Source organism: Robiginitalea myxolifaciens (genome assembly GCF_900115205.1).
Lineage (GTDB): Bacteria > Bacteroidota > Bacteroidia > Flavobacteriales > Flavobacteriaceae > Robiginitalea > Robiginitalea myxolifaciens.
This window is the reverse complement of the sequence record NZ_FOYQ01000002.1, coordinates 228,228-285,898: the sequence shown is the minus strand read 5'-3', so window position 1 is coordinate 285,898 and position 57,671 is coordinate 228,228. Positions and strand designations below refer to the sequence as shown.

The window sequence follows — 57,671 nt, the reverse complement described above, 5'->3', positions numbered from 1 at the left end:
GGGATCCATTTTAAAAACCTGGATGGAGGCAGGAGCGATGGGTATTGTGATCAACGACTTGCATCGTCATGGTGCTGCCTATTATTTATTTACACTTTTTGGCCCTATTTTTATAAAGACTTCAACGGCACGATACGACGGCGCTGTTTCGGTGCGCAGGGGTTGGCGCAGGGAAGAACTCCTGAAGATTGCTAAATCGCTACCACTCAACCAATCCAGCTTACATTGGAAGTGGGCATTTCGCTGGGTAATGACGCTTGAAGCACAATAAATGCTATGAATAAAGTTCGGATTATTTCGGCCAGGAAAGCCCTGCCCAGGTATGCGCGCACTACGGAGGAAATTATGCCCAGTCTCATGGAGTGGCTCAGGGATGAAGATCGCAGAAAGCAGCGCAAAGCAGAGAAGATCTTTCAGGGTGCCGGGGTGCGGCGACGGTTCGGTATTATGGACATTGCCGATGTTTTTACCCAAACTAGTTTTGAAGAAAAAAACAGGGAATATGCCAGCGCTGCAGTAGAACTTGGGGAACGCGCCTTGCGCACGGCCCTGAACGACTCGAACTGGGATCCTAATAGTATAGATATCATTATATCGGTTAGCTGTACCGGAATTATGATCCCTTCCCTGGACGCCTATTTGGTAAACCGGGTTGGGTTGCCTCAGGATATTATCCGCCTGCCCGTTACCGAAATGGGTTGTGCCGCGGGTATATCTGGATTGATTTACGCCAGAAGGTTTTTACAGGCTCACCCGGGAAGTAGGGCGGCCGTAGTAGCGGTGGAATGTCCTTCTGCTACCTTTCAGCACACGGACCGTTCTATGGCCAATATCGTCAGCGCAGCTTTGTTTGGGGATGGGGCCAGTTGTGTCTTGCTTTCTTCTGAAGAGGAGGCCAGGGGAACGGAAATCCTTACGGATGGAATGTACCATTTTCCGAAAGCCACAGATCTTATGGGTTTTGACCTGACTAATCACGGACTAAAAATGATCCTTTCCCCAGATGTCCCTCAAACTATTACGGACCATTTCGAGGCCTTGCTGAATCCGTTTTTAGAGCAGGCAGGAACGCGCCAGGATGAATTAAAGCACCTGATATTCCACCCCGGGGGGCGTAAGATTATTGAAGCCACCGACGCTGTATTTAAGGAAGGTCCGGCAAACCTGGATAAAACAGCTTATGTTTTGCAGGAATATGGCAATATGAGTAGCGCAACCGTACTATACGTATTGGAGGAATTCCTGCGGGATCCGGACGCCCAACCTGGCCTTGGCCTGATGCTTAGCTTTGGCCCCGGCTTTACGGCGCAGCGCATTTTGATTGATTTAGTACCTGAAACGATTCAAAACCAAGTCTGACAGTATGAATGGCCAGAAGAAACCACATGTGCTAATTCTAGGTGGAAGCAAAGGCCTTGGGTGGGGGTGTGTCGAAAAATTTTGCCGGGAAGGCTACCCGGTATTGGCAATCCACCGGGACCGACGCTCAGATCTCGATGGTATTACCGCTAAGGCAACAGCTTTACAAGCAAATGGAACTGCACTGGAAATGTATCAAATGGATGCTTTCAAAGCCGCTTCGCGTGAGTCATTTATCCAAGGCTTGCCAGATACCGTCAAGGAAAGCGGCATAGGCGTTATTGTATTCAGCATTGCTCGCGGGAATCTGGGTAAAATGGACAGCCTCAGCTCGGCCGACTTGCGGATTACATCAGAAGCCATGGCCTTTGTTTTACAGGATTGGGTGGTAGCCTTGCTGGAAGCGGGATGCCTTGCTTCCGATTGCCGTATTATTGCCTTCACCAGCGAAGGGAGTTCGCGGGTAATGCCAGGCTATGGACCGGTTGCAGTGGCCAAAGCCGCTCTGGAAGCCATGATTCGACAAATGGCTGTAGAGCTAGCTCCCAGGGGCATTCGGGCCAACTGCGTACAAGCGGGAGTTACCGATACTGAATCGCTAAGGATGATCCCGGGTGCAGAAAAACTCATGGAGTATGCCAAAAAACGGAATCCAAACAAACGACTGACCCTTCCTGAAGATGTAGCCAATGCCACATACTTGCTCAGTTTACCTGAAGCAGCGTGGATTACAGGCAATGTTATCGCTGTTGACGGGGGAGAAAGTCTCAGTTAAGACGAGCCTATGGAGCAATCCCTGGAATACCTGATTAAACAACTCCCTTATGGCGATGGTTTTCTTTTTGCAGACGAGATCCTGGCCATAGATAGTGAGCAAATTTCCGGGGAATTTCACTTCCACAAGGGTTTGAATTTCTACGAAAGCCATTTTCAGGACCATCCCGTTACTCCCGGTGTGATCCTCATTGAATGCTGCGCACAGATCGGGCTGGCCTGTTTTGGGATTTACCTTTCCACAATGGCGCACGAAGCGCAAAAAACTGAAACCAATCAGGCATTTGCCCTGGTGGCGAGCGACATGGAGTTCTTTAGCCCTGTATATCCCGGAACAAAGGTCCGGGTAAGCGCACAAAAAGAATACTTTCGTTTTGGCAAGCTTAAGGTTAAAGTAAAGATGGAGAATGAAAAGGGGGAACTGATTTGTAAAGGCACACTTGCCGGAATGCGTGGGATATGAGGAAGCGGGTGGTCATAACAGGTATGGGGATTTGCGCTCCGAATGGCATTGGCCTGGAGGAATTTTCCAGCGCCATGCGGGCCGGTAAAAGCGGAATACGGTTTCATCCTGAATTGGCCGACTACGGGTTTAGTTGCTTGTTGGCTGCCCAACCTCAGGTTAGTCAGGAAACCATCTCAAAGTACTTTACCCCTTTAGAGCAACGCAACCTAAAGGCTTCCGGACTTATTTATGGGGCAATCGCTGGAATGCAAGCCTGGGAGGATGCTTCGCTGCCTGAGCCTGTGGGCGAAGCACCGGATTGGGATACCGGGATTATTTTTGGCACGGGTTTACTCGGAAGTGAAAAGTTCCGGGAAGCAATCCAGCTCATCGATCAGGGTAAAACAAGACGCTTGGGGAGTACGGCGGTACCACAAACCATGACCAGTGGCGTCAGTGCCTGGTTATCCGGAAAATTAGGTTGTGCCAATCAGGTCAGCGCCAATTCTTCGGCCTGTGCTACGGGTACAGAGGCCATTTATCTGGCCGCGGAACGAATTGCTTCCGGGCAGGCCAACCGTATGCTCGCAGGTAGTTGTAATGATAGCGGGGCCTATGCCTGGGCCGGGTTCGATGGGATGCGCATATTATCCTCAGCCAGCCCGGATAAACCCGAAGCTTCCAGCCGCCCGTTGTCTGCAAGTGCAAGCGGGTTTGTGCCTGGAAGCGGTGCCGGTGCCGTATTGCTGGAGTCCCGGGAAAGTGCTTTGGAGCGGGGAGCCAGAATCTACGGGGAAGTTATTGGTGGAGCCGTAAATAGCGGTGGACAGCGACAAGGGGGAAGCATGACCGCAGCAAACCCCGAAGGTATTATTCGCTGTATTCGCGAAGCCATTGCTCAAGCCAAAATTTCACCCGAAGAAATTGACGCAATCAACGGGCATTTAACCGCTACACGCCGGGATCCCGATGAAATCAGGGCCTGGACCCTCGCCCTGGAACTTTATGGGAAGAGCTTTCCCAAAATCAACTCCTTTAAAGACGCTTTGGGACATGGATTGGCTGCCTCCGGGAGTATGGAATGCGTGGCGGCCCTGTTACAGTTCCAGGAGGAATGTATCTATGGAAATAACAATGCTGAAGATACCCACCCCGAAGTCCTGGAATTAATCGATTCGAACTGCATTCCTCTTAAAACCGAGGCCGCTACTCCCAAGGTTATTGCTAAAGCGAGTTTTGGTTTCGGGGATGTCAACGCATGTCTTATTTTTAGAAAATGAAAGATCACCCACATTACAATACCCTTCGCGAATTAATAGCCCCATACCTTCCGGAAGACGTTAGTTTGGACTCCCTTCAACCAGATAGTAACCTGATTAGTGAATTGAATATTAATTCCTCCCATCTGGTAGATTTGGTTCTGGATATCGAAGACCAATACGATATTCGCCTTGAGGATACCGAAATGCAGCAGATGCAAACGGTGACGGATGCCTTACACCTGATCGACAACAAGCTCAAAGCAAAGGAGTCATAAGCAGCAATTCATTGGGTAATACCTTCTCAAAATTCTTTCACCCTTTAATGGCTACCCCGGTCTCGCTATGGTTGGTGTATTTGGTGCTTTATGGGCTCATGGGTATGATTATGAACGAAGTAGGGCAGGTACTCGAAATAGCCCGTTTTGAATACTGGTGGCAGATAATCACGGTTTACCTGCTGTATATGGTACCCATATCAATTTTGTTAAGACCCTATACCTTCTTCCAGCAATATGCCTATGGTCTTTTATTTATGGGAATCCTGGAGTTGGGTGGCTATGCCCTGGAGACCTCCTACGCCTATCCCGGCAACTTGATCGATTCCAATTTGGGGATCCGCAATTTTGCACTGGCCATGACCCTGTTCTTTGCGCTTTATTTTCCCCTGGGAAATCGTCTGGCCAGTTTTATCCATAATCTGCTGTTAAGAATTCGACGAACCGCCTGATTAATCGGTAGCAACCTTCCTCACGGCTCTTTTATTTCCCTTGTGCTGAGTACATTTGGGAAGAACACTATTGATTATGAAAACCTTACGCCCAATTCTTTGGGGTTTGTTGATTTTCCTGTTGTCCCTGTTTCCCTCAGAACTGGTAGGACAGACCGCAGGGAAAACCCTGAAGTCGGATTCCCTTTACGTAAAATACAAGACGGTTTTAGAGCGCTATGAAGCCGATTTTGTAGCCACTTCAGAACAGCGTAAACAATGGAAGAAAGAGCGGCAGGAACTCATACGCTTTCGCTCGGCCATAATCGACACCCTTCCCGTTTCGGAAAGGCTTAAGCGCCGCCTGCGTAAAGAATTATATACCACCCCCTTTACGGAGGAATGGTCTAAAGTAATGGCGGATTTAAAATTCGAAGATCCCCTGGACGACTGGGATTACTAGGAAGCACTTAGCGGCGATTCATCTTTTCCTTTCGCTTTCTCAACTGGCGCTCCAATTCGTCAGCAGCTTCCGCAATAGCCATTTCATATTCCTTCTTGCTGGACTCTGCAAACAGCCGTGGTCCGGGTAAGCTTAAACGAATTTTACAGATCTTCCCGGTTTCCGGGTCGCTGGTCTTCTCATGAGAAAAGAAAACATCGCTTCGTACGACAAAGTCGTATTTGTCAGTGAGTTTTTGAAGGCGTTTTGCCGCCAGTATTTCCAGGCGGTCACTCGCTTTAACATGATCGTATTCAAAGTTGATATCCATGCAAAGTTCTTTGTTTAAAGATAACCAGACGGGAAAGGATTTCCAAGAGGAAAAACGCTTTTCTAGACCTCTTAATCAGTAGATTTTTCCGGAATCATTAGGGAGGCAATAATACCTGCGCCCAAAGCGATCACAATCACTGAGAGGGAGACCCATTCCGGGAGATGAACGTAATGCGAGAAGAGCATTTTAAGCCCTACAAAGGCCAGGATAATTACCAGGCTGTAATTGATATATCGGAACTTGGCCAGCATGCGCGAGATCAAAAAATACATGGACCGCAATCCCAGAATAGCCAGGATATTGGAACTGAAAACGATAAAGGGATCCGCGGTAATTGCCAGGATAGCCGGGATACTGTCCAGGGCAAACATAATATCGGTCAGTTCTATGACTATCAGAGCTACGAAAAGGGGAGTGGCAGCCTTAACTCCCATACGCCTGACAAAAAAGTCGTGGCCATTGAGTTTAGCAGTTATTGGAAACACCTTTTTGAGCTGGCGAAATACAAAGGAATTTTGCGGATTAAAATCGTGGTCGGCACTCTTGATCATTTTAAATGCGGTGTAGAGCAGGAAAACCCCAAAGACATAAATGATCCAATCAAACCGATTGATCAGGGTAACCCCGAACAGAATCATTAATCCTCTAAAAATAATCGCTCCCAAAATACCCCAAAACAGTACCCTGTGCTGATATATTGGAGGAATGGCGAAGGAGGAAAAAATTACCGCAATCACAAAGACATTATCGATACTCAGTGAGAGTTCTATAAGATAACCGGTAACGTATTTGAGCACTGCGGTTCCCGGCGTTAGTCCGGTGGGATTCTCCACCAATCCGTCAGAAAAAAGCCAGTAAATCACTCCGCTGAACGCCAGGGCAATAGTAACCCAAACGGCCGTCCATGTTGCCGCTTCCTTTGATTTAATTACGTGGTCATTCTTATGGAAAACACCCAGATCAAGGGCCAGAAACACACATACAAGGGCAATGAAGAGTACCCAAATTAACATAGGGAGAGCATTTTTTCAAAGATACACATAGCGAGCGAAATTTTGGGCCGGGAAGCCCTATTGGTAAGACACCAAAAATAGGATTAGGTCACGAATTATTAATCATTTTCCTGCCGGTATCTGTAATTGCTGTAACCCATGGCAACAACCGCCAGCATTCCACAAATTAAAAAGCCAAGAAAAAGCGGCAAAGCGGAGTTTATCACGTACTTACCAATCCAAGCGCTGATAGGTACAGACATTACCGTTGCTAAAAACCCGGTGATTGCTGCGCCGATCCCCGCGATGTGACCCAGGGGCTCCATCGCCATAGAACGCAGATTCCCAAAAAGGAAGCCTACCGAGAAAAACTGAATACCCAGAAATAGCATGAGCCAGGCGATATGCGGATTACTTCCACCTGAAAATACCAGGGAGTACACCAGCGGATTTAAGGTATACACCAGCAAAGCCCACCCGATAAGACGGCGCATCCCAAAGCGCAGCACCAGATTCCCATTGAGCAGGGTAGAGGCGCCCACCGTAAGTGCCAATCCGGCAAACAAATACGGGAACAAATCCGGCAGGCGATACTGCACCTCAAAGATTTGCTGGGACGTACTGAGGTATACCAGAAAGGATCCGGTTACCAGGCCCCAGATAAAGGTAAAAATCATAGTACGCCGATAGCCCACAATTTCAAGGAATCCCGACCAGATCTTCTTCCATTTAAAGGAAGAGCGTCGGGGTTCCGGTAGGGTTTCCGGTTGTCTTTTCCAAAACCAAAATCCCACGATCAGACTAAAGATTACCTGGACATAAAAGATGGCTTCCCAACCCAGGGTATCCAACACCAATTTTCCAAAAGCCGGGGCTATTATGGGAACCAGGATAAACACTACGGTCACAAAGGACATAATGCGCGCCATGTAATCCCCGCTAAAACGGTCACGGATCATGGCAATGCTAATGGTGCGGGGTGCGGAAAGCGAAATCCCTTGAAGGATCCTTCCGATAATCATCAGTTCCAGGGATTCGGCAACCACACAGATAAAACTGGAGATTAGAAAGAATACGAATCCTGCATAGACAATGGGTTTTCTCCCCAGGCTATCGGATAGGGGCCCGAAAAGCAATGGTCCAGTCCCCATACCCAGAAAAAACAGGGTAATCAGTAATTGATTGTTGGTTGGGTCGGTGTTGCCAATAGCCAGCCCGATAATATCCAGGGCCGGGAGCAAGGCGTCCAGGGCCAGGGCCACGATCGACATCAGGGCGGCCATCAGGGCTATGAATTCAATATTATTTGACCGCTCTTGCATATTGGAAATAAGCTGCAAAGATAGGTTAATTCGGGAGGAAGCAAGGAGCAATTTACCCCTTCAATTGTTGTATATTTAATGAAAATCCAAAGGGATAATTCCAAGGAAATGAAACTGAGAATAGAAGGGAATTCGATTCGGCTCCGACTGCGAAAGTCTGAAGTCAGCAAACTCGCCAGTACAGGAAGGGTGGCAGGGGAAACCCGCATACCAGGTGGTAATTTCCATTACGCCCTTGAACTTCACCCGGATATCTCAGACCTCACGGCCAAACGTACAGCGGGCGGCATTACCCTCTTACTTCCGGAAACCCAGGGAAAATCCTGGGCAGAAAACCAGCAGGTCGGATTTGAGGCCGCTATGGCTTTGGAGGATAATGAATCCCTACACCTGCTTGTCGAAAAAGACTTTGTTTGCCTCGATCGGGATCCCGCCCTGCAAGAAGACCAATACCCCAACCCGAAATCCCTGTAAATGCCATTTTCCAAACGCGAGATCATTAAAAGGAATGTTTCGGCACGAGGCCCGGAGGAATTAGGTAATTTACGGGTAAGTGCCCCAAAAGACTTCGCAGCAGGATTACCCGCTATTGGAAAAACCCTGGAACACAGCTTTCGGGAAATGGGATTGTTCCGGCCCTTCCAGGCTCTTGCCAAAATGAATCAACAAGAGGGTTTCGATTGCCCGAGCTGTGCCTGGCCCGATCCTGATAGTCCATCGAAACTCGGGGAATTCTGTGAGAATGGTGCCAAAGCCCTGGCCGATGAGGCGACCCTTACCCAGGCCGATGCTGCGTTGTTTTCACGCTATTCTGTGGAAGAGCTATCCCATCTAACCGATTATGAAATCAACAAATTGGGTAGGCTTGTGGAGCCCATGGTACTGCATTCGGATTCGCTTCACTACGAACCGATAAGCTGGGAGGATGCCCTTTCACTAATCAGTGACCACCTGGTAGCACTAACCGATCCGAATCAAGCAGTTTTCTATACTTCAGGACGATCCAGCAATGAGGCTGCCTTTCTCTACGGGACCTTTGCCCGTGCCCTCGGGACCAACAACCTGCCGGATTGCTCTAACATGTGCCATGAATCAAGTGGAGTGGCCCTTTCAGAAACCCTGGGTATAGGAAAGGGTAGCGTAACCCTGGACGACCTCTATGGGGCCGATCTGGTGATTGTCGCCGGTCAGAACCCGGGCACGAATCACCCGCGTATGCTTTCCGCCCTGGAGAAATGCAAGGAAAATGGTGGGAAAATCATCAGCATCAACCCCCTGGAAGAAGCCGGGTTGATTCGATTTAAAAACCCACAGCGGCCTAACGGATTAATAGGGGGAGGAACCCCCTTAACGGATTTACATCTTCCCGTAAAGATCAATCAGGACATTCCCCTTGTAAAGCTATTACTCAAAGGACTGCTGGAAAGGGAAAGGGGAGGAGCCGGAGTTCTTGACCGGGAGTTCATCACAAACAAAACACTGGGATTCCAGGAGTTAGAAGCGGATCTTGATTCCTATGATTCCGAGGATTTGTTATCCCGTACAGGGCTTTCCTCCAAAGAAATTGAAGCCGCCATTCAAATGCTTGCGGAAAGCGAGAATATTATTATCTGTTGGGCCATGGGGCTTACCCAACACAAGAATGGGGTGGAAACCATTCGGGAATACGTGAATCTGCTTCTGGCCAAGGGGTCCATAGGAAAACCCAATGCAGGAACCTGCCCGGTACGCGGACATAGTAATGTTCAGGGGGATCGCTCTGTTGGAATACAGCATTTTGTGGATGCGGCGCTTAATGAGCGCATCGAAAAACATCTGGGATTTGTTTCCCCGGACAAAAAAGGCTGGGATGTCGTAGAATCTATCGAAGCCATGCACGCCGGGAAGGTAAAAATCTTTATGGCTCTCGGGGGTAACTTCCTGAAAGCGGCCTCGGATACGGATTTTACGGCTGCTGCCCTGGAAGAATGCGAGCTTACCGTCCAGGTGAGTACCAAACTTAATCGCAGCCACCTGGTTACCGGGAAAACAGCCTTAATCTTGCCTACGCTGGGGCGAAGCGAAAAGGAAGGAAAAGGGGAGGGGCACTACCTGACCACAGAAAATAGCATGGGACGGGTTAGCCGTACACGGGGCGTACTCAAACCGGCCGCCGGCAACCTTAAAAGTGAACCAGAATTAATCGCAGAACTGGGCGCCCGGCACTTTGGGGCGCAGCATTCAGTTCCCTGGCTGCAATGCGCACAGGATTACGGATTGATTCGAAAATATATTGATCTGGTCGCCAAAGGTTTTTCCAATACCTCGGAACGCTCAAAAGGTAAAGGGTATGATCTGCCGAATAATGCCCGAGCAGGCGACTTTAGTAAACTCCCCGGGGGTCGGGCAAAATTCACAGTCAATACGTTGCCGGATCACGGTTTAGCGCCCGATGAATTCCTCCTGATGACCATTCGTTCCCACGATCAATTCAACACCACCATCTACGGGCTCGACGATCGCTACCGGGGCATCTACAATGAAAGACGTGTGCTTCTAATGAATCCTGAGGACATGCAAGAGCTCGGTATTGCGGAACAGGAGGTAGTACACTTAAGCAGCACTTACGGAGATGAAGTTCGACGGGCACCCAATTTCAGGGTAATTAGCTATGCGATCCCGAGGGGAGATGTGGCAGCCTACTTTCCGGAGACCAATCCTTTGATCCCAATCCACCAGTTTGCCGACCGCAGCCAGACCCCAATCAGCAAATCAGTGCGGATTCGGGTGGAAAAAACATCCTAGTTATGAAACAAAAATTCTGGACTTCAGACAAAATCGTAAGCTTTACAGCTGTCTTTATTAGTCTGGCGACGCTCTACATTTTTATCCGGCAAACGAATATAATAGAAAAGCAAAGCCGATTATATGTAATGCCCTATTTACGAGCCCAAATCATCAATGACAATTCCGCACACTTTACCCGGATGGAGCTTCATAATTACGGAGTGGGCCCGGCGATTATAGAGAGTCGTGAAATTTTTTATAACGACAAGTGGAATGATATCGATTTCGGAGATTTCTACTTTACCATGGTACCGGAAATGGAGGATGTGGATATTGTGATGGATGCCAATCTAAGTCCGGGGCAGGCCATTGCTGCCGGTTCCTCGCGGCTCCTGGTTCAACTCTGTGAAGACGCAGAATGCCATCAGAAAATGAAATCAGCTATGGGTGTACTCATGAATAAGAAATTCGATTATCGGATCGTTTATCGCTCTATTTATGGGGACCGTTGGGTGATCAATTCCAGCGGTGAAGCCCCAACGCTGTTGGAAGAGGAGTAATTCCTTGCTCATCACCAATCTGTATGGGATTTCTGTAACAAATCCCTATAGGAGACAACTAACAGGTATCATCATCAAAAACCAACCACCATGAAAACAGCTGTACTCACCTGTATTTGCTTACTATTTTGCCTTTCACCTGTTTCCTTAAAAGCGCAGACAGAAGAGGAGCACCCCGCATTAGAACTCAGCGCCGAAGCCTGGCAGGAGGATCTGGCCTCCCTTCAGAAAACAATCCATACCAACTTTCCCTTCCTCCTGAAAAAAATTAGTCCGGAGGAATTTGATGCAGCTGTGTCTGAATTGCATGATAAGATCCCAAGCATGCAACCCCATGAAATTATGGTGGGATTAGCCCGAATCGTAGCCTCCATAAAGTATGGTCACACCCAATTGGCCTATTGGGAGCAGAAAGTACCTTATCATCAATTACCTATTATCCTCTATGAATATGAAGATGGCATTTTTATTCAGGGGGTTCACCAGGATAATGCCTCCCTTGCAGGAGCTCGGGTGGTAGCTGTAGAGGGCGTACCTATAATGAAAGTAAAACAACAAATGTTACCCGTTATACCTGCTGAAAATGAGCAATTTGCAAAAGGATACGGGATCCACTACATGACCTTTCCGGAATTCCTTCATGCCCAGGGAGTAATCCCGGAACTCAAGATGTCGATTGACCTTACGGTAGAGCAGGAGGGAAAGACCTTTGATGTAAGCCTGGAGGCTGTAAAGGCCCAAAGATTTCCACGTCAATACGGAATGGTACAACCTGGAACCGACTGGGTCGATGCCCGTGACACCACGCAAACACCCTTGTACCTGAAAAACCTGGAGAAAATCTACTTCTACGAATACCTGGAAGAAGAAAAGGTCGTATACGTCCGTCACAGTCAGATCCAGGACGATCCTTCGCAGAATATCCCACAGTTCTACGCCGAACTCTTTGATTTTATTGAGAATAACGACGTGGAGAAGCTGATCATAGATGTGCGCTTGAACGGAGGTGGGAATAATTACAAGAACAAGCCTATTATAACCGGGCTTATCAAAAGCGAAAAGATCAATCAGCCTGGCAAACTCATGGTCATTATTGGCAGGCGTACCTTTTCGGCCTGTCAGAACCTGGTCAATGAAATGGACAATTATACCAACGCAATTTTCGTAGGCGAGGGGACAGGGGAGAACATCAACTTTTACGGAGATACCCGACCTGTTGAATTATCTAATTCCGGAATGAAGGCATATTTGTCGTTTGCATGGTGGCAGGACAAACCCCAGTGGGAGAACGACGACGCGCTTTATCCCCAAATAGAAGCCGTCCAAACCTTTGAAGATTACAGAACCAATAACGACCCAGCCCTGGAAGCAGCTTTGAAATTCAAGGACACTACCTATATCGCAAATCCAATGGAGTATCTGACCGGACTCTTTATGGAGGGAAAGATGGCCGAAGTGCGTTCGGAAGCAGCGCGAATGGTTCGGGATCCCAATTATGCGTACTATGACTTTATGACGGCCTTTGATACTGCAGGAAATCAGTTGCTCGCTGGGGGTCAGGTTATGGAAGCGGGATTTGTGATTGACATGACCCTGGAAATGTATCCTGAAGCCCCGGAACTATGGCTTACCAAGGCTGGAATCCTGATGAAACAGGAGAAAGGAGAGGAAGCGGCAACCTGGTTAAAAAAACTCCTGGAATCCGAGGCAAGCAGCGATCTTAAGGCCAAAGCACAAGCTCTTTTGGATTCACAATAAAATGCTAAAAGCATGTGAATTGTGAGATTTTTGGCAATATCCAGGAGATAATGCGGTTAATTTTCTAGTAGAGAACATAACACTCTATAATGAACCAAAGCCGCAAAAATTTCATCTTTCTTTGCTGTTACAGCCTCTGGGTAAGCGGTATTATTCTGGTACTGGGAACCACTACAAGTAGCTGTGCTAGTTCCAAACAAACGGCATCCCAGGAAATGATGGCCGAATTGGCTACGATTCCTGAGAAAAACTTTAATGTGGATATTACCTTTGTATATCCTCTGGGTTCTTCGGCATATTTAAGTACCGCCAATTTGGGATTTACGCAGGTGAGGGGCAATTCTCCAACACAGATCAATGTAGACGGAGATGGACACTACATTGCTGTAAGCGGCGATTCTGTTAAGGTTCATTTACCGTATTTCGGAGTTCGGGATGTCGTTACCAATTACAACGCCATTGACAACGGCATTCTATTGGATACAGATTATGAAGATTTTAAATCCTGGACCGATCGTAAAGGCAAACACATTGAATTCTTTGCCAAAGATGGATTCGAGCGCTTCAGGATACAGCTTACCTTTAAAGGAAACAGATCCGCGCTAATTTCCTTATTCAGCCCACAGCGCGATGTTATTCGCTACAGCGGAATTATTTCGGAGACTTTACCGGAAGAGGGGTAGTAGATTATCTATTTCAGAAAGCAAGAGAAGTAATATGCCACTATTCTTGAAATACTCTATTTGACATAATATAAATTATGTTTCAACCATATAAGAATTTCTGTATAGCTACGCTATTTGATCTAAAATCAGTTCTGTGACATGATTGTTACAGAACGTCACCGATTTTATGTCAGAAGAAATTTTAACCAGATCCTAGTTCCCAGAATCATTAACTCTCAAATCCGCAGAGCACTCCAAGGAGTAATTGCCGGTGCGGGCGTAGTGGTCGGAAATCGATAGTTTGGCGTCGTCGTTTTCCAGATACCAGGTGTGCTCGGGAATGGTTTCGAGCGGAATGGGAACGTCAGTGATTGGAATTTCACGAACGTCGGATTGGCTCTCGAAGCCGTCTGTGAAAACTACGGTAAAGTCCGTGGCGCTGGTCTGGACGCCCATTTCAACATCATCGAAGTACACGTTAAAACCCTCGGGGTTGGTTGGGGCAAATTCCTGCCCGCGAAGTGCGAAGGTATAGGCCGTTAGGTTGGCCTTATCAAAGGGCGCGTAATTGGGATATTCCAATTGATTCCCAGAAATATCAACCGTAGTATCGATTCCTCCTCCTTCCAAACGCACCGAAATGAATTCCAGGGCCTCAAAATCGCAGGTGATCGTCATCTTATACCAGGTGCCGGGTTGCAGGGTTATCCCAAGATCCTCAACCACCCAGTTTTCCGTGGGTGTGGGCATGCCTTCTAAATTTTCGGGTAATCCTACCGGAAACCAGAGTAATCCGCTACGCGTAAATCCGGCTAGCGCCATCCAATCTGCACCTTCAAAACGCAAGGGGTTCTCTACCCCTTCCAAAAACTCGATATCCAGTCCAAAGATCACATCTTCGGCCAGGTCTTCTTCGAAGTAAAAATATCCGCTAACATAGGCCTGGCCCGGTGCCAGTACAAAGTCCTGAACTTCCTGTCCGGAATACGAAAAAGCGACCGAAGCGCTCACAATGGCATCAAGCAAGGTCTCTGGCTCTTCGGGAACCCTCTCCTGAGGATTTTCGTTATCCGTACTACACGCAACTAAGAGTATAAAGAAAAGTACGAACCATCTTGCCATGAATTCAAAACGTAAAATTCAGGCGAATTGTATGTAGCGGCTGCTAACCTTGAATAAAGCGGTTGCGGTATACGGTAGGGCTTATCCCCTTCTGCCGTTTAAACAGGCGGTTAAAATAAGAGCGATTAGTAAAACCACTGGCGAGGAAAACTTCGGTTAAATCAATAGCGGGATCTTCGAGCAAATGTGTGGCTTTCTCAATGCGCTGTTGATTGATAAAGTCTGTTGGTGAAATGCCCATTTCCTGTTTAAAGACCTTGTAGAAATGGCTTTCGCTCATACAGGCCTTATTGCTGAGTTCGCGAATCGTTAATGGATTGTGGAGGTTATCGCGGATAAATTGAACGATATACGCCAGTCGCTTTCCACCAGCCAGGGCTGCAGCGTTATCAGTATATGTTTTCCTGGCATTCGCCTGCAGGATACGCACCACCAGTTCCTGCAGCATATTGGACACGAAGAGGTCCTTGGACGGATGATTCTCGGTATACAGGTATACCAATCGTTGGAGAATCTGATAAATGGAATTGTCGTTGGTAAAGTGGAAATTGTAATCCAATAAGTTCCACTCCTGCCCGTCGGTCCGGGTCATCTTTTCGTTCATCAACTGAACCGTGTAATTCAGGCGCTCATCCCCTATCTCCATAGCCAGGCAACGGGTGGGATTATCTTCCCGGGCTTCCGGGAAATCGATACGCATTAATTCATCGGCAGGCAGGATCAATGATTCCCCGGGTAAAAAATCGAAGCCGGGCTTCTGCCGCAGGTGCATGATTTTCTTTCCGTGGAACATGCTGGCCAATACAAACGACCCAAATTGCAACTGCACCCGGTTGGCCCGAAGATGGGTTTCAAAGATGTGCAGCGCAGAGTCTTCCAGCTCATAAGACGTTTGGTTTTCGACCAGGTCTACGAGCTTTCGGGAACGGTAAAAGGATTCAGGTAATTGCATTTGCGTTTAAATATTCGGCAACATTTTTAAACAATTATTGTGAATTCTGAATAAAAGATACACTATTTCTAATGATTATTTAAAAAATGATAGAATTGTTCACAGGGTTGATCGGATTGTTCAAAGGGAAAATAGCTTTAGCCAGTACCTTGTCTTTCAAATAATTATAGCAACAACTGATAAATAGACAGACATGAGTAACGCAAGCACTTCGGAGAAAACGGCTATACAGAAGCCGAGCTTCAAAAACCAGTACGAAAACTTTATTGGAGGCCGGTGGACGGCTCCGGTTAAGAGGGAATATTTTGACAATATTTCGCCTGTAGATGGCAGTAGCTTTACCAAAATTGCCAGATCCTCTGCCGAGGACATCGACCTGGCTATCGATGCCGCCTGGAAGGCAGCCCCAGCTTGGAACAATAGTTCCGCCACGGAGCGCAGTAATCTTTTGCTGAAAATCGCCGACGTTATGGAGCAGAACCTGGAGGTTTTAGCTCGGGCGGAAACCTGGGATAACGGGAAAGCCCTTCGGGAAACCATGGCGGCCGACCTGCCCTTAGCAGTAGATCACTTCCGGTATTTTGCCGGGGTAATCCGTGCTGAGGAAGGAACGGTTAGCGAATTGGATTCCAGTACCATTTCCATGAACATCAAAGAGCCTCTCGGGGTTGTAGGACAAATCATCCCCTGGAATTTCCCCCTACTGATGGCGGCCTGGAAGGTGGCTCCTGCCCTTGCGGCCGGGAATTGTGTGGTCCTAAAGCCTGCTGAGCAAACCCCAGTGGGAATCCTGATTCTTATGGAACTTATCGAAGGAATACTTCCGGATGGAGTCCTTAACGTGGTGAACGGTTTTGGTATCGAGGCCGGAAAACCCTTAGCCTCCAGTCCGAGGATCAATAAAATTGCTTTTACCGGGGAGACTACTACGGGCCAACTGATCATGCAGTATGCCTCCAAAAATATCATACCGGTTACCCTTGAATTAGGCGGAAAGAGTCCTAATATTTTCTTTGAAAGCATCATGGACGCCGATGATGCATTCTTTGATAAGTGCTTGGAAGGTGCAGCCATGTTCGCCCTTAACCAGGGCGAGGTTTGCACCTGTCCTTCACGAATCCTGATTCAGGAAAGTATTTACGATCATTTTATTGAGCGGGTAATCGAACGGGTAAATGCCATTAAACTCGGACACCCGCTGGATCCCACTACCATGATGGGGGCTCAGGCTTCCAACGATCAGTACGAGAAAATCCTCAACTACATCGATATTGGAAAAGACGAAGGTTGTGAGGTGCTCACAGGAGGAAATGCCGCCTACAATGAAGGACTCGAGGGAGGCTATTACATTCAACCTACCCTGTTAAAAGGAAACAACAAAATGCGGGTTTTCCAGGAGGAAATCTTTGGTCCTGTGGCTTGTGTTACCACCTTTAAAGATGAGGCTGAGGCCCTGGAAATCGCCAATGACACCCTTTACGGATTAGGTGCCGGAGTGTGGACCCGGGATACGCACCAGGCCTATCAGATTTCCCGACAGGTACAGGCCGGACGCGTCTGGGTAAACTGTTACCACCTCTATCCAGCCCATGCCCCATTTGGCGGATACAAAAAATCAGGTATTGGTCGGGAAACCCATAAAATGATGCTTAACCACTATCGGCAAACTAAAAACATGTTGATCTCCCACGATAAAAATGCCCTTGGGTTCTTTTAAAATGATCAAGCGTGTTTTAGTAACTGAAGCAGCAGAGCGGGTTATCGATTCCCTAAGGGAAAGACATGGCCCGCTCATGTTTCATCAAAGTGGGGGATGTTGTGATGGTTCTTCCCCCATGTGTTTGCCCGAAGGAGAGCTCTTATTAAATGAAACAGACCACCTCCTGGGTAACATCGCCGGATGTGATTTCTATATGTCCAAAGACCAGTATGAGTACTGGAAACACACCCAGCTAACGGTAGATGTCACCAAAGGACGGGGTTCCAGCTTTTCACTGGAGATTCCCCTAGGCATTCGATTCGTGATTAAATCCCGTGTGTTTTCCGAACAGGAACTGGAAACGCTGGGGCTCGATTAATTCTTCGCTACGGTTTCCGCTCCTTTGTAAGTAACCCGGTAAATCGCATTCCCATAATCGTCGGAGATGAGCATGGAGCCATCTTCCAGGAAGTGTAAGTCTACGGGGCGGCCGAATTGTTCCTGGGTCTCATCGTTGAGCCAACCATCGATAAAGGTGGAATACCCGGTAGACACATTTCCATCCAGGGGCACCATAGAAATTCGGTAACCCGCTTTTTTGGAGCGGTTCCAGGAACCGTGCTCTGCCAGCAAGGCCACATTATTGAAGCTTTCCGGGAACATTCCTCCTGTAGCGAATTTTACGCCTAAGGGAGCTACGTGTGCACCGAGGTTCTGAACGGGATGTACGAAATCTTCCATAGGCCGCTTGTCGCCAAATTCAGGATCGGGAATGGTTCCGCCATGGTAGAAGGGATAGCCAAAGTGTTGCCCTACTTCCCCTACTCTATTGAGTTCACAAGGCGGAATGTCGTCGCCCATCATGTCGCGGCCATTGTCGGTAAACCACAGGTCACCGGTTTCGGGATGCCAGGTGAAGCCTACGGTATTGCGCACGCCATGGGCTACAATTTCGCGATTGCTTCCGTCGGGATCCATTCGGGTAATGGTCGCGTAACGCATGTCCGAAACCGTAGAATCACAAATATTGCAGGGAGCCCCTACCGGAACGTAGAGTTTGTCGTCCGGGCCAAAGGCAATGTACTTCCACCCGTGGTGAAATTCAGTTGGATAATCGTCGTAAACCACAACGGGCTCGGGAATGCTATCCAGGTTAGCCTCGATATTGTCATAGCGCAACAGCCGATTTACCTGGGCTACATAGAGGGAGCCATTCCTGAAGGCAACACCGTTGGGGACTTCAAGTGTAGAATCCAGAATAATGATCCGGTCGGCCTTATAGTCTTTATCCCGGTCCTGCACGGCATAAACCTTTTTCTTGGAGCGCGTGCTCACGAACAGGGTACCGTCCTCCCCCATGGCCATAGAGCGTGCACCTTCCACGCTATCGGCGTATACCTCAATGGTAAATCCAGGTGGAAGATTCAGGCGATCTATAGGAAGATCACTGGGAGCTTCGTCGTATTGAACCAATACCTCAGGGGCCTCTTCGGCTTCTTTATCCTTGCAGGAGGAAAAAGCGGTGAGGCAAAAAGTAAGGATTGCGAAAGCAAAAACCTGTGGCTTTGGAAAATTTCGAAAGGGTTGGGAGTAAAACATAAAAGGCGTCTATTTTTTGACGCCTAAAGATACGGAATTGCAGAGTGCATTCCGAGTGGCAACAGCGCCGGAAAAAATCCGGACAAGAGTTTTGGAAATTAAGTTTTGTAAGGGGGATTAAAGGTCTGGAGATAGGTTCTACCGCTCCTCAACCAGCTTGTCTTCCTTCCAGGTTCCCTGGGCAACGATTTCTTCGCCCTCTCCATAGAAAGCGCCTTCTCCGCTGCGACGGTCGTTTTTCCAGTGCCCTACGTACTTATCGCCATTGGGCCAGTAATAGGTTCCCTGCCCGCTGCGACGTCCGAATTCATAAGATCCGATGTAGTATTCGCCATCGGGCCAATAAAAAGCACCTTCGCCGTGGCGACGGTTGTCCTTCCACTCCCCTTCATAGCGGCTCCCGGTTTCCAGGAGTCCTACACCGCGACCATTGGCCTTGCCATTCTTTACTTCGCCCAGGTAATACACCAATTTTCCCTTGTTATTCTTGAAGGTCAGGTATTCAGAAGGTGTATTGGATTTTACCCGGCGACGCAGGGCAGACAATTCCAATTCGGCTTTCTCCAGGGCAAACTGCAGCGAATCGAGCTGGCGTACGCTGGCCACTGAAGTAGTTGCAGGCGTCCAGATCTCCGCTGGAACAGTATCGGCTTGCTGGGCAACCATTTGCTGAAGCTGATCGCGTTGACGCAAGAGGTCGGCAATTACCGCCATACGCAATTGGATCCCCCGGGTGGTATTATCGGCAAACTCCCCTTCCGCGCCTTGTCCGGAAATTTCCTGATGTGCAGAAAAAGCTTGATCGAACTGGCCGGCAGCCAAGAGGGAATCGATATGAACGGAGGCTTTGAGCGTCTGGAGTTCGCGGTCGGCATCCCACTGTGCAGAACGGCTTTCCTCGAGTTGGGAAGCGAGTTTATTGAGGTTATGTTGCTTGACACCCAGTACTATCAGGGCAATCACGGCAACACAGCTGCTAATTAGCGTAAGTTGTTTTGGTTTCATAGGCATTGTATATACGCAGCATCATGCCTTTTAGTTCACGAGGAGGTGAAAAAATGTAAAGTTTTCCGGAATTTGTACATGAAACGTCGAAAACCCGAGGTGTAGTTGTTGCGAAATCGCAGTAAACATCAGTCTTCCAGGTGGATAGCAGGAAGCTTATTACGCACTTTTCTGAAGTCCGGGGAGTAGTATAAGTGGGCGCGGAAGGTAAATCCCTGCTTAAATATCCCGGCGTTCTCCAGGGTTTGTCCCTGAGAGTACATCAAACCGCCGGCAATAGTCAGGCGCGGGGTCAGGACATAACCCAAGGTTGTTGTGAGGCGCAAGTCTTCCAATGCACTGCCCACAACTTCCTTTCCACTCTGCATAATAAGCTCGGATTCCGGGCTAATATACCAGGTACCCGGTTCGAACTTAGTACTGTTCAGGGGGACTTTAATCCGCAACATATACCGCCAGCGATTTCGGTAGATATATTCGGCATCGTCCGCGAAGCCCTGGGACCAGCGGTGCTCAATCCGAATCCGGTGATACACCATTATTGAGGACAAGGGTTGTGCAAACTGGTACTGGTGCCAAATGCGGTATTCCGGGACCACATTGCGCCCGTCGGAATCCGGATCGGTATTGAAGTTGACCCGTAACACCCCACCCAGGCTCACATTGAAATACTTGGAATAGATGTAACTCAGGGCATGGCGGTTATAGATTTGCCCGATCTGCCCTACAAAAGGGGTTTCCTCGGTTTCATCAAAGCGAAAATGGGTCTCGGCAATCCAGATAAACCGTTTGGAGATCCGGATATTCCCATAGGTGTTGATCCACAACTTGGTAAAGGGATCCTTGTATTCCGTTTCCTCCGGGAGGACTTCCCCCTGGGCGCTGGAATTATGGATTCCCCCTGCCAGGAGAAGTACCAGTAACAGGAATAGCGCCATGGGATTGCGCAGGTTAACCCTATTCATCGACGTCGAGGTTTAGGGCAAACATGTCAATCACCGTTTGCGGGTTCTTTTCCCGTTTTAGCTTTCGCTCCAGTTTGGAAGTATCTTCTTTGCGCAATTCGAGCATCCTTTCGTAGGAAGCATCCAAAACCTGGGCCCAGTAAGCCGCCTTTTCACAAGGATTTTCGCCCCGGGCCGCCTCCAGGATGTGATTGACCAGCACATCGGTATAGGCATTCAGCAAGCGCCTTTTTACGGTTTCATCCATAATGGTGGCCGTAAAAGGATTCCAGATTTGATCGGTATAGGCCTCGCGGATCTCCGCCTGGCGTTCGGGCTGTTGTGCAACCGCTTCAGCTAAGCGATTCAGGTCCTTCAGGCAGGTAACCAATTTTTGCGCACTGGCTGTTTTATCCTCATCTTCAATTTTGGAGGAATAATTGGTGATTTCCTCCTCGCCAAAGCTTCCCAGGGCGCGGATTGCCAAATCCACGGCTTCCGGAGAGCCAGGAGGAATGGAATCGACCTGAAGTTGCAACACGCCCATGAGGCGAACCATTTCCTTTTCGAGTTCCCGCAATTCCTGAGCTTCTCGCTGGCGAACCAGACGGGTGGCAATTTGGTCTTCGATTTCCTCCAGGCCGTTGAGCATCATCGTTGCGAGTTCGACATACTTTTCAGCGGAAAAATCACTGTAATCTATGATTCCCTTATCATCGGTATAAACCGTAGACCACAAACGCACGCTCAATTCCTCCAAACTGGCTTGCCCCAGTGCTCCGGAACGCACCCAGCGCGCCATTTTAGCAAATGGTAAAGCAAAGGTTTTCCTGATGGTATCGACCTGGGTATAATAGGTGGCCGCTTCCTCATCCGATCTTCGCGCCAACTGTAGTTGCGGATTCTCGAGGATTTCGTTGGTCTTGGTGAGTAGCTTACGCTGAATACTGTCAAAGGATTGCCAGAGCTCCAGATTTTCTACTGGAATATCCCGAACCGGGATGCTTACCCGAAACCCGGGTTTAAAATCGGATTTACCCAGCCCACTTAAGACCTCATTAATTCGGGCATATCGATTTTGGTTCTCCTGAAGCATATCCGGAACCTGCAACGATGCACCTTCGGGCAGCTGCCATTCCAGGGATTGGAAAAAGTTTTGATCCAGGGCAGCCTCGCGGTAGTTTCCTCCTGGATTATCGCTAAAGTCAATGGTTTGCCATGCTTCCCCGCTTTGGAATTCGAGGCGTTCTAAGACGCCTTCATTGAAAAACCAATGCTCAGTAGCTCCTCCGGCAGCCTCATCTGAATACAGGGTCCATTGATCATGGGCCAACCCGTTTCTGAGTAAGCGACCAGCCAGGGTATTGCCATTGAAGGCAATCTGAAAGGTTTTCTGAGGAATTCCCTTATCAAAGCGTATACTGCTGCGAAAAAGGACGTCTTCCAACTTGGAATTGCGCACTTCATTGACGGTATGCGTCCAGAGACCATCAGGCTTCCCTTCGGACATGATCCCCAGGGCTTCGTGCTGCTTCCCGCTTACATTGACCTTATATTGAAAATCGACGACCTCGGTTTGGCTGTCGGTACTGAACTCCCCGAACTGAAATTCCCAGGCTCCCGAAGGATAATCGTCTGCAAAATTGCCCCTGAAAACAAAGGTGTAATCACCGGATTCCAGTAAGGCGCCCAAATTGGAGCGCTGAAAGACAAAAGGTCCCTGAAGCAAGGTGTCTCCCTCCCGGATCTCGTAACCAAAGTTGGCCTGACCGGAGTACTTCCCTACACGGAATTCCCCGGAATACATTTCGGCTTCCTGTGCAGTCAGAGTTGGACCGCATAACAGGAGCATAGTAATGCACAGCAGACGGGTAAGCTTATTGAATTGGTATTGTTGAAAAAGAAAATTGATGCCCTTATCTAATTTAGAACCCACCCTATGTACGGATCAAATGCCGTATCGGATCATTAAAAGGTTCTTTTTCTTCGGCAAAGATACAGGCATTGTATAAATGGCATGACTTTAGCAAGGCTTTTGTACTTTAGATTTATGACACAATCTTCAACTTTTTTGGCTCAGGGTGCTTTATTTGCACGTTTCTGTATCGCTTCGCTCATCCTGATCTTGCTCGGCTGCAGTCCTTTGGCAGGCCAGGATGTGGCTTTCAACCGGGATAAGGACCTGCTGCTGGCGCAATACGATTGCAAAACCGATGTAGACGACCTGCATAGCGCTGCAGCCCTGGCCTCTTTGATGCGCCACCAGGATTATTCCGATATCGAATTCCACGTGGTAGGCGGTAGCTACGGCATGCAAAACGGGGCCTACGTGCCACCCAATACCTTATTCGATGCGATTTTTCCCGGGAATTGGACGGATGCTCATACCGATTGGGATGGGGCTGTGGCAACTGTTACTGAAAGGGCCGCAGGAATATTAGATGCTGGCGGTGCTGTATGGATTGCAGAAGCGGGGCAATCAGATTTTAGCGCCGATGTCCTGGCGAAACTCATGAAAAACGGATACAGCACGCAACTCGAAAAGCAATTTCACGTGGTGCAGCACAGTAAATGGAACGAGCAGTCGACCACCCCTAAGGATTTAACATTCGTAAAGGCAAACTGCGATTATATCAAGATTCCGGATGGGAACGCTGTTGGTAATGGTAGTCCGGGATTCGTTACCAAAGCGGTGTTTGATTTGGAAGCAGAGCTACAAGATCCCGATCTTCGGGACATTTGGGAACTTGCCCTAGCGGAAGCCAATCGGTACAACGGGGAGAACCAGCGCTATCGCAACAACGATATTTTCAAAGGAGGCCTTGATTTTTCAGATATGTCCGAAGCCTGTTTCATACTTGGTTTAGGCAACCTCAAGGATGCTGCTGCTTTTTTTGAGATTATAAATACTACCCCTTAAGGAGTAAAGCTGTCCTCCCAAAAACACTATATTTATCGGTACCAACCAAACGCACCGCCGGTAGATGAAAACCCTGCTGAGACCCTCCCTCCTCCTACTATTCCTATTTGTACATCATTTTTTACTCAGCCAAACTACCGGGATAGACTCGGTGGTTCGCCCGGAGTATATGGCAACGGCTATTGAGGAAAGCCCGGTAGTCGATGGGGATGTGCTCAACGACCCTGCATGGAAAAGCATCCCGGCCATTGAAGATTTGGTGCAATTGCGACCCAACCTGGGGCAACCGGTATCTGAGCGGACCGCAATCCGGATTGCCTATACGCAACGGACGCTTTATGTAGGCGTGGTATGTTACGATTCAGAGCCCGATAAAATTGTTGTTTCTGACTCCCGTCGCGATGCTGACCTGAACGACGAGGATAGTTTCCTTTTCATTGTTGACACCTATAACGACCAGCAAAATGGATTCCTCTTTGGGACCAATGGCCAGGGTATGGAATACGATGCACAGATAGACAATGAAGGTAAGGGTAGTTTTAGCGCCAACCGTCAACAGGGCGGGGTAATAGGAGGAACCAACCTGAATTGGGATGCCACCTGGTCGGTGCGCTCCGAGATCGGGGATTACGGCTGGAGTGCCGAATTTGCTATTCCCCTGAGTTCTCTGCGGTTTGCGCCTGGGGAAGATAAAACCTGGGGACTCAACTTCAGGCGTAACATCAGCAAGAATACCGAAACGGCCTTTTGGACCCGACTCCCGTTGGGTTTTGACATGAAGCGTCTGTCGCTGGCCGGAAAACTCACCGGACTTAACCTGCGGAATCCCGGGAACCTGAAACTCATTCCTTATGTATTGGGACAGGTCGTTAACGATCGCTCGGTTGATCCCGCCGACAACGATACCCGCTTTGAGGCCGGACTGGATGTGAAATACAGCATCACTCCCAGCCTTACACTGGACTTAACCTATAATACGGATTTTGCCCAGGTAGAAGTAGACGACCAGCAGATAAACCTGGACCGGTTTAACCTTTTTTTCCCTGAGAAACGGGCCTTTTTCCTGGAGAATGCAGGGCAGTTTACGGTGGGTACCCCGGGGGAAGTGGATTTATTCTTCAGCCGCCGGATTGGTCTGGCGGGCAGTGGAAATATAGTTCCCATCATCGGTGGGGCACGTATGTCGGGGAAGATCGGACAAACCAATGTTGGATTGCTCAGCATATTTACCGACGAGATCGATGATCAGGGGATTGTGGAAAACAATTATTCCGTAGCCCGGGTAAATCACAATTTTGAGGGCAGCCGTTCTGCCCTTGGGGGAATGTTTGTTAGCCGAGCAGGTTTAGGGGGCCTGGACGATGATTACAACCGCGTTTTTGCCCTCGATGGCAAGTGGGGCATTGGCAATAAGGCAGAAGTTACCGGGTTTATCGCCAAGAGTACTACTCCCGGCATCGAATCCGACGATATAGCCTTTAAGATTCGGGGGAATTACGATTGGAATGGATGGAACCTGGCGGCCGGGTATACACAGGTAGGCGAAGGATTTAACCCGGAAGTAGGCTTCCTGCAGCGCGATGCTTTTAGGAAACCGGAGCTTTTGATATTCAAGGCCAAGCGTTTCGAGAATGCGGGGAACTTCCTGGAAATACGGCCGCATACTTCCTACAGGGGATATTGGAATTTCGACGGAGATCTGATTACGAGTTTCTGGCATATCGATAACCACTGGGGTTGGCGCAGTGGCTTTGAGATACACACCGGAATCAACTTCACCGCTGAGAATGTCTTGGCGCCCTTCGATATAGCGGGCTTGGAAGTGCCTGTGGGTTATTACAACAATGAAGAATTGCAACTTGTTTTGATCACCAATCCTAACAATGCCTTCTCCTTAAGTTCGCGAACCTTTATCGGCGGGTACTTCGATGGAAATCGTATATCCAACAGTGGTACTGCCAACTTGCGTCTGGGGGATCGGTTTAATTCCTCCCTCACCTTTAGTCACAATTACCTGGATCTGGGAGCTGGGATTGAAACGGCAGTAGTGGGTGGTTTGCGATTTGCTTATTCGTTTACCCCGCGAATCTTCCTTCAAACCCTGGTGCAGCGAAACAACGTATCGAATATTACGTCGGTCAATGCCCGCTTTGGCTGGCTGCAAAACGCCAATACCGGCCTGTTTGTGGTGTGGAACCTGGTTCAGGACGACGATATGATCGACGGGCTGGATAACCAGGTATTCACGATCAAGTACACCCACCGGTTTGACCTGATTAAATAGTATTCTAGGGGCTTACTCCCTTTCTGAAGCAGCTTCTTTGCGTACTCCATTTTCTTTACCCTGGAAACGCCGCAATCCAATCTTCTTGCGGCCGGTGTTGATAAAATAAACACCCGTAAGCAGGATCAGCGCGGCCACCATAGACTGGCCGGTTATGGGTTCCTCCAGGAAATACCAACCCAGGAACATGGCCACAATAGGGTTTACATAGGTGTTCGTGGCCACCTTTTCGGGAGATACATTCTTCAGGAGGAAATTAAAAGAAGTGAAGGCCACAATACTCCCGAAAATCACGAGAAGTGCCATGGACCAAATAGTGGGCAATGACCAGGTGGAAGGAGCTACCCAGGCCTCCCCTGCCCCAATACTCATCAATCCCAGGAATATTCCCCCTATAAGCATTTGATAAGCGGTGTTTACAAAGAAGTTGGACGGCATATCGGCCTTTCCTACGAACAAACTTCCATAGGCCCAGGCAATCATGGCAGAAACAATCATCAGGATTCCCACCCAGGCCAGTGGATGACGCACCAGGGTTGCCTGACTCACCAGTAAGTAGATTCCCAGGGCTCCCAAAAAGACACCTACCAGCGACATAGGCCGCAGGCGTTGTCCTTGCAGCATCCACATCATAAACATGACGAGCAAGGGTTGTGCAGAGATAATAAGTGCCGCAAAGTTACTGTCGACGTATTTCAGCGCCCAGACTACCATGCCATTCCCGAGACTCAGAAACAGGAAGCCGGCAAAGGTGGCGTTCAGGAATTGTTTCCTGCTGATTCGTAAAGGTTTTCCAAGTAATGCTGCGATTCCAAATACCAGGAGTCCGGCGCTGACAAAGCGAACAGCAGCCAGCATAAAGGGGGGTAACTCCCCTACCGCAACTTTATTCAGGAGATAGGTAGACCCCCAGATCACATAGATGGCGAAGAATGCCGCAATAATGAGCGGAAGGGAGGTCTTTTTTTCCATGCCTTAGATTCCCTGCTAAGTTACGGGGAAATCGGACTCCGTCTTAAAAAGTGACTCCTAAAATAAAACGGAAGGTTCCATGGCTGTAATTCAAGGTTGTGGCTTCCAATTCCTCCGGGTCACTGTACTGTTCTGGAAAGGGACCCATTTCCGTACCATGTGTAAGCAGCCCGGTGACGCCAAGAAGCCCATAAGTACGGGCCGATTTCCAGATTCTGATATCCATACCCCCTTCCACTCCAAAGGCAAATGCTGTATTGAGCGTATTATTGGATTCGTTTAAATCGTCAATATCAAAAGCGGAATTTACCAGGATTCTTGGCCCCAGGCTAAATTCAACTGCGCCTCGGTTCCAGATGCGACTGGCTCCAAAGCCAATGCTTCGAAATCCTACGTCGATAAAATCCCCACTGGCATTTTGACCGGTGGATTCCCCGAGATTCCCATAGAAAGCCTCGACCTTCCAACCATTTTGGGGGTTATTTCCCCACCGATACGCCAGGGTAACGACCGTACCGCCCGATGTTTCCTCTGGATAGTTCACCGGACCAAAGATGAATCCTGCAGAGCTGGCATTGTACCCATTGTCCTCTAAATGATTGGACATTTGTTTGGCAGGCCCAATGAAAGAACGGCCAATACTTACCTGAAACCCCTGTTCGCTGACCTGTGCGTTAACTTCCGATTGAAGTGAGAGGAAACTCAGGAAAAGCACGAATAAAATACCTCTAAAAACCATGTTATTAGGACTTTAGGGTAATGTACAAAAAAGAATCTAAGTGCTGGAGATGTAACAATTCCCGAAATAGGAAGTCTATTTAATAAACGAGAGCCATGAGTTCACTAGACATGAAATACAACCTGAGAAGTTTGCAGTACAGCAACCAAGGGGGGTGGGAATTCTCCAGGAATTACCGATTGCAATCGCGTAAGAGTTTGTCGTAAACAAAAAAACCGCCCAAAATGGACGGTTCTTTCTTTGACGTATCAGAGGATTAAACCTCCAGACGACCTTTGAGTCGTTTTTCGATTTTACGTTTGATCTCAGTCAGGCGCTTCATTACGTCCATTAACTTCTGATCGCGATCCTGTTTGTATATTTCATTGATGTCCAGGATCAGGGCTTTTAAATCTCGGGAGGCCTGTACCCGATCACTTGTTGAAATTCTGGACCATTTTCTGTTTTCGAACTCTTCGGCCCGTTGCAGTAATAATTCCATTTAGGGGTCTTTATTTAAGTTACCAGTTAAATTTTACGCTTCACGCAAAGAATACCAGTTTGTTCAGCTTGTTAAATGATCGCTCAAATTAGTACAAATAGCAGACCTTATTATTATAATTAACAAAAGTTTAGCCAAAGGGTAATCTTTAGTGCATATAGCTGCCTGCATTGACGTCAATTGTTGTACCTGTAGCATGATCCATTTGTCCGCTACAAATGAACCGGATAAGGGGTGCAATGTCTTTGGGCTCTGTTAATTCATTCAATGCTAATTCCTCCAGAATCTTCTCCTCACCTGCCTGTTTGATAAATGGCTCTGCCATAGGAGTTCTGGTAAATCCAGGGGCTACCACAAAGGATTTCACCCCATACTTGCCAAATGATCGCGCCACGCTCCGGGCCAGGGAAGTTACTCCTCCCTTTGAGGCGGCATAAGCCAGATAAGCGGAAGTCTCCCCGCGGAAAGCAGCACGGCTACCTATATATATTATACGTCCCCCACCGTTTTCCATAAAATGGTCCAAAGCCAGTTTGGTGAGCAGACCACAGGCATCCAAATTAATCCGCATGGTTTTTTGCCAAATTTCCCACCAGGTCTCAGGGGCCATCCCCGGCTCATGGGGAATAAAAACACCTGCGTTCAGAATTAGGGTGTTTAATGGGGATTGGAAACCGATAACCTGACCGAAAAGCTCCTGAATAACCCCGATATCTTCAAAATTGGCCTGAACGAGTTGGTGGGCCGCTCCCGGATGTTCCGAAATGGCTTTTGCGAGATCTCCTACCCCACTATTATAGTGCAGGCTTAAAGTTGCTCCCGCTTCGAGCAACGAATGGGCTATACCAGCTCCTATTCCTTTAGAGGCTCCCGTCAAAAATATGTGCTCTCCTTTTAATTCCATGGCAGCAGAAATATACGAATGAATGGAAAAGCTCACCCATTTTGCGCAGAATTCTCATGAAATTTTATGCGAGATAATCACCAACACTTCGGAAAATATGTTAAATATTACCAAAACTGATTTTTTCACACCTTTCGTTTATATATCTGATAAACAATGGTTTATATTATTTTGGGACGATTTTTCTTTCTTAATAATTGTTTAAAACAGTACCTTTTTATGCATAGTACTGTAACATTTTATTTTTGTGGTCGTCTTATTGGTGTAGTCAAAATTGATATACGATGACCTTTAAACAAAATAAATATTATTACCTGGACCGGGGCTTCGCCCTGGGATGGGGATGGTCAGGCGGAATCAGCGTAGACAAAAAACAATCATCATCAAAAAATAAAACATCATGAAAACAAGTATTGGATCACCCACAGAAGCGAGAAGATTTAGTTATTTCTCAAATTTCAAAGGAAGTAAACGAGTACGTTGGTCGGAAGCCCGCAACTACGTTCACTAAACCCGGGGCCACAAACCCTGTCAATCATCAATCATCATCAATCATTTAAACGAACTGTCATGAAACCTTTTAAAAACCTGTCTCCTACCGAGGCCCGTCGATTTGCTACTTTTTCCTCCTTCAGGGATAGCAAGCGCGTCCGTTGGACCGAGAGTCGGAACTACGTTTACTAACGTAATTCCCTTCGCCCTCATCACGCGCAAGGAAACAAAAAGGCCCCGCACTAGCGGGGCCTTTCTTTTTAAATCAACCTATATTGTGGTTTAGAATTCCAGGGTTTCCTGGGCTCCATTGGGATAGGTAAGTGTTGCCGTATTATCGCAACTCCCATCTCCCAGGTCTACCATCACGGCAAGACCATTTTTGCTGATTTCCATCAGACCACTAACCAAATACTCACAGGAAAAATTACCTGTCAGCGGGCTTTCAATGGCCACGCTGTAGGTGTTACCATCCTTAATAAGCGTCCAGTCGCCGCTTAAGCTAACAGTAGAATCGGAAAAGTTCTCTCCGAAAGCGAATTCTACTGTTCGCGTACCGCTTTCACTCAGCATGCTTCCATCGGGCATGGTCACGCTCATATCGCTAACCACGGTCAGTGAAATACTATTCTCATTCATTCCCTGACTAAGTACGTAGCTTCGCGTACCGTTCAATTCCACCTCGCCTACAAAGAAACCATCGTACGTAGCTGTATATTCGGCAGTTTCTTCGGATACTCCATAAACAACCACCAAAGTACCATTTACGTTTTCGGTACCATTAAGTACACAGTTCGCAAAGGTTGCGGTGAATCCGTTTTCAGTGTATTCAGCGGAATAGCACTCATTTGCTGCGGTTTTACCGGAAGCACTGTTTCCAGCCTGGTACAATTCGGAAAGCGCACTATCAGCAACTCCCGTCCACTCTTCAGTTTCAAAGACTGCTTGTAATTCTGTATCGGTAAGTTTGGCCTCTTCGGCAATTTCCTGCTCGTCGGCATCTGAACTACACCCTAAAAGAAGGATACTTGCGAGGATTCCGAACATAATGGCCCGGAACAATTCGAACTTTTTCATTGTAAAATTTTTCGATTACTCCCCTAAGAACGAACCGAATGCAGGAATATTTCTCGTACAGGTAAATATCCGATGAATGACACCCTTCGCTACTAAAATCTAGTCCGTTGGGAAGAGCGATCGATCTACGTTAGGTAGTAATTTCAGGGCATTGGCATAGTAAACCTTTCGAAGTACCTCGTCGGGTAAATCCAGGCCATACATGGCCCAGAAGGCGTGGTACTTCTTGTAATACGGGAAATACTCGTCTGCTGTTTCCAGCACCCGGAAGTAAGTCGGGTACTCGTCCGGATTCCAGGCATCCTTTCCAAAGAGAATCCGGTCCTGATAACGGATAAAGAAAGCCCGTGCCTGCTTGGGTTGCCGCCCGAGTTCTGCGATAATGGCCCCAATGCCCACATACATATTGGGCATATCGTCTAAAAAGGTGGCCAGTTTATCCAGGTCATTCGCGTACCATCCCATATGGGCATTGATAAATCGGGTATTGGGATGCTTCTTGAACATACGATGCTGCTCATCGATAATTTGCTGCCAGGGCGCGGGATCAGTGTCCGAGCGCTTACGGCGGGGTCGGAGTTTAAGCTCCAGCCAACGTTCATTATTGGCATCCATTGGATCCCAGAAAGACTTGGGATCAGCGGAATGGATCAGTACAGGAATATTTAGTGTCGCACACATGGCCCAAATCGGATCCAGACGAGGGTCATCGACGGCAATTCGGTTCCCATTCACATCTACATTCCTCAGGCCAAGGCTTTTATATATTTTTAAACCAGAAGCACCGTTTTCAACATCTGCAGCCAATTGTGCAGCAGCCTGCTCTCCCCAGCCGGGTTCCCCTACCCCACTGAAATCGACATTGGCAAAAACCACAAAGCGATTCGGGTAATTGGCCTTGACATTTTCCATAGCCTGTTTGAGATTATCTCCCGAACGCCCGCTTAGATTTACCATCACGGCCATATTCATTTCATCCATTGGCCTGACCAGGGTAGACAGATCCATTTCAGGCATGCGAAAATGGTGGGAATGAATATCTATGAAGGGAAATTTTGCCCGGGAGACCGGATTTTCCGGAACCACCAGGGTAGATTCAGGATTATACGCTTCCAAATCCATTGTTTGGGCCTGGGACATCAGGCAGGTAATCAGGAAAACAGGGATCAGGTAGTATCTATTTCTCATGTAATTCTTTATTAGCCAGTTGTATTGGGTTGATTTTGTTTCCATTCGCTATGCAGTCTTTGATAAGCCGCTGGCGTATCGATATCCCGAAGATCCGGGTGTAGCTCCGGAGAGAGGATAGCTGCCTGCTTTCGCATCCAGGATTTTGCTCCTTGCTTCGGGCTTTCCAACAGCATATAATCCCACAGGATTGCAGGTATTATTGCAGGTGCTCCAAATCCCTCAGCGTAGCGGCTGGCAATAATCTTTTTGGGGTATTCCTTAGAATACTCCTTTAAAGTACGGATATATTTCCGGTCGATCAGGGGCTGATCTACAAGGAGAATCATCACGGCTATGGCATTGGGGAATTTTTCCTGCGTACGCTGAATACCAAAAGCCAGGGAATTACCCATACCCTGATCCCAGCTTGCATTATACTCAAGCATATCAGACCAGCTGGGAATGGCGCTTTTTATTTGATCGTGATGGGCGCCGGTTACAATTATCAGGGAATCGGCTGCATACTCAGCATTGGCCTGCGCATGGATTTCCTCCAGTAGGTGTTCCAACACCGTTCGTTGCCCCCAGGGAAGCAAGGCTTTCGGACTGCCCATTCGACGGGACGCACCTGCAGCGAGGACAAGGGTGGCGATTTCGTCAGGCATAGGAATGGCTTATGACTCCTCACGGGTATGGATACGGCTCTCCTTTTCATTAAGTGGAAGTGCCGTAGCCTGGCGAAATGCTTTCAATATCTCTGAGAGGATGGAAAGCGCTATTTCCTGGGGAGTTTCCGCTCCAAGATCCAGGCCTGCCGGTCCGTGAATTAATTCTAGAAACGCGTCGTCTAAATCTGGTTGGCGCTCAATAAGTTCGCCCAGGAGTCGTTCCCTGCGATGGGCAGGGCCAAGGATACCCAAATAAGCGGGGGAAGTTGCACTTAGCTGCAACAGGTATTTCAAATCCTTACTAAAACTGTGGGTCATCAGGAGGATTGCCGTTTGAGAATCGATCCCCAGATCTCCCAGTTGCTCCGGGATGACTGAGCTAAAATCCGATGCTCCCGGAAAATCTTCCAACCGCTTGGCTTCATCGGCCGCTACCACAATATGTACCTCCCAACCCAGGGTTGCCGCCATAGCTGTTAGCTTTACGCTATCGTGTTCACCACCAAAGACCAACAAGCGATGTGTAGGGGAAAGCTGCTGTGCAAAGCACATTTCTGAAACCGCCAGGTTAGCCGGGCTTAAGGGCAAACGCTGCTTCCCAACCGTGAAATAGCTGCCCAATTCCGGGGCCTCCCTTTCCTCCAGGCGATAGTCCGATTCCAGCGCCAAAGGCTGTCGTGACTCCGTCTGATTCTTGAAATAAGTTATCGCTTCCTGCGAAGGGTTAAAAGGCTCCAGTAAAATGTACAACATCCCCTCGCATCCCAGGCGGTACCGCCCATCGTATGTCATCATACGGGCTTTTCCCGTTCGCATAACCTCCTGGGCCTGACCCGTAATATCGCGTTCCACACATCCGCCACTTACGGCTCCTACAGCGGAACCATCGGGGAGGCAAAGCATGCGAACCCCTGGGCGCCGATATCCAGACCCTTCCAGGTGCACAACGGTAGCCAGCACGGAGATTCCTGCGTGCTTTATTTGTTGATAGGCATGGAATATTTCTTTGAGCTCGTGGGTCACAATTGTAAATTAAAACAAATACACGGAACAAGCGCACCTTTTACCAGTACTTCCCCAGGGTTTACACGACCAAATGCATTGGCTTTGGTTAGGCTTAGATAATCTCCCGAACCATTCATGGATATGCGTACAGCATTTAAATGACCCTGCTCAGGTGAGAGTCGCAACGGGATAAAATGCGTGAGATCGGACTTATTTTCAATGGGTTCCTCCAATATTGCCGTAATCCGGGGTTCAGGCGCCCCTGTAGTTTGCCGAAGCCAGGGAAGAAAATACAGATGATAATTCAAAAAGGTAGAAACCGGATTACCCGGAAAAGAAAACACGTGGCACCCACGAGCTGCATCCATTCCAAACCAAAAGGGCTTACCTGGCCTTTGGGCCACACGGTGAAAATCCTTCACCACCCCCAATTTCTCGAGCACCCCTGGTAAATGGTCAAATTTCCCCTTGCTCACCCCGCCACTCAACAGCAACACATCCTGGGTTTGAAGTAACGCTTCAAGGCGATTTTCGATGATGGCGGCATCGTCGGGCAAATGTTCCAAATCAGGGCGAATACCCGCTGCCAAAACTGCAGAGCGCAATGCGTGGACATTGGATCTGCGCACCTGGTGGGTTTCCGGGATGGTCTCGACCGGGACCAATTCATCGCCGGTTGAGAGGATGGTGATACCCGGCAATCCCCGAACGGCCAGGGTTGCCTTACCAACGGAAGCTAAAACCGCTACCGCCGATGGATCGATCGAGTGCCCCTTTTTCAGCAATACGGCACCTTCAGAGGCGTCGCTTCCTTTGCGGTGAATGTTCTTGTTAGGCGTACAACCGGCTAATATCCTGAAACCCTCCGGTATTTCCTCCAGGTCCTCATACCGTACAATAGTATCTGCACCTTCTGGCAGTATGGCTCCCGTTGCAATTTCAATGCAGTTACTGGGATCCTGTAACTTTAACTGCGTAATTCCGGCGCGGGCCATACCTTCACTTGGAAATTCCCGGACCCCCTTTTCGTAGGTATGATAGGCCAGGGCAATCCCATCCATAGTGGCGCGGTTGTAAGGCGGTTGATCGCGATCCGCGAGAACATCTTCGGCCAGGACTCTGCCATTGGCCAGCTCCAGGGAAACTTGTTCCACCCCAAAATCCGCTTTACGGGCCAAAACTGATTCCAGCGCTTGATGATAGGATATCACCGGGAAGTGGTTTTAATGCTGCGCATTCCACCTTCTATCCAGGCGAATTCGTACTCAGGAAAGTACTGGCTTAACAGGGAACAGGCCACACGGCTCCGGGGTCCTGATTTACAAATCAAAAATATCCGGGTTGCACGGCTTGTATCTTTTCCGAATAATTCCTGCACGGCTTTGCCGTCACTATTGTGCTGATCCAGCGTTCCTTTAAGGTTACTCAGAGGAACGATCCTGGCCTCAGGAAGCGACCCGTTCTCGAATTCGGAAATTTCCCGAACGTCGATCAATGCAGTTTGGTTCGAATTTCTTTCCCTCAGATAGGATTCGTATGAAACAGCTTCCGAGCCCGAATCACAAAGGTTCGCGTTATAGTTTTCAGCTACTATTTCTTTAGGTATTGCCCTGTTGGGATTGCGCTTAAAAGCAATGGTACGGCTTTGCTGTTCAAGCCCTTCGAATATCATTAGTTTGCCAGAGAGTACCCCCTCAAGATCACACAATACCTTTACCGCTTCCAGGGCCTGAAAACTGCCAATAATTGCCGGTAAGATACCCAAGGTGCCCAGGGTATTGCAATCGGGTATTTCTCCTTGCTCTGGCATTTTAGGGAACAGGCAACGATAAGTAGGTCCGCCTTGGTAATTAAAAACACTTACCTGACCTTCAAAACCATGCAGTGCGCCGTAGATCCAGGGTTTGTCCAACATCAGACAGGCGTCGTCAAGGAGATAGCGCGTTTCCAGATTGTCAGTAGCATCTATAATCAGATCATAAGAAGCGAGGATTTCCAGGGCATTTCTAGCATGGAGGAAGGTATCCAGTACCGTAATCGAAGACTTTGGATTCTGTTGTTTTAAAAACCGGGAAAGACAGTCTACCTTGAGTTTCCCGAGATCAGCTTCGGTATAAATGGGTTGTCGATGGAGGTTCGACAGTTCTACCTGATCCCCGTCGATCAGTCCCAGCCGACCTACGCCCATGGCATTCAGGTAGAGGGCAGCGGGGACACCCAACCCTCCTGCTCCGACCAGGAGCACCCGGGATTGGGCCAGAAACTCCTGTCCATGGGGACCGAAGCCTTTAAGCTTGATCTGTCTGTCGTATCGCTCCGTATTCATCGGGTGGCAATATATTCCTGTAATTCCCTGAAAGTCTCCGGGTCATTGGCATTCGCAAGAACCAGATCGTCTTTGGGGTGCACCAGTTTTGTATCGTGATTGATCAGGAATTTACGGGCGCAACTACTCGTTGCCGTTTCAAGATAGGTCATAGCGGCTGCGAGTCCCGCAGGTTCCCAAATGGCTGCAAGTGGCTCCGGCAAGCCCGATTTTACAGTAGCAAAAGCAGTCGCCATTCTTTCAGGGTCCCGTTCCTGTATTAATAGCTCAATATCTTTGGCCAGAAGCAAGGGCATATCACAGGCTACCACTAACCAGGCAACTTCCGGATAGGCCCGATGCGCCGACAACAAACCATTGAATGGTCCCCGGAACTCATCCCTGTCCAGAATAGTGTCCATCCCAGTTGGAATGTCGTCTTGCTGATCGTTCCGAACGCTTAAAAAAGTTTTTATTCCGCAGGATTTGAGGAGAGCTACCGTATATTCACGCTGGGGCATTCCGTGGTATTCAAGGATTCCTTTGTCCTCCCCCATTCGGGTACTTTTCCCCCCGGCCAGTACCAGGCCGTATAATTTTCCTTTAGGCTCCATCTTCGTTATCCTCCTATACTGGTCATTGAACTTCCGAAAACCGGTCCAAATCGCTCCTGTGCTTCAAATCCGTCTTTAGCCCTGCTCCCCACAGCCTGCCGTATTAATCCAGCCAGCTGGTCCGTATCGCTTTCCCGACGAATCAGCTCCCGTACGTTTGCAACGGGTTTCCCGTAAAGGCAGGTCACTAAATCCCCGGTTGCCGTAACCCGAAGTCGGTTGCAACTGCCGCAAAAGGTGCGACTAAATGAAGGGATTACCCCAAATCCTCCTGCATGGCCCTCAATTTTATAATTGACAGAGGTGGAGGTCAGCGGCGCTGGCTGCTTTTCAAATTCAGGATACCGCAATCTAATGTGTTCCAATATCTGCTTGTGGTTCCAATGCAATTTCTTGAAATTCCGACTTCCTCCATTAAAAGGCATTTCCTCCAGGAAGCGCACCTGGACCGGATACTTTTCCTGAAATTCCATCATCGGATAAATGTCGTCGATATTTTGCCCTTCCAACACCACAAAATTGATGCGTACCGTCAGGTCTTCCTCCAGTAATTTCATCAGGTTTTCGCGCACAATCGCAAAGGAATCCCGGCGCGTGATCCGCGCAAAAGTTTCCGGCCTGATGGCGTCGAGGCTAATGTTCACCGAAGTGAGCCCCATGGCCTTAAGCTGCTTTAAATAGGGCCCAATCAGCGTGGCATTGGTAGTGACGGATAATTCCTTTAAGGCATCATGAGCACCCAAATGTTCCAAAAGTTCACGGATATCGGAGCGTACAAAGGGCTCTCCGCCGGTAAGCCTAATTTTATCTACTCCCAGATCAATGAGTACATCGCTTAACCGTTGCAGCTCTTTGGTAGTCAATAAATCGTTGCGCTGGGCAAATTTAATCCCGCGCTCAGGCATGCAGTAGTTGCAACGGAGGTTGCAGCGATCGGTTACCGCCAACCGCACATAGTTAATGACCCTGTTATGATTGTCTATAAGCATTCGCTTCGTTTCACTGCGCACCCGGTGTTTTACTTATCCCCCGCTTACAGGAGGAATAACGGCAATCTCGTCCTCAGGACCAATGGTTATTGCATCTTCGGCATAGTGCTGATTAACCGCTATGGCCAGGGAACTCAAACCTTTAAGATCGGGGAATTCCCGCTTTAAATAACCCTTCAATTCCCCTACCGTGCCCGGGGCATTTGAGGCTGAGGATTCCAGTTCCAGGGCAGCCAATCCAACGATGTCCCGGGTAACCCCAAAGAGCAAAACTTTCATCTGGCGCAATTTTCATTAAAAATAGCCAATTAATACTAATGTTCCCCATACATACTAGGATTGTCAAAACTCCGTTTTCCTTGAAATCTTTCTAAACCATGAAAATGAATCGTATTGCCTCATTATTCCTCTTTTTACTCAGCACAACCCTGCTGATCTCCTGTGGGAATGCAGATGATGATGTTAGCCTGAACCTCAATACCGGAGGCGACCTGGGGCTGGGAAAACCAGTCGATAACTGCCTGGATTTTGGTGAGAATGAGCTTTTACTCTCGATACAAGACCAGTTTACCACCCTGCCTGGAAAAGTTTCTATCTTTTTTCGGGTGTCGGACGAATTCGGAAATCCTGTGGCCGGCCTCAATGCCTCCCAGTTTACCGTTTACGAGCAGGGACGTAACGACGATTGTTTCAATACCATTTCCGCCTCGGAAAGCCAGGCCAGGATTTCACCGAACTCACAGATCTTCAGAAATCACACTTTATTGGTTCTGGATTTGAGTAATAGTGTACTGAGTTCCAGCCTGCCTGAGTTAAAATCTGCATCTACAAGTTTTATCAATAACGTCATGCCAGAAATGGCCAATGAATCCTTTCAGATGGCCGTGTACTGGTTCGATGGCGAGGACGTACTGCACGAGTTGCATCCGCTAACCAGTAATCGCAGCTTGCTGATCGATGCGATCGATTCCATCACAACCGATATCAGCCAGGACCCCAGTACCGATCTCTATGGGGCGGTCCTGAAGAGTACCGACATAGCCGAAGACCTTTTAGACGATGCCGCACAGAGCCAGATCATCGGGGCAGCTTCCGTTGTCCTTTTTACAGATGGAACCGATCAGGCTTCCCGTTATTCTGAAAGTTCTGCGCTTGAAGCAGTAGAGGAAGCGGACTCGAACATTTCCTTTTTTACCATTGGCCTCGGAGCAGAAATCGATAGTGATGTCCTGGAGGAAATCGGAAAGACCTTTAGTGTCTTTGCCGGGAATAAGGAGGAGTTGGAAGTAACGTTTAACCAGCTCTCTCAGAAAGTATCCGAGCGGGCCAATAGTTTTTACCTGTTCGAATATTGTAGCCCAAAACGCGATGGAAGTGGGGAAAACAACCTGGTTATCCGTGTGTTAAACAATGGCCTTTCCGGCGCAGTACAAACCAAATTTGACGCTACCGGCTTTACTGCCGGCTGTGAATAAACTAGCGTATTAGCCATCAGTTCTGCCCTACCCGGTTATCCCTGTCAGGTAGGGTTTTTTTGTTGGTAGCTGTTTCATATACAACAACTAAGAAGGGATAAAACCTGGTTTTGCCCTACGCTCAATAAGCATCCTAAACTCGTAACCAACTTAAAGCAACTAGTAATAATGCTAAAAGTTATTGTCATGGATGTACTGAATCAAATACTGCAAGAAAGTGCGATTGGAAACTTTTCAAGAATCGCGAAAAGCCTGATCGTTAGCCTGTTCATTACCATTGTAATGTCATTAGTGGCTATGCTCATAGCCCTGATCATCAATGGAAATCAGCTGCAATTCTCATTTGGATACTAGGAAAGGGACTAGCGGAAAATCATCCCGTTTTTCGCCCGGCCTTCCCCGGTAATTAAATTGAACGAAAAGCCATTGATAATGGCGTATTCCGGCTGTTCTCCACGATAGAGCACAAAGGTTGGATTGTCCCCGACATCCCATTTTGCTTCCTCCAGTTCGAAAGATTCTGAGAGGATGTGAACCGGATAGGGACTGAACAACCAACTGGCAGGGATCTGACGCATGCGCACATAGGTTATTCCCTGCGCCAGGAGGGCATTGAAATCCAATGCCTTAGCCGCAGAAGCGTCCTCCAGGACTTCCTCATATACCTTGCCGGCTTCCAGGTGTAGTCCTGAACCATCGATTACCTCATAGCCATAATAGGTAGATAAATCGCCCATATCGATAACCCGGCTGCTATACCAGAAGTCGTTATGTCCCGGGAGGTCTACTTCGAGCCTATGAATCCCGAAGTCCATAAGATACTCCTGCCCCAGCAAGGGATAGGTGATGCCTTCAATCTTTAGGTCAAAGAGTTTGCGATCGTTCTCGGGGATACTTAGATAATCTTCGAGGGGTACCTCATTATAACTACCCGAAGCGATGGCGTAGATAGCCGAAAGTATGGAGACGTAGTTCAGTTTTCTGATCTCTTGCTTTTCAATATCGTTGGGATACCCCCCGGATTCGATCAGAATAGCACTGGTTCCCCATTTCTGGATATTATCCCCAAAAGCCCTGGGCTCAAAATCGTCATTGTATTTCCCAACCTGACCCGGAGCATACTGCTGCAGGATCCTGTTCATATAGCCAATGACTTTCATCGCGTTTGCACGCACTTCGTTGACGTCCTTTTCGTAATTATAGGCAGGGGCCAGGTACGAAATGGTAGCGGGTTTCTCTGTGCGCTCCGCGTTGTAATAGGTACTCTGGTCGTGCAGATTAAAACCAAATTCTGCATCGAGACTGTCCCGCACCCGCTTCAGTGTTTGACCTTCGGGAGATTGCAGTCGCAATGCGTCCCGGTTAATGTCTATCCCCAAGGTATTGCGCCGTTGGAAAACTTCAGCGCCATCGGGGTTGAGCATGGGCAAAAAATGCAGTTTCACCTTAGCGAGTAACTCCGCCTTTTCGTCGGCATATTCCGCTGCACTGAAAAAATTGAGAATGTCAAAGATTGCCTGGGTAGCTGTAGGCTCGTTCCCATGCATTTGGGACCAAAGGAATATATCCACTTCCCCGGTTCCAAGACTTATCAGCCGCAACGGACGCCCTTCGATAGACCTGCCCACAGTATTTACTTCATATTCAGGCCGGGCGGCCAGGGCATCGATCAAGGGCTGCAATTGCGCATGCTTAATTCTACGCTTATCTAGGGAAGACTCCTGGTACTCCGAGTACGATTCGTAAAAACGCTCGGTAAAGGCTTCCGTTTGCGCAGCGCAGCTCAGGATAGATAAGGATATCAGTAAACAGGTAAAAAGATTTCTCATTGTGCAGTAGTTATGGGTTGCCCGGGTGGTCCTTTTAGTTCCAGGTCGCTAAGTTCTTTTCGAAGATCCTGCATAAAATCTACGCCCGGATCTGTTTTTTCTGTACGGTATCCCGCGTCTAACTCCTTCCAAAGTTCATGCCCTTCGAAAAGGGTATATTCATAATGTCCGATCAGGTATTTGATGGAATACTTATTAGAAAGTTCCTTTACCAGGGCCAGGTTGGCCTGGAATTGGGCTTTTGTAAGGGGAGTATCCTTTGTTCCTCCGACATTTTCAATCCCTATGGCGCAATGATTCAGTCCGATAACGTGTCTGGCCATAAGGGTGTCCGGCATGAGGCGATGGACCGTTCCATCCCGGTCTACCAGATAATGGGCAGAGACATTGAGGCTGCCGGCGCTGCTGATGTCAGGGCGTGAATTAGGTAATTTGGGAGGGTAAAAGGCTTCCAGGGATTCCTTGAAATTATCAATGGCCGTCCAATGTACTACAACCATTTGTGGACGAATGGTGGCATCGTTCTGCACAATCCCGTAGCGATCCCTGAGGTAGGCCCGGCTGAGCTCAATGCGTTCCTGATCAAAGACGATGGGTGTATCCTGGATTTTCAGCGTCGTTTTTGATACCGTGGCACTGGAGCCACAGCCTGCTAATCCAAAGGTGATAAGGAGTAGAAAGAGGAGGTATGAAGACGTTGTTTTGAAGGACACGCTAATTAGCTTTAAACGAATGTACTCGATTCTAAGCACTTCAACAATGCCGTTTTTGCTATGCACTTCATCGATAAGTTTTGCCGCTCACCTCTTTCACAACAGTGAGGAGGCCTTTCACAACAAAAAATTCTCCGGACCGCATTGTGGGCGTATGTTTACAGTGTAAAAATTAATGAGGAGTTAATTTTTTCATTTTCATATAGTGTTCTCGTGAAAGGGTCTTGCTTCAACAGTGAGACTCTTTTTTTTGTGCCCTATCCGAAAAACGAAAGTGGTTTCGCCCTTATGGTATCCACTGATCCTTGCCAAAATCGGGTTTCCGCTTTTCCAGGAATGCATTCCGACCTTCCTTGGCTTCGTCCGTCATATAGGCAAGACGAGTTGCCTCCCCGGCAAATACTTGTTGGCCAACCATCCCATCGTCGGTTAGATTCATGGCAAACTTGAGCATTTTGATTGAGGTTGGCGATTTTGCCAGGATTTCCTGTGCCCATTGATAGGCCGTGTCCTCTAATTCATCATGGGGAATTACGGCGTTGACCATTCCCATTTCGTAGGCCTCATCGGCGGAATAGTTTCGTCCTAAAAAGAATATCTCGCGTGCGCGTTTCTGCCCGACCAGCTTGGCCAAATACGCCGAACCGTAGCCACCGTCGAAACTCGTGACATCCGCATCGGTCTGTTTAAAAACTGCATGCTCCTTACTCGCCAGGCTCAGATCACAAACCACATGCAGGCTGTGTCCGCCTCCAACAGCCCAACCGGGAACCACGGCAATGACGACCTTGGGCATAAATCGTATCAGACGTTGCACCTCCAGGATATTCAGACGATGGTACCCATCCTCCCCTACATATCCCTGATGACCCCGGGAGCGTTGATCTCCCCCACTGCAAAAGGCGTATACCCCGTCCTTAGGGGAAGGGCCTTCGGCACTTAGCAGCACTACTCCAATGGAACGATCTTCCATGGCGTCGTAAAAAGCCTTGTATAACTCGGCTGTGGTTTTTGGGCGGAAGGCATTGCGAACCTCTGGTCGGTTAAAGGCAATTCGGGCTACGCCGTCGGATTTCTTATAGGTGATGTCTTCAAATTCGCCGGCGGATTTCCAATCTGCTTTGGCCGAAACGGACATTCTGGATTTTCCCATGTTGTTTGGTTTCTACTATTATCCACAAAGATAAGCCCTGCAATAGAAAAGCAACAGCCCAAAGAAGCTGGTAATGTTTAGTGCTTTTTCAGCAGGGAGTTCTTAGCCTCTATCCATTTGGACATGAACCGGGAAGAATCAAAAGCTTTGCTTCTAAGCAAATCTCGCAAGAGCCTGCCTTCCCGACTAATCGCCTGCTCGTTATGAAAACCGATACTACTCTCCTTAGGGTTATCCGCATTGGCGAAGTGTTCCCGGGCCAGCTCCCTGCCCTGCTGCAAAGCAGCCTCCCATTGCATCTCATTATCATAAAGCTCCGCTGCTTTTGAGATCATCTGGCTTATCTCTTTTATGATCAGGGGATTCTCTTTAGAATTCCCGCCTATTCCTTCCCAACCTACAGGCGTGCTCAGCGTAGGCAAACCATATTGCAACCCGCTGATTATTTTTCCCTTTACCCCGGCCCCGAAGCGCAAAGGTGCCAATTGCAATCGGGCCTTCTTAAATACTTCTTCAATGCTGGGAGCATATCCTTTTATGATAAACCGGTCCGCACCCGGATAGTTGTCAGAACCCAGTGGTACCTCCTCAAGGTAGGCCCCGTAAACGTGCAGTTCTGCCTCTGGGCAGCGCTGGGAAAGTTCAGGCCAAATCGAGTTCCTCAGGATTTGAATAGCATCTGCATTAGGAGCATGCTTGCCGTTCCCGGCAAAGACAAAGTGTTTTCGACTTTCATGGGTTTGATCGTTCTGGCTATCAGGTGCTTCCATTTGGAAGGGAGCATAGACTAACTGCGCCTTTATCCAGGGAAAAACACCGGTAAGCAAGTCGATTTCCGCCCTGCTGATCATCAGGCTCAGATCGCATCGAAGTATGCTGGCCAACTCCCGGGTAAAAACCGGATGACGATACCATAAGTCTTCATCCCAGCTAATTCCCTTTTCTACCGCTTCTTGCCGGCTAAGCCTGAGGCTGTGCAGATCTTCCGTATCGAGGATTAGTTTGCATTTGGGAAGCTGGGACCGCACGCGCCAGCCAAATTGCTCTTCGGTCATGAAGCGATCAAAGACAGCTATGTCGCAATCCAGGCGCTTTACCAGTGCATCGAAGGAAGAATCGTTGAGCCGAACCTCGTGAATTTCTGCTACAAGTGCTTCGAGCGAATCCGGATAACGGCCTTGTTTTGTAGCGACGGCAAAGTGCACAATGGCACCATTTTCTTTGAATGTCCGCAGCAATTGGAGCATCCGTACCCCTGCCGCCGTTGCCCCGGATTCGGGGTGGGTATGCCCGATTACCAGAATCCGCTGGCCATCCATATTACATTCGGGAAGCAAAGCGCTGAGATATGCGCAAACGCAAGCGACGTTCATAATCCTCCTGTAGCCAATCCCGGTAATTCTTGGTATTGTTCATGATACAGTGGGAGTACTGTTTAATCCGGAATTCGATTTCGTCCCGAAGCTCCCGTGCCAGGATTCGGGCGTCAAAGACGTCTTCAGAGTTTTCCACACACATTTTGGCATGTTGCTCAATACTGCGTTCCAAAACGATTTTGGATTTCAAGCCTTCGGCAAATACCTTTTTGTATTCTTCCTTGACGTCAAATGAAATGTCCTTGGATTTGGAAAACTTTTCTTTCAGGGCATCCGGCATTTCGTAAACGAATTCCCGTTCTATCTCTTCATCATTGCGGATGTTTTCCAGGAAATAATCCGGAAAGTGGAAGATTTCCTGCCAATCTACCGGGGAATCCCATGGGCCAAATCGCGCGATGTTATTACCCATATCCACCACAGTAAACTCATCCTTAGACCCTGTTATACGGGATCCCCTACCAATCATCTGAAAGTATAAGGTTAAGGAGCGGGTAGCCCGATTGAGAATTATGGTCTCAACACTGGGTTCATCAAATCCAGTGGTCAGGATACTTACCGACGACAGGATGGCATCCGGCGTTTTGGCGAACCAGTCCAGGATTTCACGTCGTTCCGAAGCGGAATTCTTATTATCCAGATGGCGAACAGGAAGCCCCGCCTTCCGAAAGGTTTCGTATACATATTTGGACGTACAGATACCGTTGTTGAATATCAGCGTTTTAGTGCCCTTCGCCAATTCCTCATAGGCGCCCAGTAACTTAGAGAGCATTTGATAATTCCCGTACAGGGCGTCCGAAGAACGAACAGTGTAATCCCCGTTAATGCCTAATTTCAACGACTTAAGGCTAACATCATAATTATAGAGGTTAGCACGTGCCAGGAACTTCTTCTCAATAAGTGATGCTATAGATTCCCCAACGATCAGTTTTTGGTAGTGATCCTTCATGGGCAACTTAATGTTGGAACTCAACGGGGTTGCCGTAACTCCAAGAATCACTGATTTTTCGAAATATTTGAAGAGCTTGCGAAAGGAATTGTAGTGCGCCTCATCAATAATTACAAGGCCTACCCCCTTGAGCTCTATCGCCTTGTCCTGGAGCCGGTTATTTAGGGTTTCGACCATGGCGACATAGCACTGATAGGCATCCGGGTCTTCCAGCGCTTTGACCTCACTATTTATGATCTTATTCTTGACCCCAAAGCCTTTGAGCATACGGGAGGTTTGGGTACTCAGTTCTATTCGGTGGGTTAGCACCACCACTTTCTTGCCGGTTTGCTCGATATACCTGCGGGCGATCTCCGAAAACACCACTGTTTTACCACCTCCGGTAGGTAATTGATAGAGCAGATTAAAGTCTTCTGGAGCCTCCTTCAGGCACTCGAAGATCTTTTCCAGGTCTTGTAACTGGTAATCGTAAAGGGTTTTTTCGCTGATTTGAGTCTGCGTGGACACGGGGTTAGGTTTTGTTTGAGCATTACCTGGCCCTGGGGACAGGCTAATTTTGCAAAACTAGCCGATTTTTGGACCCAAATGAAATCCTCGTGGCGGAATTCGTTAACAGGTAATGGTTAATAACCTTTTTCGAGGTCTACTAAATTCTGTGGAGCTACCCCCTTCAGTAAGTTTTTGTAATTGGCAACAATCTGCGCAGCCACGGTACTTGGATCTGAAACACTGGCCACGTGAGGCGTTACCCGTATTTTTGGATGTTCCCAAAAGGGATGCTCCCGGGGAAGTGGTTCCTCCTGAAATACATCGAGGCAGGCTCCTGACAACAAGCCGCTGTCAATGGCCGGGATGAGATCCGCTTCTATTAAATGGCCGCCCCGGGCCGCATTGATTAAAAATGTGCCCGGATCCATCTGCTTAAAGCGTTTTGCATTCAGAATACCGCTGGTTTCCGGGGTAAGCGGAAGCAAACAAACTACGATCTGGCTTCCGGCCAGAAATTCGTTGAGGCTTCCGGCCCCGGCATACACCGAAATCCCTTCAGCTTTTTTTGACGAACGTGCCCAACCCCTGACCTGAAAACCGTTTTGAAGCAAGGCCTTTCCAGCTGCCATTCCCAGGGTGCCCAACCCAAGGATTCCCACCGTTGTTTCGCTGGCCCTGCGATAGTTCGAGGGTTCCCAGCGCCTGTCTTTACTCAGAACTTCATAATGCTGTAAGTCTCTTAATGCTGCCAAACAGTGCGTTAATACATATTCCGCCATGTCTGCAGTCAGTTGCTCATCTACAACGCGCATTATGGGTCGTGTAAGCCCGGATGGATTTTGCGGTGATCCTACCGAAGGGTCCTTTAAAATAAAATCCACTCCCGCTCCCATACTTTGAATACCAAGTAATCCAGTATAGTTATGGAGCAATCCTTCGGGATGCTTCCAAACAGTTGCCATCTTAATTGCTTCAGTTTTATGGGGCTCGGGATAGACAATAACCTCCAGCGAGGAATCTATTTTGAGTAATTCCTGCCGCCAGGCATTCCCTTTATCGTCGTTCCTGAGTATTAATAGGGCCATAACTGGAAATTATCGGTTTTAATTCGATTCTATTTGGTCAAGAATATCCTCCAGGTAGTCGAGGTTGGGCCATTGCCGATCTTCTGCCTGCCGCATAAAATCCCGAACGTGCTGCACATACTCGCGATGGATCCGATGATAATGGACGTGGGCTACCCATTGCTTGAAGCTTACTCCGATACTCTTGTAGAAGGAATCCGGGCAATTTCGGGTTGGTTCATAAGCGGCAGCCGTTTTTATGTTAAAGGCCATTAATTCGGCCATGACTGTTGGAGAAACCTCAAGAGTCTCAAAATGGCGAATCAGGTTTTTGGCAACCGACCTTCTGGCCTTTGCCTTTTTTCGCCTTCTGGGGAAGTACTCTTCCCGGATTTTCTCCTGAGCCTGCCGCAGCAGGTCCTCTTCATTCGGATTGAACACAAACTTGTAGTATTCCCGTACCTCCGGGAATCGGTCGTGGAGGTCAAGGAGCTGTTCCCGCAGGGCTTCGGGCTTTAGTTCCCCCAGGTATTTCTTTAAAGCGCGTTTACTCATATTTGCCGAAAATTGGCCATTTTGAGCCAAAAATCGCTTGTTTTTTGCTAATTCTTTCCAAAATGCTCATAAAGTATGTAAAAAATAGCGCAATCCCCTTTGGAAATAAGCAAATAAAGACTTATACTGAGAAGATGTTAACACTTTAAATCCATAGCACGTACATGAGGCAATTGAAAATTGTCAAGCAGGTTACCAATCGGGAATCCAAATCGCTTGACAAGTATCTCCAGGATATCAGTAAAATTGATTTAATAACCGCCAATGAAGAAGTAGAATTAGCACAACGCATAAAACAGGGAGACCAGGCAGCCCTGGAAAAACTTACCAAAGCCAACCTGAGATTCGTAGTCAGTGTTGCCAAACAATATCAAAATCAAGGCCTGAAGCTTCCAGATCTGATTAACGAAGGTAACGTTGGTCTGGTGAAGGCAGCAAAGCGTTTTGATGAGACCCGGGGATTCAAATTTATTTCATACGCCGTTTGGTGGATTCGTCAATCTATCCTTCAAGCCCTGGCCGAACAATCCCGCGTGGTACGGCTGCCACTGAACAAAATTGGGAGCATCAATAAAATCAAGAAGGCATTCTCGTACCTCGAACAAGCCCATGAGCGCCCGCCATCAGCGGAAGAAATCGCCCGGGAACTTGATATGACGGTTAATGAGGTAAAACAATCCATTAAAAATTCCGGACGGCATGTATCTATGGACGCTCCTTTAAAGGAAGGGGAAGATTCCAATTTGTACGATGTTCTGAAATCCGGGGAATCGCCACGGCCGGATCGAACCCTTATGCAGCAATCGCTGAATACGGAAATCAACCGCGCTCTGGATACCCTCTCCCCTCGCGAAGCGGATGTGGTAAAACTGTATTACGGAATTGGGGACCAGCAATCCATGACACTTGCTGAGATTGGTCAAACCTTTGATCTTACGCGAGAACGAGTACGGCAGATCCGCGAAAAAGCCATTCGCAAACTGCGACATAATTCGCGCAGTAAATTGTTAAAGGCGTATTTGGGATAATTCTTTGAGTTGCCTCAACAGCTATAAATAAAAAAGCGGCCCCTAGAGCCGCTTTTTTTATACACTAAAACTAAATTCAAGAGCAGTTTAATCTGCTGATATCAAAATCCATAAGGATTTCATTCAAAGACTGGATAAAATCCAGATACGCTGCGTTTTCATGATTGTAATTGGCCATAGGTATAGATTTGGGATGCTACCGTAAGGATTGACTATAAATAATCAAGTTCGGCAAGCTCATTTAAACTTAGAATTTCATTCAATTCACGGAGGAAATTTAAATACTCCTCACCATAAGTATCATAGAGCATAGTTTAAGGTATTAGCTTCAGGTTGAATGGATTTGGGATCCTTATAATAACAGTATTAAACCTACTTTAGTATAACGACCTGCACAATAATTTGTGGTGAAACGGGCCAAAGATGTTGGCAAGAGTAAAATTCGGAGTGGTTTATTGTTACAGCCCCAACTGGTAGCGGATTCCCCCTCGAAGTACCCAGAAAAACGAACCGGCTTCGGCTACAAATTCTTGGCGGCTAACGCCGAGTTGTGCGCGATAGCGGTGCTTCCCACCGGCTACCGCAAACTGATACTCCAATTGTAACTCCTGGGATTCTACAAATAGCAGGGTTTCGGCCAGTAAGACATCACCGGAGCGAAATTGTCGGAGTTCCGGGTTGAAACCATAAATCCCTCTAAGCCCCAGGTATGTATTGGCATCCTTCAGATACCTGCGATAGAGCACGTTTCCGGAAAATCCGGGTTGACGATCTTTAAAGAGACTCACAAAGGGCCTTGCGGATAGGTAATTATTCCCCCAGTACCAGCCCATAGAACCGGTTACCAAGGTAGCTTGAGTTGTTCTGAAATCCAGGTAGCGCATTCCCAAAGAAGCCTCCCGGCCTTCCTTATATTCGTAGGATAGCTCTCCCCCAGCCCGATGCGCCGGAAAGATCTCTGAATCGGAGAATCCGTAATTGACGTACCCGGAGAATCGTTTACTGATCTTCGGGTAAACATCGAGTTCGTACTGCATTCCCGAGGTTTCGAACCGGTAGTTGTAGTTAAGTCTGGGAAGTACTTTACCCCATTCGCCGGCATACTGGTATTCCAGCTGTGTGTAAACCATTGGTTCGAACTGCTGGTCAAAGACTTCTACGGCATTGTCAAAAGCTATAAAGTGCCGTAGTTGTTTTTCGTTTTCTTCGGCAGAAGGGTTAGAAGCCCGGTCAATTAATTGCCGCTGCAACTCCTGGAGGCGTTCATTACCGGGCATATAATGCAGGCCTTTGCCCGCCAGCCCGATGGCCAGCGAAAGATTCCCGGCAAAAACTTCATTCCTGACACTTGCCTCCCAAACTTCCACCTGCTTTCTGTCCCGGGAAGTAATCCGATTGAAATGGCGACGGGCCGTATCGTATTTACCCTCCCAACTGTAGGTTTTAGCCAGGAGGTTTTCTACATCGCTGTATTCGGGAAAATCATTGAGGATAGACTGCAATGTGTCCTGAGCAGGCCCGTATTTACCGGCATTTGCGAGTTGACGAGCAAATTCAAAGGCCCTGTCGGGATCATATTTAACCGGCTGCTCCTGTCCGGTAAGCAGGCAGGGTAACCCAAGGATCACATAAAGCGCAATTCGCAACACTAATTTCATTCGTAGGTATTTTTGGTTACCGCCTGGGTTGCGCCTAAAGCGGTTGGTTTGTCGAGTCTGGCCGTTGCGGCACGCTGTAATTTTTCGAGCAGTTCCGTTCGATTTCCAAGGTTTTGAAGGATAACAGGCCTCAGGTACCGGGCTTTTTCGGTATTCCCTGACCAATAGTACACATCGAGCAAGGCTGCATATCCGTCTTCATAAACGGGATGTTTCTGGATTACCTGCTCGAGTATTTCCATGGCCTTTGGATAGTCTTTCTGCCAGGCGTGAAGCCTGCCCAGCAGGATTTCACTATCTACATGTCCGGGAACCTCGCTCAAAATATACCGGCATAACTGCCGCGCCCTTTTGTAATCACCGGAAATCGCATATTCCCTGGCTGTTCTATAGGCGTTATCAAAATCTTTCCCCTGAAAAACACTTTGAATCCAAATCAATTCCTGAGGTGTCGGAGGAGCTATCAACCGTTCAAAAATGGCCTCTTCGGCCGGGATTAAGGCATCCTCTTTTACTACATAGGCCTCAACGGCACGAAGCAAATTGTATTGATGGCTAATTTCCCCGAGATGTTCAGTATCCTTAATTTCCTCCAGAAGCGCCCCTCGTTTCTGCTTCCAGGCTTTGCTGCCATTGGTGATCACGGACCCATTAAAGGAGCCGTAAATGCCTGAAGCGCTGGAATACAGGGGGATCATAGCTTGATCACCGGAACGATGATCCGGTAGTAACCCACCTGAAAGCCAGGCGCTTTGTTCGAATTTTCCGAAATCATATACCGTAGATAATCCTCCAAAAAGTGATGGGGCGATTGCCGCATGGGATACGGTCTTTGTATATACTCCAGGTTGCTTTAGATTTTGACTCACAATCATTAGGGGAACCCGATGGGCATCCAGGACGTTTTCAGATGCCAGACTCCTGGATCTATGGGTGCCGGTTATCAGGATCAGGGTATTCTCGTAACCTGGAAGGGCTTTTAATCCTGAAATAAATTGCTTCAGGCTCTCGTCGGCATAAACCAGTGAAGCGGCCAATTCCTTATTCTGGCGCAACATCCGGGTTTGGCGGGGGTTGAGCAATCCATTTTGGCGGTAATCTTCGACCCGCTCCTCATACCGATCGGAATTAGGGATTGCAAAAGGTTTTTGACTGCTCAGGGTTTGGAAATAGTGGAATTCGGGGTAAGCACCCTTAATCCGTGTTTTCAGGAAACGTTCAAAAAGCAAGTGATCGGGGTATCCCAGAGAATTCCCAGCGGCATCATCTTCCTGTTTTTCATAGGCGGTACCAAAAGATTTCTGGTCGATAATCTCATCGATACGTTCTTCATAAAGCATTTTATCCCAACCTGGAATTGCAGAGTTTCCTCCATATTGAAAGGAAGTACGATACCCGGAAGCTTTGAATACCCCAAATAACGTTCTTCGGCGGGGTAAGGGCTTGGCCTGAAAAAATCCCGAATTTCCCAGAGGCAATGAACCGGCAATTAATGCAGGGGCACTTTCTGACTCCATTGAATTGGCCAGGGTATTCGGCCAAAATGCTGAATGGGCTCTGAGAGAATCCAAAAAGGGCATCAGGCCTCTAAAAGGCGCTTCTCTCCCGACAAAATCGAAACTCAGCCCTTCCACCGCGATGATAATTACATCTGGTGGGGTAGCTTCCCATTCAAACAATTCTGTGAAACTACCTTGGTTCTGCGTCGGTTTCCACAGGGGGAATGGATCGGAGCCGTTGTATTCCGGGGTACTGTATATCGCCAGGATGGATTCCGCAATGACGTGGTAGTTCTTATTCACATTGACCGGTTGCTTCTCACTGAGCAGGGTTGCAAGAAAGAAGGAGAATAGGATAATGGTAATGGGAAACATCCGCCCGATTATTCGGTAAACGCGTTTACTTTGGCGGTACAGGAACTGATAGGTAAATGCCAATAAGGATCCTCCCGCAAGGAAAAGTGTAAGCAGTCCGCCATCTCTTTGGGAACCATAGGCACGCCCTAGTGGCCAGCCGGGTAGTTCATAGTTCGCCAGGTAATATTGGGTGAGGTATAATTCGTTGAGTAATAAGAGCATGAAACCGATTATCGCAAAGCGGAATCCCCAACCCGCCTTGTAACGTTCCAAAAGGTTGAAAATCGGTGCAAAACAAAGGGCTGCAAGTGAGGCGAACCCCAAATGATGCAGACACAGTACAATGAGGTTGCTGTTTAAAATCCCATCGAGGATACCCTGCTCATATAAACGGAGTTGCTGGTAGATCCCTAGAATGAACAGACAGCCGGTAAAGCCAATAGCCAGTCGGATAAAATCCCGTAGAAAGCGTCGCCCACTTTTAGCCTTAAAAAGTTGTAACCACTTCATGACTTACGCTTTAGCAAAACCTTTACGCACCTGGGAGCCCCAGCCTGCCTGGATTTTAAATAGTTTTTTATAATTCCCCCGAATCGCGGACCAAACCACAATAGGGTGGAAAACCAAAGGTTCAATCATGCCGCAGAACAGCAATATGAGAATGTCTTTAATCTTCCGGTATTGATTGTATGACCACACCTCCCACAGTACGGCGTAAAATGAGAACATGGTTGCAAAACAGTACACCATCAGGGTAATGGCCACGAAGAAATCCCAATTGATAATCCCTAAATACCAAAAGAGGAGTACCGAAAAGAAGCCAACGAACTCGAGAATCGGAGCCAGCCATTCGTAGAAAAACCAGTACGGGTAGCTAAGCATTCCTAAACGCCCATATTTAGGATTCAGGAACATATCCTTGTGCTTGTAAAGCGTTTCCAGATTTCCCCTGGCCCAACGATCGCGTTGATTCTTGAAAATTTTCAGATCCTCCGGCACTTCGGTCCAACAAAGCGGATCCGGAATGTACTCCACCGTATACGGAATCTTGCGATCGTGCATGTACCGGCGCATTTTAAAGACAATTTCCATGTCCTCCCCTACGGTATCCGTAGAGTATCCACCTACGGCAAGTGCTATCTCCCGGTCAAAAAAGCCGAAAGCTCCGGATATGATCAAAAGGCTGTCAATACGGCCCCAGGCCATACGCCCCAGCAAAAACGACCGGGTATATTCCAGTAACTGGAAACGGGCCAACCAGTTTTTCGGCAATCGGATTTCCTCCAGCTTTCCCCCTGAGATTACACAGGAGTTAGCTACCCGTATAACCCCACCCACGGCTATGACGCGCTTCTGGGAACGCTGATAGAAAGACTTTACCACGTGCAACAAGGACTCGGGAAGCAGCAGGCAGTCCACGTCTATACAACCAACATAAGGGCTTCGGGAAAGATGCATGCCCGCATTTAAGGCGTCTGACTTTCCACCGTTTTCCTTGTCGACCACCATGAGTTTACCAAAAGAGCGCTGCCTGGATTTGTAAATCCCGCGTACCTTTTTACATGGCCAGTCCGGGTCGATTTCCCACCCCACCTTTTCCATATCATAGGCGGCAATTACCTTTTCCAGGGTGTCGTCTTTACTGCCATCATTTACTACCATAACCTGGTAGTTGGTGTACTGTAATGAGAGCAGGGAGCGGACATTTTCCACAATGGTCATTCCCTCATTGTGGGCCGGAGCGATAATCGTAATTTCTGGTGCTATTGGCGAGGCCATTATCCGGCTAACATCGCCTATGCTATTCTTATTGCGGTAGTGCAATGAACTGCGGGTGGCCAGATATCCCATCGCAGCAAACAGGCTGAACAGGATAACGGTAAAGGACAAAAAGATAATGTCCAGGTACCTCAATAATATTTCGGCCAGCTCATTGATCATTGTGAATCGCTATTTGATTTCTGAGCAGACGCATTGAGTCTTTTCGATAATTTGTCCAGGGCCTTGGTTGCCTTAGATCGAACTGGTTCCGGAGCAGTTTTACTCAATTTCTGTAATAAATGCAGCTCTTTAGTGCCACCTACCCCAGGAATTTCTTCAAGCAGGATTAACTGAGATTCCGTATCGTACTGCTCAAAATATTCCTGGAAAATGGAAATCCCGGGAGTATCTTCTTCGGTGCGCTCCAGTTCATAAGCCACCTCCAAATCCTTGAGATCTTCGGGGGCTATCGCTTCCTTATTTTCAGGAGGAAGGATCTCGCTATCCCATTCAAAATAGGCAAGCAAGGAATTCTCGGCATCCTCCGGCAAAGCGTTTACACCTGTGTCTTCGGGATCCTTTGAGTAAGGGTCTGCCGAAGGTTCGCTGGGTTCACCAGCATTCTCACGGGCTTCCAATTCTGGTGTAAATTGAATATCGAGTAGCTCGTCCTCAACAGGCTCCGTTAGACGCACTTCCTCTTTTTCGCTCACGACCTCCGGGAGGAAATTCAGATCGATCCAGTCTTTGGCCTGTACCGCTTTGCTGGTCGCCGCCGGCGCCACCGCGGTATCCTGTACAATGGGAAGAAAATCAAGGGGCAGATATTGAAGATTAGGCTGAGGTTCCAGATCACTCAGGATATCGTCCAGTTCTTCCCAGAGACAAACGTCGAAAATCTCCAATTCCTCATCGGTAAATTCGTGGTCTGCCCGGGCTAACAGCTCATCCAGGTCAAAGACAGTAGGATGGACTTCCTCTTCAGCGTCAGGTTCCTCTGCAAGCAAATTCGTCTCTTCCGTTTCGGTGGTTGCCTGCAAATCAATAGGTTCACTTACCTCAATTTCAAGCAATTCTTCTCCATATGATTGGGTCTCCTTTTCAGCAATTGCTTCGGTCTCGCTCTCAGCGACCATCTCGGACTCCCGCTTAGCAACCGGTTCGGTCTCACTCTCAACAACCTCCTCGGGTAGTTTTTCTTCTACAGCTTGTTCAGTATCAATGCGGGCAAATTCTGGTAGCGCACTATCCGGGGCTATGGAATTCATTACTGATTTCGCTTTGGATCGTACAATGAAGCTTTTGTCCTTTGCGGCAATGCCTGACACAAATTCCATATCGGAGTCCTCCCCTACCTGCGCTAAAGCATCGAGTATCAGAATCCTGCTTTCTTCACCAGAATGCCTGAAAACCTCTTTAAGGGCCGGCTTGGCCGATGAAAAGCAAAAATCCCGGATACATTCCAGGCTTGCGTTTTTAATCTCGCTATTGCGGTGCTTTAACAGTGCAATTAACCCTGCTTCTGCGTCGGTTTGGCGGTAGTGCCTGATTAGCCTGAGGGCAAAGAGAACAACATCGCTGTTTTCAGAAGTAAGCCAAGCCTTAAATCGTGGCGGATCAAAGGCTTCGCGACGCTGGAGTAATTCCAGTAGTTTCAACTGTTGCCATTCGGAAATTCGGTACTTGGCCGTATCCAGGAAATAGGTAATCCCCTCTGCCCTCAGGGTAACGGATGCCAACTGGGCTTGCTTACGGATCACACTGCGGCGATCGTTGATAAATTTTCGAATATAGGGGTATGCGCGGTCTACGCGCATTTCTGTGAGGTCAAGAATCCCCTGGGATACCCTTTCCCAGCGCCAGCTCTTAAGCTTTGCAAATGCATCCCGGTCCAGGCCAAGGTCCTGATAAAGTGCAAATACCCGATCCCGGGCGTCACCGGAAACATCTTTTCGAAGGTCGAGCAATACCTGGGTCATGACCATTCGGCTGGCGGGATCCTTCAAGCGTTCCCGGATATCCAGTTTCATGGTGATATATTCTTCCCGCTCCTCCCGATTGGTATCCTGTTCAAAAAACAGGAAATTGCTGATCATGGGAGCGATTTCCAGCTTCAATTCCCGAATAGTCTTATTGCGTCGGATAATACGGCTTCGAAGCAAGAAGATTACCAGGAAATAAACTCCGGAAAGTACCGCGAATAAAATGGCGAGATCCCAGACCAAAGACGTATGGATCTTCGGGGGATCAATGAATGATACAGGCAGGTATGTTAGCCAGTTTATACTCAAGCGCGTGTTTTAATCAACAATCGGTTTATCCGCACCACCAATTCAGATGGGCTTACAGGTTTTGCAATAAAATCGTCTGCCCCTAACTCAAAGGCATTCAATACGTTGGTTTCGTTTCCGGCCGTTGAAAGCATGATAATCGGAAGGTTATCCTGCAATTCCTTTCTCACGTAATCCACGGTCTCGATGCCCGTGTAGTAAGGCATCATGATATCACAGACGAGTATATCGGGCCTGTTCGTTTTCAGTGCCTCACGAACCTCTCTCCCATCACGGGCTACTTCAACGGCAAAACCGGCCTTTTCGAGCCGGTACTTGAGCAGGGTCGCCAACATTTCGTCGTCTTCTGCCAGCAGTATGTGTTTCTGATCCATCGCTAGCTTTTGTTTTGGTATTCTTTCATCTCCTGTTCCAGGGCTGTTTCAATCCTTGGATAATCGGCAAGCAGCGCTTCGTATAAGCCTCGGATTCGCGCAATTTCATGGGATTTCCGGGCCAGGTCGTGAATTTCTTCCACCTGTTTGATCCAAAGTTCCGCAGCGACCATCTTAAGTCCTGCTTTTACTTTATGCGCCGCATCGCGGATTCCCTTATAATCGGCCGTTTTTGTATGCAATTTCAGTCCACCGAGGAATTCCAGGACGCCATTGTTAAACAAGCGCACAATTTCCGTGAACATCTCCTTGTCCCCATTGCATTCTTGCCAAAGTCCTTCCAAATTCAGACAGGGGATTTCCTGAGCACCTGCGCTTTCAGGATGTTCCAACAACTCGGAAACGAGCGCTTCCTCACGTAGGTTTTGTAATATTTTATCGGCCAGGACAGCGGGCGAAAAAGGTTTCCCGATAAGATCATTGATCCCGGCGCCAACGATACCCTCGTGTACTTCCGGGGTGATGTCCGCGGTAACGGCAATAATGGGCAAGTGCTTTATGTCTTTGCGCTGGTGCCGGCGTATCAGGCGACTTACCTGAAATCCATCCATTTCCGGCATATGCAGGTCCATAAGGACAAGATCAAAATTCTCAGAATCCAGGCGCAGCAATCCTTCGCGGGCAGAAAAGGCAGGTATTACCTGGCACCCCCATTGGGAGAGTCGGGTTTCGGCCAATTTCATATTCAGCGGGTTATCCTCAAAAATCAGGATACGCAGTCCTTCCAAACTGGTGATTTGTTCCTGTTCAACACCTGATACCGTTTCCGTTAACGGGATATCCGTGGCTAATTCATAGGGCAGATTAAATTCAAAAGTGCTGCCTTTCTCCAGTTCACTTTGAACAGTGATCTCACCTCCCTGTTCGTGGATCCAATATTGAACAAGGCTAAGGCCCAGGCCGAGTCCCTCGCCACTAACTTGCTCACGCCCTTTTACCTTGGAATAAGGCTTAAAAATAGTATCCAGAGCTTGCTTGGGAATCCCTACGCCGGTATCCTTTACCGCGCAAACCAATTCACAATGCGTTGCCGTGGTTACGTGGTCTATGGTCAGGGATATTTTACCCTTAGGGGTGAATTTTATGGCATTGCCCAAAAGGTTCATCACTATTTGCGATAATCTGGATGGATCGCCAAATAGCCTACCTGGAAGGTCTTTGGGAAGGTGCATTTCGAATTTGAGTTCCCGATCCACAATCAGGGTCTGCGCCAGGTATGCTACTTCCCTGAGCACCTGTTCTGGCGAAAAGGGCACTAAAGCCGGAATATCATTGCCTTCCCGGGCCCTGGAATAATCCATTAGGGCATTTACTATATCGAGCATGGTCGCCGATGCGGCACGTATCGATTCGGCATATTGCCGCTGCGTTGCATTGAGATCACTCTCACAGAGCAAATCCGCGAATCCGGTAATTCCATTCAATGGCGTGCGGACTTCATGGCTCACCATGGAGATCAAAAAGTCAGAATCCTGCTGATTTTGCCTGGAATCGGCATTGGTTTCAGTTGCTGAGGCCTGTCCGGTCCGTTTAATGGCTGGTGTATCAAAACTATTGGGAAGCCAGAGACGCGATTCGAGCTGTTGCCTGAAGGTGTCGAAGGTCTGCTTCAGATTCAGGGCTTGCTCGCTACTGAGGTTTTCAAACGAAAACCCTTCGAGGGTCTCTTTCAGGTTGGCTAGTTGGTCTAATAAGACACGAGATTTAGAGGGCA

55 protein-coding genes (2 of these 55 cut by a window edge) are annotated in these 57,671 nt (G+C 48.2%); 20 read left to right on the top strand and 35 right to left on the bottom strand.

Annotation, left to right across the window (positions count from 1 at the left end; genetic code table 11):
- The 8 genes from BM318_RS09440 to BM318_RS09405 all read left to right on the top strand — a co-directional run.
- On the top strand, positions 1 to 271 hold the 3' end of the coding sequence (locus BM318_RS09440) for a methyltransferase domain-containing protein (protein ID WP_143099956.1). It extends 425 nt beyond the left edge of the window; the window shows 271 of its 696 coding nt (coding positions 426-696); its start codon lies off the left edge, out of view; its stop codon occupies positions 269 to 271.
- Between the two features lie 5 nt (positions 272 to 276).
- Positions 277 to 1,359, top strand: a complete 1,083-nt coding sequence (locus tag BM318_RS09435) for a type III polyketide synthase (RefSeq protein WP_092982373.1) — start codon at positions 277 to 279, stop codon at positions 1,357 to 1,359.
- A gap of 4 nt (positions 1,360 to 1,363) precedes the next feature.
- Positions 1,364 to 2,134 carry an SDR family oxidoreductase gene (locus tag BM318_RS09430; protein ID WP_092982372.1) on the top strand — a complete coding sequence of 257 codons (771 nt, stop codon included), beginning with the start codon at positions 1,364 to 1,366 and terminating at the stop codon, positions 2,132 to 2,134.
- A gap of 9 nt (positions 2,135 to 2,143) precedes the next feature.
- The gene (locus BM318_RS09425) at positions 2,144 to 2,596 is read left to right on the top strand and encodes a 3-hydroxyacyl-ACP dehydratase FabZ family protein (protein WP_092982371.1); all 453 of its coding nucleotides are present in this window, start codon (positions 2,144 to 2,146) and stop codon (positions 2,594 to 2,596) included.
- Positions 2,593 to 3,858 (top strand): beta-ketoacyl-[acyl-carrier-protein] synthase family protein, encoded by a 1,266-nt coding sequence (locus tag BM318_RS09420; RefSeq protein ID WP_092982370.1) that lies wholly within the window; start codon positions 2,593 to 2,595, stop codon positions 3,856 to 3,858. Before BM318_RS09425 ends, BM318_RS09420 begins: the two co-directional genes overlap by 4 nt.
- Entirely contained in the window at positions 3,855 to 4,115 is a 261-nt protein-coding gene (locus BM318_RS09415) for an acyl carrier protein (protein ID WP_092982369.1), read from the top strand. Before BM318_RS09420 ends, BM318_RS09415 begins: the two co-directional genes overlap by 4 nt.
- A gap of 47 nt (positions 4,116 to 4,162) precedes the next feature.
- Complete coding sequence (locus tag BM318_RS09410) at positions 4,163 to 4,567, top strand: hypothetical protein (RefSeq protein WP_143099955.1); 405 nt, start codon at positions 4,163 to 4,165, stop codon at positions 4,565 to 4,567.
- Between the two features lie 76 nt (positions 4,568 to 4,643).
- Positions 4,644 to 5,009 (top strand): hypothetical protein, encoded by a 366-nt coding sequence (locus tag BM318_RS09405; protein WP_092982367.1) that lies wholly within the window; start codon positions 4,644 to 4,646, stop codon positions 5,007 to 5,009.
- A gap of 7 nt (positions 5,010 to 5,016) precedes the next feature.
- Here BM318_RS09405 and hpf read toward each other — a convergent pair whose 3' ends face one another.
- From hpf to BM318_RS09390, 3 genes are all read right to left on the bottom strand, one after another.
- Entirely contained in the window at positions 5,017 to 5,319 is a 303-nt protein-coding gene (gene hpf, locus BM318_RS09400; protein WP_092982366.1) for a ribosome hibernation-promoting factor, HPF/YfiA family, read from the bottom strand.
- A 71-nt stretch (positions 5,320 to 5,390) separates the two neighbouring features.
- Positions 5,391 to 6,335 carry a TerC family protein gene (locus BM318_RS09395; protein ID WP_092982365.1) on the bottom strand — a complete coding sequence of 315 codons (945 nt, stop codon included), beginning with the start codon at positions 6,333 to 6,335 and terminating at the stop codon, positions 5,391 to 5,393.
- A gap of 98 nt (positions 6,336 to 6,433) precedes the next feature.
- On the bottom strand, positions 6,434 to 7,636 hold the full coding sequence (locus BM318_RS09390; RefSeq protein WP_092982364.1) for a multidrug effflux MFS transporter: 1,203 nt from the start codon (positions 7,634 to 7,636) through the stop codon (positions 6,434 to 6,436).
- 108 nt (positions 7,637 to 7,744) lie between these two features.
- Between BM318_RS09390 and BM318_RS09385 the strand changes: the two genes are divergently transcribed.
- The 5 genes from BM318_RS09385 to BM318_RS09365 all read left to right on the top strand — a co-directional run bounded on the left by BM318_RS09385 (position 7,745) and on the right by BM318_RS09365 (position 13,403).
- Positions 7,745 to 8,110 carry a DUF7009 family protein gene (locus BM318_RS09385; protein ID WP_143099954.1) on the top strand — a complete coding sequence of 122 codons (366 nt, stop codon included), beginning with the start codon at positions 7,745 to 7,747 and terminating at the stop codon, positions 8,108 to 8,110.
- A complete protein-coding gene (locus BM318_RS09380) occupies positions 8,111 to 10,420 on the top strand; it encodes an FdhF/YdeP family oxidoreductase (protein ID WP_092982362.1) in 2,310 nt (769 codons plus the stop codon).
- A gap of 2 nt (positions 10,421 to 10,422) precedes the next feature.
- Positions 10,423 to 10,962, top strand: a complete 540-nt coding sequence (locus BM318_RS09375; RefSeq protein WP_092982361.1) for a hypothetical protein — start codon at positions 10,423 to 10,425, stop codon at positions 10,960 to 10,962.
- A 90-nt stretch (positions 10,963 to 11,052) separates the two neighbouring features.
- A complete protein-coding gene (locus tag BM318_RS09370) occupies positions 11,053 to 12,720 on the top strand; it encodes a S41 family peptidase (protein ID WP_092982360.1) in 1,668 nt (555 codons plus the stop codon).
- Between the two features lie 89 nt (positions 12,721 to 12,809).
- A complete protein-coding gene (locus BM318_RS09365; protein WP_092982359.1) occupies positions 12,810 to 13,403 on the top strand; it encodes a DUF4251 domain-containing protein in 594 nt (197 codons plus the stop codon).
- Between the two features lie 195 nt (positions 13,404 to 13,598).
- On the opposite strand, the gene BM318_RS09360 is transcribed toward BM318_RS09365, so the two are convergent.
- Both BM318_RS09360 and BM318_RS09355 read right to left on the bottom strand, forming a co-directional pair.
- Positions 13,599 to 14,507 carry a hypothetical protein gene (locus tag BM318_RS09360; protein WP_092982358.1) on the bottom strand — a complete coding sequence of 303 codons (909 nt, stop codon included), beginning with the start codon at positions 14,505 to 14,507 and terminating at the stop codon, positions 13,599 to 13,601.
- A 43-nt stretch (positions 14,508 to 14,550) separates the two neighbouring features.
- A complete protein-coding gene (locus tag BM318_RS09355; RefSeq protein WP_092982357.1) occupies positions 14,551 to 15,459 on the bottom strand; it encodes an AraC family transcriptional regulator in 909 nt (302 codons plus the stop codon).
- A 193-nt stretch (positions 15,460 to 15,652) separates the two neighbouring features.
- On the opposite strand from BM318_RS09355, the gene BM318_RS09350 reads away from it, so the two are divergent.
- Together BM318_RS09350 and BM318_RS09345 are read left to right on the top strand one after the other, a co-directional pair.
- Positions 15,653 to 17,176 (top strand): aldehyde dehydrogenase family protein, encoded by a 1,524-nt coding sequence (locus BM318_RS09350; RefSeq protein ID WP_092982356.1) that lies wholly within the window; start codon positions 15,653 to 15,655, stop codon positions 17,174 to 17,176.
- 1 nt (position 17,177) lies between these two features.
- Positions 17,178 to 17,537, top strand: a complete 360-nt coding sequence (locus BM318_RS09345) for a DUF779 domain-containing protein (RefSeq protein ID WP_092982355.1) — start codon at positions 17,178 to 17,180, stop codon at positions 17,535 to 17,537.
- On the opposite strand, the gene BM318_RS09340 is transcribed toward BM318_RS09345, so the two are convergent.
- From BM318_RS09340 to BM318_RS09325, 4 genes are all read right to left on the bottom strand, one after another.
- Positions 17,534 to 18,757, bottom strand: a complete 1,224-nt coding sequence (locus tag BM318_RS09340) for a PQQ-dependent sugar dehydrogenase (RefSeq protein WP_092982354.1) — start codon at positions 18,755 to 18,757, stop codon at positions 17,534 to 17,536. The genes BM318_RS09345 and BM318_RS09340 overlap by 4 nt on opposite strands.
- Positions 18,758 to 18,895: 138 nt before the next feature.
- The gene (locus BM318_RS09335; RefSeq protein WP_177218288.1) at positions 18,896 to 19,762 is read right to left on the bottom strand and encodes an MORN repeat-containing protein; all 867 of its coding nucleotides are present in this window, start codon (positions 19,760 to 19,762) and stop codon (positions 18,896 to 18,898) included.
- 128 nt (positions 19,763 to 19,890) lie between these two features.
- The gene (locus BM318_RS09330; protein WP_245759796.1) at positions 19,891 to 20,727 is read right to left on the bottom strand and encodes a DUF2490 domain-containing protein; all 837 of its coding nucleotides are present in this window, start codon (positions 20,725 to 20,727) and stop codon (positions 19,891 to 19,893) included.
- Positions 20,720 to 22,558: a hypothetical protein gene (locus BM318_RS09325; RefSeq protein WP_143099953.1), complete on the bottom strand. Its 1,839-nt coding sequence runs from the start codon at positions 22,556 to 22,558 to the stop codon at positions 20,720 to 20,722. The genes BM318_RS09330 and BM318_RS09325 overlap by 8 nt, the downstream gene beginning before the upstream one ends.
- A 198-nt stretch (positions 22,559 to 22,756) precedes the next feature.
- Here BM318_RS09325 and BM318_RS09320 point away from each other — a divergent pair, with 198 nt between their 5' ends.
- A complete protein-coding gene (locus BM318_RS09320; protein ID WP_092982351.1) occupies positions 22,757 to 23,626 on the top strand; it encodes a hypothetical protein in 870 nt (289 codons plus the stop codon).
- A 64-nt stretch (positions 23,627 to 23,690) separates the two neighbouring features.
- Positions 23,691 to 25,910 carry a carbohydrate binding family 9 domain-containing protein gene (locus BM318_RS09315; protein ID WP_177218287.1) on the top strand — a complete coding sequence of 740 codons (2,220 nt, stop codon included), beginning with the start codon at positions 23,691 to 23,693 and terminating at the stop codon, positions 25,908 to 25,910.
- Between the two features lie 12 nt (positions 25,911 to 25,922).
- Here BM318_RS09315 and BM318_RS09310 read toward each other — a convergent pair whose 3' ends face one another.
- From BM318_RS09310 to BM318_RS09245, 13 genes are all read right to left on the bottom strand, one after another.
- Positions 25,923 to 26,882, bottom strand: a complete 960-nt coding sequence (locus tag BM318_RS09310; protein WP_092982350.1) for an EamA family transporter — start codon at positions 26,880 to 26,882, stop codon at positions 25,923 to 25,925.
- 43 nt (positions 26,883 to 26,925) lie between these two features.
- Positions 26,926 to 27,621: a hypothetical protein gene (locus BM318_RS09305; RefSeq protein WP_092982349.1), complete on the bottom strand. Its 696-nt coding sequence runs from the start codon at positions 27,619 to 27,621 to the stop codon at positions 26,926 to 26,928.
- A gap of 256 nt (positions 27,622 to 27,877) precedes the next feature.
- Positions 27,878 to 28,102, bottom strand: a complete 225-nt coding sequence (locus BM318_RS09300) for a hypothetical protein (protein ID WP_092982348.1) — start codon at positions 28,100 to 28,102, stop codon at positions 27,878 to 27,880.
- 148 nt (positions 28,103 to 28,250) lie between these two features.
- Positions 28,251 to 29,006, bottom strand: coding sequence for an SDR family NAD(P)-dependent oxidoreductase (locus BM318_RS09295; protein ID WP_092982347.1), 756 nt, complete (start codon positions 29,004 to 29,006; stop codon positions 28,251 to 28,253).
- Positions 29,007 to 29,780: 774 nt separating this feature from the next.
- Positions 29,781 to 30,575 carry a hypothetical protein gene (locus tag BM318_RS09285; RefSeq protein WP_092982345.1) on the bottom strand — a complete coding sequence of 265 codons (795 nt, stop codon included), beginning with the start codon at positions 30,573 to 30,575 and terminating at the stop codon, positions 29,781 to 29,783.
- Between the two features lie 99 nt (positions 30,576 to 30,674).
- Positions 30,675 to 31,763, bottom strand: a complete 1,089-nt coding sequence (locus BM318_RS09280; protein WP_092982344.1) for an amidohydrolase family protein — start codon at positions 31,761 to 31,763, stop codon at positions 30,675 to 30,677.
- An 11-nt stretch (positions 31,764 to 31,774) separates the two neighbouring features.
- The gene (locus tag BM318_RS09275) at positions 31,775 to 32,410 is read right to left on the bottom strand and encodes a nucleotidyltransferase family protein (RefSeq protein WP_092982343.1); all 636 of its coding nucleotides are present in this window, start codon (positions 32,408 to 32,410) and stop codon (positions 31,775 to 31,777) included.
- Positions 32,411 to 32,419: 9 nt separating this feature from the next.
- On the bottom strand, positions 32,420 to 33,436 hold the full coding sequence (locus tag BM318_RS09270; protein ID WP_092982342.1) for an XdhC family protein: 1,017 nt from the start codon (positions 33,434 to 33,436) through the stop codon (positions 32,420 to 32,422).
- The gene (locus tag BM318_RS09265) at positions 33,433 to 34,629 is read right to left on the bottom strand and encodes a molybdopterin molybdotransferase MoeA (protein WP_092982341.1); all 1,197 of its coding nucleotides are present in this window, start codon (positions 34,627 to 34,629) and stop codon (positions 33,433 to 33,435) included. Before BM318_RS09265 ends, BM318_RS09270 begins: the two co-directional genes overlap by 4 nt.
- Complete coding sequence (locus BM318_RS09260; RefSeq protein WP_092982340.1) at positions 34,626 to 35,744, bottom strand: HesA/MoeB/ThiF family protein; 1,119 nt, start codon at positions 35,742 to 35,744, stop codon at positions 34,626 to 34,628. Before BM318_RS09260 ends, BM318_RS09265 begins: the two co-directional genes overlap by 4 nt.
- Positions 35,741 to 36,337: an NTP transferase domain-containing protein gene (locus BM318_RS09255; protein WP_092982339.1), complete on the bottom strand. Its 597-nt coding sequence runs from the start codon at positions 36,335 to 36,337 to the stop codon at positions 35,741 to 35,743. Before BM318_RS09255 ends, BM318_RS09260 begins: the two co-directional genes overlap by 4 nt.
- A gap of 5 nt (positions 36,338 to 36,342) precedes the next feature.
- Positions 36,343 to 37,326, bottom strand: a complete 984-nt coding sequence (moaA, locus tag BM318_RS09250) for a GTP 3',8-cyclase MoaA (protein ID WP_092983472.1) — start codon at positions 37,324 to 37,326, stop codon at positions 36,343 to 36,345.
- 33 nt (positions 37,327 to 37,359) lie between these two features.
- On the bottom strand, positions 37,360 to 37,605 hold the full coding sequence (locus BM318_RS09245) for a MoaD/ThiS family protein (protein ID WP_092982338.1): 246 nt from the start codon (positions 37,603 to 37,605) through the stop codon (positions 37,360 to 37,362).
- Between the two features lie 98 nt (positions 37,606 to 37,703).
- On the opposite strand from BM318_RS09245, the gene BM318_RS09240 reads away from it, so the two are divergent.
- The gene (locus BM318_RS09240; RefSeq protein WP_092982337.1) at positions 37,704 to 38,801 is read left to right on the top strand and encodes a vWA domain-containing protein; all 1,098 of its coding nucleotides are present in this window, start codon (positions 37,704 to 37,706) and stop codon (positions 38,799 to 38,801) included.
- Between the two features lie 186 nt (positions 38,802 to 38,987).
- Positions 38,988 to 39,155: a hypothetical protein gene (locus BM318_RS14315; RefSeq protein WP_177218286.1), complete on the top strand. Its 168-nt coding sequence runs from the start codon at positions 38,988 to 38,990 to the stop codon at positions 39,153 to 39,155.
- A gap of 8 nt (positions 39,156 to 39,163) precedes the next feature.
- Here the strand turns inward: BM318_RS14315 and BM318_RS09235 are convergent, their stop codons facing one another.
- From BM318_RS09235 to BM318_RS09205, 7 genes are all read right to left on the bottom strand, one after another.
- Positions 39,164 to 40,630: a M14 family metallopeptidase gene (locus tag BM318_RS09235; RefSeq protein WP_092982336.1), complete on the bottom strand. Its 1,467-nt coding sequence runs from the start codon at positions 40,628 to 40,630 to the stop codon at positions 39,164 to 39,166.
- Entirely contained in the window at positions 40,627 to 41,343 is a 717-nt protein-coding gene (locus BM318_RS09230) for an N-acetylmuramoyl-L-alanine amidase (protein ID WP_317040354.1), read from the bottom strand. Before BM318_RS09230 ends, BM318_RS09235 begins: the two co-directional genes overlap by 4 nt.
- Before the next feature lie 286 nt (positions 41,344 to 41,629).
- Positions 41,630 to 42,496 (bottom strand): 1,4-dihydroxy-2-naphthoyl-CoA synthase, encoded by an 867-nt coding sequence (locus BM318_RS09225; protein WP_245759795.1) that lies wholly within the window; start codon positions 42,494 to 42,496, stop codon positions 41,630 to 41,632.
- Between the two features lie 77 nt (positions 42,497 to 42,573).
- Positions 42,574 to 43,869 (bottom strand): glycosyltransferase family 4 protein, encoded by a 1,296-nt coding sequence (locus BM318_RS09220; RefSeq protein ID WP_092982335.1) that lies wholly within the window; start codon positions 43,867 to 43,869, stop codon positions 42,574 to 42,576.
- Positions 43,817 to 45,328: a DEAD/DEAH box helicase gene (locus BM318_RS09215; protein WP_092982334.1), complete on the bottom strand. Its 1,512-nt coding sequence runs from the start codon at positions 45,326 to 45,328 to the stop codon at positions 43,817 to 43,819. The genes BM318_RS09220 and BM318_RS09215 overlap by 53 nt, the downstream gene beginning before the upstream one ends.
- A gap of 116 nt (positions 45,329 to 45,444) precedes the next feature.
- Positions 45,445 to 46,395, bottom strand: coding sequence for a 2-hydroxyacid dehydrogenase (locus tag BM318_RS09210; RefSeq protein WP_092982333.1), 951 nt, complete (start codon positions 46,393 to 46,395; stop codon positions 45,445 to 45,447).
- An 18-nt stretch (positions 46,396 to 46,413) separates the two neighbouring features.
- Complete coding sequence (locus tag BM318_RS09205) at positions 46,414 to 46,929, bottom strand: DUF6155 family protein (protein ID WP_092982332.1); 516 nt, start codon at positions 46,927 to 46,929, stop codon at positions 46,414 to 46,416.
- Positions 46,930 to 47,093: 164 nt separating this feature from the next.
- On the opposite strand from BM318_RS09205, the gene BM318_RS09200 reads away from it, so the two are divergent.
- Positions 47,094 to 47,957: a sigma-70 family RNA polymerase sigma factor gene (locus BM318_RS09200; protein WP_092982331.1), complete on the top strand. Its 864-nt coding sequence runs from the start codon at positions 47,094 to 47,096 to the stop codon at positions 47,955 to 47,957.
- Between the two features lie 458 nt (positions 47,958 to 48,415).
- Here the strand turns inward: BM318_RS09200 and BM318_RS09195 are convergent, their stop codons facing one another.
- The 6 genes in view from BM318_RS09195 to BM318_RS09170 are tightly spaced (at most 3 nt apart) and all read right to left on the bottom strand, a layout consistent with a single transcriptional unit that may run on beyond the window.
- Positions 48,416 to 49,615 carry a YaiO family outer membrane beta-barrel protein gene (locus tag BM318_RS09195; RefSeq protein WP_092982330.1) on the bottom strand — a complete coding sequence of 400 codons (1,200 nt, stop codon included), beginning with the start codon at positions 49,613 to 49,615 and terminating at the stop codon, positions 48,416 to 48,418.
- Complete coding sequence (locus BM318_RS09190; protein ID WP_092982329.1) at positions 49,612 to 51,981, bottom strand: sulfatase-like hydrolase/transferase; 2,370 nt, start codon at positions 51,979 to 51,981, stop codon at positions 49,612 to 49,614. The genes BM318_RS09195 and BM318_RS09190 overlap by 4 nt, the downstream gene beginning before the upstream one ends.
- A 3-nt stretch (positions 51,982 to 51,984) precedes the next feature.
- Entirely contained in the window at positions 51,985 to 53,412 is a 1,428-nt protein-coding gene (locus BM318_RS09185; protein ID WP_092982328.1) for a glycosyltransferase family 2 protein, read from the bottom strand.
- On the bottom strand, positions 53,409 to 55,523 hold the full coding sequence (locus BM318_RS09180) for a HEAT repeat domain-containing protein (protein ID WP_143099951.1): 2,115 nt from the start codon (positions 55,521 to 55,523) through the stop codon (positions 53,409 to 53,411). The genes BM318_RS09185 and BM318_RS09180 overlap by 4 nt, the downstream gene beginning before the upstream one ends.
- Entirely contained in the window at positions 55,520 to 55,897 is a 378-nt protein-coding gene (locus BM318_RS09175) for a response regulator transcription factor (RefSeq protein ID WP_092982326.1), read from the bottom strand. Before BM318_RS09175 ends, BM318_RS09180 begins: the two co-directional genes overlap by 4 nt.
- Positions 55,898 to 55,899: 2 nt before the next feature.
- Positions 55,900 to 57,671 carry the 3' portion of an ATP-binding protein gene (locus BM318_RS09170; protein ID WP_092982325.1) on the bottom strand. It continues 1 nt past the right edge of the window, so 1,772 of the gene's 1,773 nt are visible here — the last part of the coding sequence; only part of the start codon is in view: it crosses the right edge, with 2 bases visible at positions 57,670 to 57,671; its stop codon occupies positions 55,900 to 55,902.

Coding starts and splice junctions, on each gene's coding strand:
- BM318_RS09435 (WP_092982373.1), top strand. CDS start 277: ATGAATAAAGTTCGGATTATTTCGGCCAGGAAAGCCCTGCCCAGGTAT.
- BM318_RS09430 (WP_092982372.1), top strand. CDS start 1,364: ATGAATGGCCAGAAGAAACCACATGTGCTAATTCTAGGTGGAAGCAAA.
- BM318_RS09425 (WP_092982371.1), top strand. CDS start 2,144: ATGGAGCAATCCCTGGAATACCTGATTAAACAACTCCCTTATGGCGAT.
- BM318_RS09420 (WP_092982370.1), top strand. CDS start 2,593: ATGAGGAAGCGGGTGGTCATAACAGGTATGGGGATTTGCGCTCCGAAT.
- BM318_RS09415 (WP_092982369.1), top strand. CDS start 3,855: ATGAAAGATCACCCACATTACAATACCCTTCGCGAATTAATAGCCCCA.
- BM318_RS09410 (WP_143099955.1), top strand. CDS start 4,163: ATGGCTACCCCGGTCTCGCTATGGTTGGTGTATTTGGTGCTTTATGGG.
- BM318_RS09405 (WP_092982367.1), top strand. CDS start 4,644: ATGAAAACCTTACGCCCAATTCTTTGGGGTTTGTTGATTTTCCTGTTG.
- hpf (WP_092982366.1), bottom strand. CDS start 5,319: ATGGATATCAACTTTGAATACGATCATGTTAAAGCGAGTGACCGCCTG.
- BM318_RS09395 (WP_092982365.1), bottom strand. CDS start 6,335: ATGTTAATTTGGGTACTCTTCATTGCCCTTGTATGTGTGTTTCTGGCC.
- BM318_RS09390 (WP_092982364.1), bottom strand. CDS start 7,636: ATGCAAGAGCGGTCAAATAATATTGAATTCATAGCCCTGATGGCCGCC.
- BM318_RS09385 (WP_143099954.1), top strand. CDS start 7,745: ATGAAACTGAGAATAGAAGGGAATTCGATTCGGCTCCGACTGCGAAAG.
- BM318_RS09380 (WP_092982362.1), top strand. CDS start 8,111: ATGCCATTTTCCAAACGCGAGATCATTAAAAGGAATGTTTCGGCACGA.
- BM318_RS09375 (WP_092982361.1), top strand. CDS start 10,423: ATGAAACAAAAATTCTGGACTTCAGACAAAATCGTAAGCTTTACAGCT.
- BM318_RS09370 (WP_092982360.1), top strand. CDS start 11,053: ATGAAAACAGCTGTACTCACCTGTATTTGCTTACTATTTTGCCTTTCA.
- BM318_RS09365 (WP_092982359.1), top strand. CDS start 12,810: ATGAACCAAAGCCGCAAAAATTTCATCTTTCTTTGCTGTTACAGCCTC.
- BM318_RS09360 (WP_092982358.1), bottom strand. CDS start 14,507: ATGGCAAGATGGTTCGTACTTTTCTTTATACTCTTAGTTGCGTGTAGT.
- BM318_RS09355 (WP_092982357.1), bottom strand. CDS start 15,459: ATGCAATTACCTGAATCCTTTTACCGTTCCCGAAAGCTCGTAGACCTG.
- BM318_RS09350 (WP_092982356.1), top strand. CDS start 15,653: ATGAGTAACGCAAGCACTTCGGAGAAAACGGCTATACAGAAGCCGAGC.
- BM318_RS09345 (WP_092982355.1), top strand. CDS start 17,178: ATGATCAAGCGTGTTTTAGTAACTGAAGCAGCAGAGCGGGTTATCGAT.
- BM318_RS09340 (WP_092982354.1), bottom strand. CDS start 18,757: ATGTTTTACTCCCAACCCTTTCGAAATTTTCCAAAGCCACAGGTTTTT.
- BM318_RS09335 (WP_177218288.1), bottom strand. CDS start 19,762: ATGAAACCAAAACAACTTACGCTAATTAGCAGCTGTGTTGCCGTGATT.
- BM318_RS09330 (WP_245759796.1), bottom strand. CDS start 20,727: ATGAATAGGGTTAACCTGCGCAATCCCATGGCGCTATTCCTGTTACTG.
- BM318_RS09325 (WP_143099953.1), bottom strand. CDS start 22,558: ATGCTCCTGTTATGCGGTCCAACTCTGACTGCACAGGAAGCCGAAATG.
- BM318_RS09320 (WP_092982351.1), top strand. CDS start 22,757: ATGACACAATCTTCAACTTTTTTGGCTCAGGGTGCTTTATTTGCACGT.
- BM318_RS09315 (WP_177218287.1), top strand. CDS start 23,691: ATGAAAACCCTGCTGAGACCCTCCCTCCTCCTACTATTCCTATTTGTA.
- BM318_RS09310 (WP_092982350.1), bottom strand. CDS start 26,882: ATGGAAAAAAAGACCTCCCTTCCGCTCATTATTGCGGCATTCTTCGCC.
- BM318_RS09305 (WP_092982349.1), bottom strand. CDS start 27,621: ATGGTTTTTAGAGGTATTTTATTCGTGCTTTTCCTGAGTTTCCTCTCA.
- BM318_RS09300 (WP_092982348.1), bottom strand. CDS start 28,102: ATGGAATTATTACTGCAACGGGCCGAAGAGTTCGAAAACAGAAAATGG.
- BM318_RS09295 (WP_092982347.1), bottom strand. CDS start 29,006: ATGGAATTAAAAGGAGAGCACATATTTTTGACGGGAGCCTCTAAAGGA.
- BM318_RS09285 (WP_092982345.1), bottom strand. CDS start 30,575: ATGAAAAAGTTCGAATTGTTCCGGGCCATTATGTTCGGAATCCTCGCA.
- BM318_RS09280 (WP_092982344.1), bottom strand. CDS start 31,763: ATGAGAAATAGATACTACCTGATCCCTGTTTTCCTGATTACCTGCCTG.
- BM318_RS09275 (WP_092982343.1), bottom strand. CDS start 32,410: ATGCCTGACGAAATCGCCACCCTTGTCCTCGCTGCAGGTGCGTCCCGT.
- BM318_RS09260 (WP_092982340.1), bottom strand. CDS start 35,744: ATGAATACGGAGCGATACGACAGACAGATCAAGCTTAAAGGCTTCGGT.
- BM318_RS09255 (WP_092982339.1), bottom strand. CDS start 36,337: ATGGAGCCTAAAGGAAAATTATACGGCCTGGTACTGGCCGGGGGGAAA.
- moaA (WP_092983472.1), bottom strand. CDS start 37,326: ATGCTTATAGACAATCATAACAGGGTCATTAACTATGTGCGGTTGGCG.
- BM318_RS09245 (WP_092982338.1), bottom strand. CDS start 37,605: ATGAAAGTTTTGCTCTTTGGGGTTACCCGGGACATCGTTGGATTGGCT.
- BM318_RS09240 (WP_092982337.1), top strand. CDS start 37,704: ATGAAAATGAATCGTATTGCCTCATTATTCCTCTTTTTACTCAGCACA.
- BM318_RS14315 (WP_177218286.1), top strand. CDS start 38,988: ATGGATGTACTGAATCAAATACTGCAAGAAAGTGCGATTGGAAACTTT.
- BM318_RS09235 (WP_092982336.1), bottom strand. CDS start 40,630: ATGAGAAATCTTTTTACCTGTTTACTGATATCCTTATCTATCCTGAGC.
- BM318_RS09225 (WP_245759795.1), bottom strand. CDS start 42,496: ATGGGAAAATCCAGAATGTCCGTTTCGGCCAAAGCAGATTGGAAATCC.
- BM318_RS09220 (WP_092982335.1), bottom strand. CDS start 43,869: ATGAACGTCGCTTGCGTTTGCGCATATCTCAGCGCTTTGCTTCCCGAA.
- BM318_RS09210 (WP_092982333.1), bottom strand. CDS start 46,395: ATGGCCCTATTAATACTCAGGAACGACGATAAAGGGAATGCCTGGCGG.
- BM318_RS09205 (WP_092982332.1), bottom strand. CDS start 46,929: ATGAGTAAACGCGCTTTAAAGAAATACCTGGGGGAACTAAAGCCCGAA.
- BM318_RS09200 (WP_092982331.1), top strand. CDS start 47,094: ATGAGGCAATTGAAAATTGTCAAGCAGGTTACCAATCGGGAATCCAAA.
- BM318_RS09195 (WP_092982330.1), bottom strand. CDS start 49,615: ATGAAATTAGTGTTGCGAATTGCGCTTTATGTGATCCTTGGGTTACCC.
- BM318_RS09190 (WP_092982329.1), bottom strand. CDS start 51,981: ATGAAGTGGTTACAACTTTTTAAGGCTAAAAGTGGGCGACGCTTTCTA.
- BM318_RS09185 (WP_092982328.1), bottom strand. CDS start 53,412: ATGATCAATGAGCTGGCCGAAATATTATTGAGGTACCTGGACATTATC.
- BM318_RS09175 (WP_092982326.1), bottom strand. CDS start 55,897: ATGGATCAGAAACACATACTGCTGGCAGAAGACGACGAAATGTTGGCG.